Source organism: Nocardia sp. NPDC004415 (assembly GCF_053602435.1).
In genome coordinates this window covers 1-45,473 of record NZ_JBSGDP010000051.1, presented here as the reverse complement: position 1 = coordinate 45,473, position 45,473 = coordinate 1, and the positions used below count along the sequence as shown (strand labels likewise).

Annotated in this window: 36 protein-coding genes; 21 read left to right on the top strand and 15 right to left on the bottom strand. The window is 70.5% G+C overall.

What is annotated here, in order from left to right; genetic code table 11:
• Positions 1–208: 208 nt before the first annotated feature.
• The 4 genes from ACWEMY_RS22005 (at position 209) to ACWEMY_RS21990 (ending at position 9,365) form a co-directional block, all read left to right on the top strand.
• Positions 209–844 (top strand): SanA/YdcF family protein, encoded by a 636-nt coding sequence (locus ACWEMY_RS22005; RefSeq protein ID WP_452391515.1) that lies wholly within the window; start codon positions 209–211, stop codon positions 842–844.
• A gap of 208 nt (positions 845–1,052) precedes the next feature.
• Positions 1,053–1,643: a GNAT family N-acetyltransferase gene (locus ACWEMY_RS22000; RefSeq protein ID WP_452391514.1), complete on the top strand. Its 591-nt coding sequence runs from the start codon at positions 1,053–1,055 to the stop codon at positions 1,641–1,643.
• Positions 1,644–1,704: 61 nt separating this feature from the next.
• The gene (locus ACWEMY_RS21995; protein ID WP_452391513.1) at positions 1,705–8,016 is read left to right on the top strand and encodes a type I polyketide synthase; all 6,312 of its coding nucleotides are present in this window, start codon (positions 1,705–1,707) and stop codon (positions 8,014–8,016) included.
• Positions 8,013–9,365, top strand: a complete 1,353-nt coding sequence (locus ACWEMY_RS21990; protein WP_452391512.1) for an aminotransferase class I/II-fold pyridoxal phosphate-dependent enzyme — start codon at positions 8,013–8,015, stop codon at positions 9,363–9,365. Before ACWEMY_RS21995 ends, ACWEMY_RS21990 begins: the two co-directional genes overlap by 4 nt.
• Here the strand turns inward: ACWEMY_RS21990 and ACWEMY_RS21985 are convergent.
• The gene (locus tag ACWEMY_RS21985; RefSeq protein ID WP_452391511.1) at positions 9,322–9,915 is read right to left on the bottom strand and encodes a hypothetical protein; all 594 of its coding nucleotides are present in this window, start codon (positions 9,913–9,915) and stop codon (positions 9,322–9,324) included. The genes ACWEMY_RS21990 and ACWEMY_RS21985 overlap by 44 nt on opposite strands.
• Before the next feature lie 146 nt (positions 9,916–10,061).
• Here ACWEMY_RS21985 and ACWEMY_RS21980 point away from each other — a divergent pair, with 146 nt between their 5' ends.
• Together ACWEMY_RS21980 and ACWEMY_RS21975 are read left to right on the top strand one after the other, a co-directional pair.
• A complete protein-coding gene (locus ACWEMY_RS21980) occupies positions 10,062–13,343 on the top strand; it encodes a DEAD/DEAH box helicase (RefSeq protein ID WP_452391510.1) in 3,282 nt (1,093 codons plus the stop codon).
• Positions 13,344–13,496: 153 nt separating this feature from the next.
• Positions 13,497–13,766 (top strand): hypothetical protein, encoded by a 270-nt coding sequence (locus tag ACWEMY_RS21975; protein ID WP_452391509.1) that lies wholly within the window; start codon positions 13,497–13,499, stop codon positions 13,764–13,766.
• A 5-nt stretch (positions 13,767–13,771) separates the two neighbouring features.
• Here ACWEMY_RS21975 and ACWEMY_RS21970 read toward each other — a convergent pair whose 3' ends face one another.
• Together ACWEMY_RS21970 and ACWEMY_RS21965 are read right to left on the bottom strand one after the other, a co-directional pair.
• Entirely contained in the window at positions 13,772–14,227 is a 456-nt protein-coding gene (locus ACWEMY_RS21970) for a PTS sugar transporter subunit IIA (protein ID WP_452391508.1), read from the bottom strand.
• Complete coding sequence (locus ACWEMY_RS21965; protein ID WP_452391507.1) at positions 14,224–14,454, bottom strand: glucose PTS transporter subunit EIIB; 231 nt, start codon at positions 14,452–14,454, stop codon at positions 14,224–14,226. Before ACWEMY_RS21965 ends, ACWEMY_RS21970 begins: the two co-directional genes overlap by 4 nt.
• A gap of 173 nt (positions 14,455–14,627) precedes the next feature.
• Here ACWEMY_RS21965 and ACWEMY_RS21960 point away from each other — a divergent pair, with 173 nt between their 5' ends.
• From ACWEMY_RS21960 to ACWEMY_RS21940, 5 genes are all read left to right on the top strand, one after another.
• A complete protein-coding gene (locus ACWEMY_RS21960; protein ID WP_452391506.1) occupies positions 14,628–15,974 on the top strand; it encodes a PTS transporter subunit EIIC in 1,347 nt (448 codons plus the stop codon).
• Between the two features lie 6 nt (positions 15,975–15,980).
• Entirely contained in the window at positions 15,981–17,645 is a 1,665-nt protein-coding gene (gene ptsP, locus ACWEMY_RS21955) for a phosphoenolpyruvate--protein phosphotransferase (RefSeq protein ID WP_452391505.1), read from the top strand.
• Between the two features lie 457 nt (positions 17,646–18,102).
• The gene (locus ACWEMY_RS21950) at positions 18,103–19,272 is read left to right on the top strand and encodes an N-acetylglucosamine-6-phosphate deacetylase (RefSeq protein ID WP_452391504.1); all 1,170 of its coding nucleotides are present in this window, start codon (positions 18,103–18,105) and stop codon (positions 19,270–19,272) included.
• Complete coding sequence (gene nagB / locus ACWEMY_RS21945) at positions 19,272–20,051, top strand: glucosamine-6-phosphate deaminase (protein ID WP_452391503.1); 780 nt, start codon at positions 19,272–19,274, stop codon at positions 20,049–20,051. The genes ACWEMY_RS21950 and nagB overlap by 1 nt, the downstream gene beginning before the upstream one ends.
• A gap of 1 nt (position 20,052) precedes the next feature.
• Positions 20,053–20,760 carry a copper homeostasis protein CutC gene (locus tag ACWEMY_RS21940; protein WP_452391502.1) on the top strand — a complete coding sequence of 236 codons (708 nt, stop codon included), beginning with the start codon at positions 20,053–20,055 and terminating at the stop codon, positions 20,758–20,760.
• Between the two features lie 38 nt (positions 20,761–20,798).
• Here the strand turns inward: ACWEMY_RS21940 and ACWEMY_RS21935 are convergent, their stop codons facing one another.
• On the bottom strand, positions 20,799–21,452 hold the full coding sequence (locus ACWEMY_RS21935) for an HD domain-containing protein (RefSeq protein WP_452391501.1): 654 nt from the start codon (positions 21,450–21,452) through the stop codon (positions 20,799–20,801).
• Positions 21,453–21,522: 70 nt separating this feature from the next.
• Complete coding sequence (locus tag ACWEMY_RS21930) at positions 21,523–22,191, bottom strand: class I SAM-dependent methyltransferase (RefSeq protein ID WP_452391500.1); 669 nt, start codon at positions 22,189–22,191, stop codon at positions 21,523–21,525.
• A 99-nt stretch (positions 22,192–22,290) separates the two neighbouring features.
• Between ACWEMY_RS21930 and ACWEMY_RS21925 the strand changes: the two genes are divergently transcribed.
• The gene (locus ACWEMY_RS21925; protein WP_452391499.1) at positions 22,291–22,869 is read left to right on the top strand and encodes a TetR/AcrR family transcriptional regulator; all 579 of its coding nucleotides are present in this window, start codon (positions 22,291–22,293) and stop codon (positions 22,867–22,869) included.
• Here the strand turns inward: ACWEMY_RS21925 and ACWEMY_RS21920 are convergent.
• Positions 22,805–23,104: a hypothetical protein gene (locus ACWEMY_RS21920; protein WP_452391498.1), complete on the bottom strand. Its 300-nt coding sequence runs from the start codon at positions 23,102–23,104 to the stop codon at positions 22,805–22,807. The two genes, ACWEMY_RS21925 and ACWEMY_RS21920, sit on opposite strands and share 65 nt — an antisense overlap.
• 93 nt (positions 23,105–23,197) lie before the next feature.
• Between ACWEMY_RS21920 and ACWEMY_RS21915 the strand changes: the two genes are divergently transcribed.
• From ACWEMY_RS21915 to ACWEMY_RS21905, 3 genes are all read left to right on the top strand, one after another.
• Entirely contained in the window at positions 23,198–24,139 is a 942-nt protein-coding gene (locus tag ACWEMY_RS21915) for an NAD(P)H-dependent flavin oxidoreductase (protein ID WP_452391497.1), read from the top strand.
• A 38-nt stretch (positions 24,140–24,177) separates the two neighbouring features.
• Positions 24,178–24,732 carry a TetR/AcrR family transcriptional regulator gene (locus ACWEMY_RS21910; RefSeq protein ID WP_452391496.1) on the top strand — a complete coding sequence of 185 codons (555 nt, stop codon included), beginning with the start codon at positions 24,178–24,180 and terminating at the stop codon, positions 24,730–24,732.
• A gap of 69 nt (positions 24,733–24,801) precedes the next feature.
• Entirely contained in the window at positions 24,802–26,535 is a 1,734-nt protein-coding gene (locus ACWEMY_RS21905) for an alpha/beta fold hydrolase (RefSeq protein ID WP_452391495.1), read from the top strand.
• Positions 26,536–26,557: 22 nt separating this feature from the next.
• Here ACWEMY_RS21905 and ACWEMY_RS21900 read toward each other — a convergent pair whose 3' ends face one another.
• The 3 genes from ACWEMY_RS21900 to glnA all read right to left on the bottom strand — a co-directional run bounded on the left by ACWEMY_RS21900 (position 26,558) and on the right by glnA (position 30,049).
• Positions 26,558–26,749, bottom strand: a complete 192-nt coding sequence (locus ACWEMY_RS21900) for a hypothetical protein (RefSeq protein ID WP_452391494.1) — start codon at positions 26,747–26,749, stop codon at positions 26,558–26,560.
• A gap of 16 nt (positions 26,750–26,765) precedes the next feature.
• Positions 26,766–28,415, bottom strand: a complete 1,650-nt coding sequence (locus ACWEMY_RS21895; RefSeq protein ID WP_452391493.1) for a CocE/NonD family hydrolase — start codon at positions 28,413–28,415, stop codon at positions 26,766–26,768.
• Between the two features lie 197 nt (positions 28,416–28,612).
• On the bottom strand, positions 28,613–30,049 hold the full coding sequence (gene glnA, locus ACWEMY_RS21890) for a type I glutamate--ammonia ligase (RefSeq protein ID WP_375935855.1): 1,437 nt from the start codon (positions 30,047–30,049) through the stop codon (positions 28,613–28,615).
• Between the two features lie 252 nt (positions 30,050–30,301).
• Between glnA and ACWEMY_RS21885 the strand changes: the two genes are divergently transcribed.
• Positions 30,302–30,757, top strand: a complete 456-nt coding sequence (locus tag ACWEMY_RS21885) for an RDD family protein (protein WP_375935858.1) — start codon at positions 30,302–30,304, stop codon at positions 30,755–30,757.
• Between the two features lie 74 nt (positions 30,758–30,831).
• Here ACWEMY_RS21885 and ACWEMY_RS21880 read toward each other — a convergent pair whose 3' ends face one another.
• Positions 30,832–31,575 (bottom strand): DUF4191 domain-containing protein, encoded by a 744-nt coding sequence (locus ACWEMY_RS21880; protein WP_375935861.1) that lies wholly within the window; start codon positions 31,573–31,575, stop codon positions 30,832–30,834.
• A gap of 120 nt (positions 31,576–31,695) precedes the next feature.
• Here ACWEMY_RS21880 and ACWEMY_RS21875 point away from each other — a divergent pair, with 120 nt between their 5' ends.
• Both ACWEMY_RS21875 and ACWEMY_RS21870 read left to right on the top strand, forming a co-directional pair.
• Positions 31,696–33,117 (top strand): M20/M25/M40 family metallo-hydrolase, encoded by a 1,422-nt coding sequence (locus tag ACWEMY_RS21875; protein WP_452391492.1) that lies wholly within the window; start codon positions 31,696–31,698, stop codon positions 33,115–33,117.
• Positions 33,114–33,950, top strand: coding sequence for an alpha/beta hydrolase (locus ACWEMY_RS21870; protein ID WP_452391491.1), 837 nt, complete (start codon positions 33,114–33,116; stop codon positions 33,948–33,950). Before ACWEMY_RS21875 ends, ACWEMY_RS21870 begins: the two co-directional genes overlap by 4 nt.
• On the opposite strand, the gene ACWEMY_RS21865 is transcribed toward ACWEMY_RS21870, so the two are convergent.
• Positions 33,932–34,525, bottom strand: coding sequence for a TetR family transcriptional regulator (locus ACWEMY_RS21865; RefSeq protein ID WP_452391490.1), 594 nt, complete (start codon positions 34,523–34,525; stop codon positions 33,932–33,934). The two genes, ACWEMY_RS21870 and ACWEMY_RS21865, sit on opposite strands and share 19 nt — an antisense overlap.
• A 134-nt stretch (positions 34,526–34,659) precedes the next feature.
• On the opposite strand from ACWEMY_RS21865, the gene ACWEMY_RS21860 reads away from it, so the two are divergent.
• Both ACWEMY_RS21860 and ACWEMY_RS21855 read left to right on the top strand, forming a co-directional pair.
• Positions 34,660–38,235 carry an ABC transporter ATP-binding protein gene (locus ACWEMY_RS21860; protein ID WP_452391489.1) on the top strand — a complete coding sequence of 1,192 codons (3,576 nt, stop codon included), beginning with the start codon at positions 34,660–34,662 and terminating at the stop codon, positions 38,233–38,235.
• Between the two features lie 13 nt (positions 38,236–38,248).
• Positions 38,249–38,707, top strand: a complete 459-nt coding sequence (locus ACWEMY_RS21855; protein ID WP_375935876.1) for a 6,7-dimethyl-8-ribityllumazine synthase — start codon at positions 38,249–38,251, stop codon at positions 38,705–38,707.
• Here the strand turns inward: ACWEMY_RS21855 and ACWEMY_RS21850 are convergent, their stop codons facing one another.
• The 4 genes from ACWEMY_RS21850 to ACWEMY_RS21835 form a co-directional block, all read right to left on the bottom strand.
• Positions 38,708–40,156, bottom strand: coding sequence for a metallopeptidase (locus tag ACWEMY_RS21850; protein WP_452391488.1), 1,449 nt, complete (start codon positions 40,154–40,156; stop codon positions 38,708–38,710).
• Between the two features lie 74 nt (positions 40,157–40,230).
• Positions 40,231–41,181 (bottom strand): endonuclease/exonuclease/phosphatase family protein, encoded by a 951-nt coding sequence (locus ACWEMY_RS21845; RefSeq protein WP_452391487.1) that lies wholly within the window; start codon positions 41,179–41,181, stop codon positions 40,231–40,233.
• A gap of 66 nt (positions 41,182–41,247) precedes the next feature.
• The gene (locus ACWEMY_RS21840; RefSeq protein ID WP_452391486.1) at positions 41,248–43,761 is read right to left on the bottom strand and encodes a GmrSD restriction endonuclease domain-containing protein; all 2,514 of its coding nucleotides are present in this window, start codon (positions 43,759–43,761) and stop codon (positions 41,248–41,250) included.
• Positions 43,762–43,875: 114 nt separating this feature from the next.
• Complete coding sequence (locus ACWEMY_RS21835; protein WP_452391485.1) at positions 43,876–44,892, bottom strand: hypothetical protein; 1,017 nt, start codon at positions 44,890–44,892, stop codon at positions 43,876–43,878.
• 225 nt (positions 44,893–45,117) lie between these two features.
• On the opposite strand from ACWEMY_RS21835, the gene ACWEMY_RS21830 reads away from it, so the two are divergent.
• Positions 45,118–45,321, top strand: coding sequence for a cold-shock protein (locus tag ACWEMY_RS21830; RefSeq protein WP_019046048.1), 204 nt, complete (start codon positions 45,118–45,120; stop codon positions 45,319–45,321).
• Positions 45,322–45,473: the final 152 nt, after the last annotated feature.

The window sequence follows — 45,473 nt, the reverse complement described above, 5'->3', positions numbered from 1 at the left end:
ATGACCCCGAACACATGATCAGTCAGGCGCTCATCGTCCTACCTCGTTTCCCTGCCACCTGGTGGCCGGGTCGGTGTCCGTGTCGCTCTGACTCGAATTAAGTTACGCATCGCCGAACACGAAGTCAAATCGCCTGGTCGGACGGCATTTTGGGGACGGTGAACGGTACGGTGGCATTCGGTCTGTCCGGACGAGGGAGGGAACGGCGATGCGGAACGCGGGGAAAGAGAAGGCCACAGTGAAGCGGCGGGGTTGGCGGCGCATCGTCGGGGCGGGCTTTGTTGTGGTGAGTGGGCTGGCGTTCGTGACGATCGGGTCGAATGCGGCGCTGTGGGCCATGTCTTCGGGGCATCGCAGTGATGTGGCGGGGGCGCCGGTGGTGCCGGTGGTGATCGTGCCGGGGGCCAAGGTGGGCGCGGACGGGACGCCGATGGCGTATCTGCGGGGGCGCCTGGATGTGGCGATCGAGTTGGTGGCGGCGGGGAAGGCCGGCGAGATCCTGTTGTCGGGAGACGCGGGTGGCTCGTCGGGGGACGAGATCGCGTCGATGAGCCGGTATCTGAGCGAGCACGGGGTGGATCCGGCGATCGTGCGGGCCGATGGGGAGGGGTTCTCGACGCGGGAGACGTGTGAGCGGGCGCGGACGATGTTCGGGGTGGAGCGGGCGATCATCGTCACGCAGTATCAGCATCTGCCGCGGGCGGTGGCGCTGTGCCGGGAGACGGGCATCGATGCCGACGGTGTGGTCGCCTATTGCGAGTGCAGGCGCCAGACCGAGTTCCGCAACAACATCCGGGAGTGGTTGGCGGCGCCGAAGGCGGTCGCTCAGATGCTGCTGTCATGACCCCAAAACTGGTGTGGCAGAGCGTGAATGACCCTGGTTTCCGGCGTACAAAACTTTACAAAACGTGGCCGGTCGCAAGAATCACTCGGTCTGCGCGACACGCTGGGCTAGCCTGACGACCGCCGACTGCCGAGGCGATCCCGACGTCCCGGAGTACGCGCAGATCGTTTGAGGTACAACAGTTTTGACATCGAAGCTCAGTCCTGTCGTGCGTGCCGCGACGCGAGCCGACATCGCCGGGATGGTGGATGTGCTGGCCGGGGCCTTCGCCTATGACGACCCGATCGACGAGTACATCTTCCCGGACGAGGCCGTGCGCGGGCGGCGTGCTCCGCGGATGTTGCGGGCGATGATCACCCACCGTTTCCTGCCTTCCGGCGGGGCCGAGGTGGCGGTGCTGGAGGACCGCGTGGTCGGCGCGCTGCTGTGGTATCCGCAGGGTTACCGGCCCGGCGGGCTGCGCGAGATGATCGCGGGGCCACAGCTTCTCGCGGCGATGGGTGGGGCCGTGCGGCGCGGGATCGAGGTGGACGCGGCGATGGATCGCGCGGCACCGGACGAGCCGCACTTCTTCCACGTGTATCTCGGGGCCGACCCGGCCTTGCAGCGCAGCGGTGTGGGGCGCGCGCTGTACGCGTCGTTCACCGCGCGGGCGGATCGGGAGGGTGCCGCGATCTGCGGGATCTGCAAGGACGCCAATGTGGGCTACTACCAGGCGCTGGGTAACGAGCGCGTCGGCGCGGTGCGCCTGGGTGACGCGGGGCCCGAGCTGAACATCATGGTTCGCCGGCCCCGGTAGGACCGACCGGCGGGTCTCCGCCGACGACCGTACGAATTCCCGAGCTGGACGAGGATTCCCCATGCCTGACATTGCCATCGTCGGTATCGGCTGCCGCTATGCCGGCGGCATCGATTCACCGGAGTCGTTCTGGGACTTCGTGATCGACAAGCGCGACGGAGTGCGCGAGATCCCGCCGGACCGCTGGGACTGGCGGCGCTACTACGACGCCGATCGGCGCGCGCCCGGACGGATGTACACCAAGCGCGCCGCCTTCATGACCGGGGACCCGTGGGAGTTCGACCCGGAGTTCTTCGGGATCTCGCCGCGCGAGGCGACGGCGATGGACCCGCAGCAGCGGCTGATATTGGAGGTGGCGTGGGAGGCGCTCGACGACGCCGGGATCGCCGGGCGCAGCGCGGGGGCCTCGCTGGGGGTGTTCGTGGGGGCCTTCACGCTGGATCAGCTCGCGACCTCGGTCGGGCCCGCGCTGCCGCATGTGGATCTGCACACCGCGGTCGGAGTGTCGTACACGATGCTGTCGAATCGCATCGCGTACGCGCTGGATTTGCAGGGGCCCGCGGTCACGATCGACACCGCCTGCTCGTCGTCGCTGGTGGCGCTGCATCTGGCGTGTCAGGCGATCGCGAACGGTGACTGTGAGTTGGCGATCGCCGGTGGCGTGAACGTGATGGTGCAGCCGGAGACGTTCGTGTCGATGTGCAAGGGCGGGTTCCTGGCGGCGGACGGGCGCAGCAAGCCGTTCGACGCGGCGGCCGACGGGTACGGGCGTGGCGAGGGCGCGGGCATCGTGGTGCTGAAGGCGCTGGCCGACGCCGAGCGCGACGGTGACCGGATCTACGCGGTGGTCAAGGCCACCGGGACCAATCAAGACGGGCGGACCACCGCCATCACCGTGCCCAATGCTTCGGCACAGGAGGCGCTGGCGCGCACAGTGATCCGGCGCTCGGGGATCGCAGCGCGGGACGTCACCTATGTGGAGGCGCACGGGACCGGGACGCCGGTCGGTGACCCGCTCGAGCTGCGGGCGATCGGACGGGCGTACGGGGCGTCGACGGGGCGGGCGCAGCCGCTCGGGGTCGGCTCGCTGAAGGCGACGCTGGGGCATACCGAGGCGGCGTCGGGGATCGCGAGTGTCATCAAATCGGCGCTGGCGGTGTGCCATCGAACGATTCCGCCGCAGGGGTGGCTGGACACGCCGAATCCGGAGATCCCGTTCGCGGAGTGGGGTATCCGGGTGCAGACCGAGGCGGAGGTGGTGGGAGCCGAGGTCGAGCGGATGACGGTGGCCGTCAACGGGTTCGGGTACGGCGGGACCAACGCGCACGCGATTCTGCAGGAGTATCGGACGGAGGCCGGAGTGGGCCGGGCGCCCGCGCATTTCGGGGTCATGCCGTTGTCGGCGCGGTCGGAGGCGGCGGTGCGGCAGCTGGCGCTCGGGGTGGCCGAGCGGATCGCCGAGGGTGCCGATCCGGCGGCACTGGCGGAGGCGGCCTGGCGGCGGCGCCATCATCATCCGGTGCGGGCTGCGATCGCCTTCGGGGACGACAGCGAGCTGGTCGAGGGGCTGGTCGGACTCGCCACCGGCGCGGGACGCGTCGGGCGGACGGTCGTCAAGAAGGCGGCCGAGCCGGTGTTCGTGTTCACCGGGATGGGGCCGCAGTGGTGGGGCATGGCGCGGGAATTGCTCACTGCGGACGGGGTTTTCGCTGATGAGGCGCGGCGGGTGGACGCGGAGTTCCAGGCCGTCGCGGGGTGGTCGATCGTCGAGGAGCTGCTGCGGCCGGAGGACGAGTCGCGGGTGAGTACGACGGCGGTCGCGCAGCCGGCGAACTTCCTGGTGCAGGTCGCGCTGTTCGCGGCCCTGCGGGAGCGCGGGATCGAGCCCGCGGTGGTGGTCGGGCACAGTGTCGGTGAGGTGGCGGCGGCCCACGTGACGGGGATGTTGTCGCTGCGGGACGCGGTGCTGGTGAGCTACCACCGGGCGCGGTTGCAGGCGACGACGGCGGGGACCGGTGGGATGCTGGCGGTGGGGCTGGGGCCCGACACGGTGCGTGAGGTGCTCAGCGCCGACGACACGGTCGATATCGCGGCGATCAACAGTCCGTCGGCGGTGACGCTGGCCGGGGCGGTCGATCGGCTGGACGAGATCGCCGAATCACTCTCCGAGCAGGGTGTTTTCGCGCGGCGGTTGACCGTCGAGGTGCCGTATCACAGTGCGCTGATGGATCCGATTCTCGACGAGCTGCGTGGTGCGCTGGCGGGACTGACGGTGGCCGAGCCGCGAATTCCGCTGTACTCCACCGTGACCGGCGCGCTGGTGACCTCCGACGGGTGGGACGCGGAGTACTGGTGCGCGAATGTGCGGCGGCCGGTGCGGTTCGCCGACGCGCTGAGCGCGGTCGTGCGGGCGGGGCACCGGGTGTTCCTCGAGGTGGGGCCGCATCCGGTGCTGGGGGCCAACATCCGGGAGATCCTCCTCGGGGCCGGTGAGGTCGGGACGACCGTGGCGACGCTGAACCGCAAGCAGCGCGACGGGCACAGCATGCGGCAGGTGCTGGCCGATCTCTATGCCGCGGGGGCGCTGGATGTCGAGGCGCTGTTCACCGTGGTGGACGGGCCGACACCGCAGGTGAACCTGCCGCGGTATCCGTGGCAGCGGACCCGGCTGCGCTCCGAGCTGCCCGAGATGCGGTTGCTGCGGCACGGGACGCCCGGTGCGTATCCGATGCTGGGTGACCCGCATCCCGACGATCCGTCGACCTGGCGGCGGCACCTGACGGTCGCGGCGCAGCCGTGGCTGGACGATCACGTGGTCGGTGGGATGCGGATCCTGCCGGGGGCGGGATATCTGGAGGCGGCGCTCAGCGCGGCGGCGGTGCGCACCGAATCGGCGCAGGTGGGGGTCGAGGGGGTGCGGTTCGTCGCGCCGCTGGTGGTCGACGGGGGTGACGCGCCGATCGTGGAACTGCACCTGGAGGAGTCGACGCGGCGGTTCACGATCCGGTCGCGGGGCGCGGCCGGGGCGCACTGGACCGTGCACGCGCTGGGGCGGGTGGTCGAGGGTTCCTATGATCCGACCACGGCTGAGCTGCCGGATCTCGCCGCGATGGTGTCCGTCGATCCCGCCGGGTTCTACGCGGGACTGACCGCGGCGGGGCTGGAGTACGGGCCGACGTTCCGGCGGGTCACCGAGATCTGGCTGGACGCGGCGACCGTGGTCGCGCGGGTCGACGGCGAGATCGACACCGAGGCGGGCTATCTCGCGCATCCGGCGGTGGTGGACGCGGCATTGCAGACCGTGGCGGCGCTGCTGGCCGCGCGCGGCGGCTCGCGTGACGGCGCGATGGTGCCGGTCGGGGTGGGGTCGGTGCGCAGGCTGGCCGCGCTGCCCGCGCGGGTGACGGTGGTGGCGCGGTTGTCCGAGGGTGACGCGCCGGTCGCCGATATCGATCTGCTCGACGGGGACACGGTGTGCCTGCAGATCCGGGGAGTGCGGTTCGGGTCGCTGACGCCGGGCGCGGGGCCGTTGCAGCGGATGACCGAGCTGTTCTACGAGGACCGCTGGGAGTTGCGCGAACCAGTCGATCCGGCCGCGCTGCCGGGGGTCGACGGGACGTTCACTCTCATCGTGGGTCTCGGGGCGCAGGATCGGGTCGAGCAGGTGCACAAAGCGGTGTGTGACAGCGGGATCGGGTCGGCTGTGCTGTCGCTCGATCCGGCAGATGCCGAGCTGGAGGCGACGCTGACGCGGCAGCTGGGCGAGGTGGTCGCCCGTGAGGCGATGTCGCGGGTGCACGTCTGTGTGGTGCCCGGTGACGGAGATGTCGCGGGGCTGTGGGCGTTGCGACGGGTGGCGGTGGCCCTGGAAGGGTTCCTCGATCATCGGGCGATCGAGCTCGGCGTCGAGATCCCGATGACCGGTGACGGGGCATTGCACGCCACGGTCGTCACGGCGCACGCCTACGCGCATCCGGCCGACCTCACGGCACCCGATCCCGGGCAGGCGGCGGTGGCCGGTGCGCGCCGGGTGCTGCTCAACGAGCAGTCGCGGTTGCGGTGGCGGCTGGTCGACATCGACGCCGACGTGCAGGCCGCCGACCTGGCGGCCGAGCTCGCGATTCCCGGCGCGTTCACCTACGACCTCGGCGACGAGATCGTGCTGCGCAACGGGTTGCGCTGGACCACCGTCGTCGACCGGTCGCTGCCGCAACGGCTCGAGGCGCTCGACACCGCCGAACCGCTCACCGACCCGGAGGCGAACTTCGCGCTGGAACTGCCGTCCTCGCGCACGTTCGCGAAGCTGGGGTGGCGGCGGTGCGCGCGGCGGGCGCCCGGGGCGGGCGAGGTCGAGGTGCGGATGCGCGCGGTCGGGCTCAACTACAAGGACGCGCTGAAGGTGATCGGGCTGCTGGGCGAACGCGAGCTGGCGCCGACGTATTTCGGGACCGTGCCCGGGATGGAAGGCGCGGGCACGGTGGTCCGGGTCGGCGCGGGGGTGAGCGGGGTCGCGGTCGGGGACGCGGTGGTGGTGACGTCGCGGGGCATGATCGCGCGGTTCCACACCACGGGCGCCGACCAGGTCGCGCGGGTCGAGCCGGAGACAGATCCCGGGCGCTGCACCAGCGGAACCGCGTTCGCGACGGCCGAGCACGCGTTGCTCGAGCTGGCCAGGGTGCGGCCCGGCGAGACGGTGCTGGTGCACGGTGCGGCGGGTGGTGTCGGGACGGCGGCGGTGCAGATCGCGAAACTGCACGGGGCGGTCGTGATCGGCACGGCGAGCACCGAGCAGCGGCGGGCGCGGGTGCTGGCCGAGGGCGCCGATCACGTGCTCGGGTCGCGGTCGCTGAGTCTCGTCGATGAGGTGGCGGCGCTGACCGGCGGACGCGGGGTCGACGTGATCCTCAGTACCGCGCCGGGCGAACTGCAACGTCAGAACTTCACCATGGTCGCGGAATTCGGGCGGATCGTGGAGATCGGCAAGGCCGACATCTACGCGGGTGGCGTGCTCGAACTGTCCGCCTTCGACAAGAACATCGCCTACTACTCCTTCGACCTGGACCGGATGCTGCGGGTGCGGCCCACGGCCGTGCTCGATCTGGTGCGGCAGGTGAACACCCGCTTCGACGACGGCACCTACCGGGCGCTGCCGTTCACCAGTTACGGCACCGCCGAGGTGGGGCAGGCGTTCGAGGCGGTCGCCCGGTCCACCGGGACGCACCGGATCGCGCTGGATCTCACCGAGACCGAGCCGCTGGTGCGGCCGACGCTGCCCGAGGTGACGATCGACGCGGCGGCGAACTATCTGGTCACGGGCGGGTTCGGGGCCTTCGGGCTGGCGACCGGGCGGTGGCTGGTGGGGCGCGGGGCCACGCGGCTGACGCTGGCCGGACGTGGTGGGGCGCGCACGGACGCGGCGATCGGGCAGGTCGCGGCGTGGCGGGAGCAGGGGGTCACGGTGGTCGAGGAGCAGGTCGACGTCACCGATGCCGAGGCGGTGGCCGGCATGATCGCGCGGGCGCACACTCCGGAGCATCCGCTGCGCGGGGTGTTCCACACCGCCGGGGTGATCGACGACAAGCGGGTGACCGTGATGGACGAGGCCAGCCTCGCGACGGTGTTCCGGCCGAAGGTGGACGGGGTCCACGCCCTGGTGGCCGGGCTCAGTGCCGCGGACGTGCGGCTCGACCAGTTCGTGCTGTATTCCTCGGGGTCGGCGATGTTCGGTGGCGTCGGCCAATTCGCCTACACCGCAGCCAATACCGCGCTGCACGCCGTGGCGGACTCGGTGGTCCGGGCGGGCGGGAAGGCGCTGGCGGTGGGCTGGGGGCACATGTCCGGCGGTGGCATGGCCGCCGCGGACGAGAACATCGCCCGCTATCTGCGCACCACCGGGTTCGATTCGCTCGATATGGACGAGGGCACCCGCTATCTCGAGCAGGCGTTGCGGCTCGGTGTCACGCAGGCCGCGATCATGCCGATCGACTGGGCGAAGGTGGCCGCCACGGCGCCGTTCTTCGCGCAGACGGGGCGGCTCGCCGCGCAGATCGCCGCGGCGGCCCAGGACGATTCGGCGGCGGCACGACTGCGCGCCGAACTGGCCGAACTCGACGAGGACAAACGCGGCGAGGTGGTGGCCTACATGCTGGCCGAGCAACTGGCCCAGGTGATGGGCGTGGCGGCGGACTCGATCGACCTGACGGTGCCGGTGCCCGAGCTCGGGCTGGACTCGCTGATGGCGGTGGAATTCGGTGCGCTGGTGTCGAAATCGCTGGGAGTGGAACTGATGACGATGAAGATGGGGCGTTCGTTCAGCCTGGAACAGGCGGGGGCGCGGGTGGCCGAGGCGATCGTCGGTGGGGTGACGGCGTGAGCGAATCGGCGCGCGAGCTGGCCCGGAAGTTGCTGTCCGCGGCGGGGACCGGGGCGGCGGCGGTACCTGCCGCGGCGCCCGCCCCGGCCCGCCGGCGGCGGGGACCGGGACGGCAGTTCGCCGATCATCCCGAGGTGGCGGCCATGGCGAACAAGCGCGCCATGATCGCGGCGGTGCACGAGCAGTTCGGGATGCCCAATCCGGTGTTCCTCACCCGGGAGAGCCCCAACGACACCGTCATCCGGTGGCAGGGGCGGCAGCTGGTGAACTTCAGTGCCTACAACTATCTCGGGCTGGCCAATCACCCGAAGGTGGTGCAGGCGGCCAAGGACGCGCTCGACAACTACGGCGCGTCCGCGTCGGCCTCGCGCATCGTGGCCGGGGAGATCCCGCTCTACGCCGAGCTCGAACAGCGGCTGGCGACGATGTACGACGTCGACGACGCCATGGTGACCACCAGCGGGTATCTCACCAATGCCGGGGTGATCGGGTTCCTGCTCGGCAGTGGCGACGTGGCGATCTGCGACGCGCTGATCCATCGCAGTGTGAGTTCGGGAGTGCAGTGGGCGGGGGCGCGTCAGCTCACCTTCCGGCACAACGATCCCGAGTCGCTGCGGTCGGTGCTGCGGATGGCGCGCGGCAACTTCGATCGCGCGCTGGTGGTGGTCGAGGGGCACTACAGCATGGACGGGACGATCGGGCGGGTGGCCGAGATCGCCGAGGTGGCCAGGGAATTCGACTGTGCGGTGATGGTGGACGAGGCGCATTCGTTCGGGGTGCTCGGGGAGACCGGGCGCGGGGTGCGCGAGCATTTCGGGCTGGCCGGTGACGCCGTGGACATCTGGATGGGGACGCTGTCCAAGGCGCTGGGCAGTTGCGGTGGGTTCGTCGCCGGGGACGCGGATCTGATCGGGGCGATGAAGGTGTGCGCGCCGGGTGTGGCGACGCTCAGTGGCGGACCCGCGCCGTCCACGATCGGTGCGGCACTGGCCGCGCTCGACGTCCTCGACTGCGAACCGCAGCGGCTGACCCGGCTGTGGGCCAATGCCGAGCTGTTCCACGGGCTGCTCACCGAGCGCGGGCTCGATCTCGGTGTCTCGCAGGGGACGCCGATCTGCCCGGTGCTGATCCCGCAGGAACTGCGCGTGGGGTATGTCGCCTCGCGGCTGCTCCAGCACGGGATCTACGCCGGACCGATCTCGGCGCCCGCGGTGCCGGCCGGTGGGGAGCGGGTGCGGTTCTTCCTGACTTCCGAACACTCCCCCGAACAGTTGCGCGAGGCGGCCGATCAGCTGGTCGAGGCGGTCAGGGCCGCTGAGGAACTCCCCGATTTCGGAGACGCGAACTGAAGGATCCCCACCGGGTGCGCAGGGAGGGCCGGGACGGCTGGTAGTTCAGGATCGGCTCGTAGGGCGGGCCCGCCAGCAGACTGCGGCACCCGCGAAGGATCGCTGCACGGAGCGCCTCGGAGTCGCCGATATCGGCCGCGAGGTAGTCCGACAGCGCCTCGAGGTGATTCCACAGCACGCCGGGGTCGCCGATCGACGCCTCGGGGAAGCTCGCCAGCACCGAGAGTTGGTGGATGAGCCCGCCCAGGTGGTGCCCGGCGATGTCGGCGCCGGACAGCAGGGCCGTGGCGTGCTCCTTCGCGCGCCGGAGCCGGACCTCGGCCTCCCTTGTCACCCAGCCGTTCTCGTCGGCGACGATGCCGAGTTCCGCCATCGCGGCACGGAACAGGCCGGGCGCCGGACCGGAATCGGTGACGTGCAGGCAGGCGAGGTCGAGCAGTGCCGGGGTGTCGTGGCCTCGGGCCAGGGCCTCGGCGGCCACGGGCGACAGGCGCTCGGCGGGGAGTTCACCGACCGCGAAGAGGTCGGCGGCGCGGCGCAGTTCGTCCATACGGACAAGGATGCGGCAGTGGCGGCTTCGCGGGCAACGCATATTCCCGCCACGCCGGGCGGGACCGTCGGGGTGCCGTGCCAGGGCAATTGGTATCGCGTAGCGTGGTCGGGGTTGTCATGGTGGCCGAGGGAATGGGGTGCATCGTGGGCGGATCCGAGCACGCCGCGCGGCTCGTACGTTTCTGGCAGACCCTGGAGCTGTTCGGTCCGCATCGTGTTCCCGATGTCGGTCCGACGGCCGACGGGCTCGTCGTCGAGCTCGCCGCGGAAGGACCGGCGCCGTGGGAGGACGGCGCGGAACTACCCGCGTTGCGGGCCGGGCGCGGCTGGCAGTTCGTCGTCTACGGCGGCTTGTTCGGGCTGGGCCGGGCGCGCGAGGCGCTGATCCGGGCCTTCGGTGACGACCACCGCGCGGCCGACGCCCGGCGGGCCGGGACCACGGCCGCTTTCGCGGTGACCCTCACCGGTGACGGTGTGGTGGTGGGTGGTTCGGCGTCGCTGTCGGGGCTGGCCTGGGCGATCAACCGGCTGCGTGAACCCGGTCCGGGAGATCCGGGGTGGGCGCAGGGATTCGACCACGACTCGGCCGCGTTCACCGCGGCCTTCGACACCTTGACCCGCGACGCGGCGGCACCGGACGCCGAACAGCAGACCACCCGATGGCTGGATGTGGCCGGGCGCGGCGTCGGTGCCTCACTGATCGCGGCGGGGGCCGACGGAGTGGTCTCGCCGGGGCTGGCGGGGATGTCGGCGCTGGCGTTCGCGCAGCGGGTGCGCTCCGACGACCCCGAGGATCTGGGCGAGGCCCCACAGCTCACCGGGCGCGACCTGCAGACCTTCACCGGCGAGCTGTGCAGCGCACTGGGAATCCGCTCCGAACTGCGCGCGGGCGGGGTGCGGGTGGCCTGCGTGCAGGTCGCCACCCGCGACGCCGACACCGTCGAGGACCGCCTCAACAGCGGCCTCGGGCCCGACCTCGCCATGCTGGCCGAGGCGGTCGACCGGGGCGATATCGGTGCGGCACTGCGCGATTACCTCGCCGCCACGGCCACGCTGCCGACCGACGACCGCATCGATGTCCGCAGGCGCCAGGACGCGGTGGTCGAGGGACTGCTCCCCCACCTCGTGCCGGACGGGCGCTGGCCGGGTGACCCGCTGGTCTCGGGTCAGCAGTTCGCCGTCGACCGGGCGCTGGCCGAATTGCGCGACGACGCCGGGATCTTCGCGGTCCACGGCGCGCCGGGCACCGGCACCACGACCATGCTGCGCGATCTGCTCGCCGGCATCGTGGTCGAACGCGCCACGCAGCTGGCCACCTTCGACGATCCGATGGCGGCGTTCACCGGGATCACCGAACAGGTGCAGGTCGCCAGGAACTACACCGTCGGCGCGCACCGGCTCGCCGCGCAGGTCACCGGGTTCGAGGTGGTGCTGACGACCGGCAGCGACGAGGCCGCGGCCGCGGTGGTCACCGAGATCCAGCACCGCGAAGCCGTCGATCCCGGCGTGCGGCTCAACCACTTCACCGAACTGGCCGAACTGGTGGGCGGCGAACCCGCCTGGGGGCTGGTGGCCGCGGCCCTGGGTGGGGCGCGGCGCAGCTACGGCGAACAGTTCTGGTTCGGCGAACGGTTCGCCACCGAGCGCAAGAACGAGCCGTCGGCGGTCGGCATGCTCGACATCCTCAAACAGGCGGAGTCCGACCCGGATTCGATCCCGGACTGGTCGACGGCGGTGCGCGACTTCGCGACCCGGCGCGCCGAGGTGCGCAGGCTCGCCCAGGAACGCCAGGACGTCGCCGACGCGGTCGCCGAGCTGCCCGACATGAACACCGCGCTGCAGTCGATGGCCGACGAGATCGCCGACGCCGACGACGCGCACGCGCACTGGCGGGAACGCCATCAGGGCGCGACGGAACAGCTACGGGCCGCGCAGGCCGCGCATCACCGGGCGGGCAAGCTGCTCGGGGAGCACAGCGGGCAGAAGCCGGGGTTCCTCGCCTCGTTGTCGACGGGGTTCCGGTCGGGGCGGCGCTGGAGTGCGCGCAGTACCGAGCTGCTGCGGGAACGTCATGCGGCCGAGGCGGACATGCGGCGCAGGCAGAGCGAGGTCGACTACGCGCGCGAGCAGTGGGCGCAGGCCGCCGAGCACGGGCGCGGGCTCATCCGCGACCATCTCGCGCTGACCACGCGGCGGGAGCACGCCCTGGACGTGATCGAGCGGGCGCGCGAGAACTGGGCGCGCACCATCCCGTTCGGCGATGTGGCCGGGGACGAGGAGCAGTTCCAGCTGTGCAATCCGTGGGCCGACGCGCAGTACGCGACCGCGCGACGCGAGGTTTTCGTGTCGGCGCTGAAGGTGCACCGGGCCTTTCTGCTGAACGCGGCGCCGCGGGTGCGCGACAACCTGATCGTCGTCATCGCGCTGATCCGGGGTGAGCTGGAGGTCGCGCCCAAGCCGGAGACGATCGCGGCGGCATGGCAGACGCTGTTCCTCGCGGTGCCGATGGTGACCACGACGTTCGCCGCGCTGCCGACGCTGTTCGCCGGGCTGGGGCGTGAAGCGCTGGGGTGGTTGTTCGTCGACGACGCCGGGCAGGCGGCGCCGCAGTCGGTGGCCGGTGGGTTGTGGCGGACGCGGCGCGCGGTGATCGTGGGCGATCATCGTCAGCTGGGGCCGGTCGGGGTGCTGCCCACCTCGGCGCAGGAGGCGCTGGTGCGCCGGTACGGGCTCGAACGCGAATGGCTGCCGGACCGGGCGACGGCGCGCAGTGCCGCCGATCGCGGGGTGCGCTACGGGACCTGGCTGACCCCGGCCGACGCCGACGAACCGGTGTGGGTGGGCACCCCGCTGCGCGTGCACCGGCGCAGTGACCTGCCGATCTTCGAGCTGACCCATCGGCTGGCCTACGACGACGACCTGCTGTTCTTCGGCACGCCGGAGCGTCCGGAGTTCCCCGGCGGGAACCGGTGGATCGATGTCCGGTCCATCGGCGCGGAGGGGAACTGGATTCCCGGCGAGGGCGAGGCGCTGGGCGTGCTGCTCGCGCAGCTGATCGAGGACGGGGTCGCGGCCGCCGACATCCGGGTGGTCAGCCCGTTCCGTGATGTCGCCCGGGGCGCGCAGGACGTGGCCCGCGGAATCCTCGGGGCGGAGTTCGCCACGCGTCAGGTGGGCACCGTCCACGCCATGCACAGCGATTCCGCCGAGGTCGTCGTGCTGGTGCTCGGCACCTCGCCCCCGGCGGGCGGTTCCCGCCGCTGGGCGGCCGCCAACCCGAACGTCCTCAATGCCGCCGTCTCCCGGGCCCGCCGCCGCGTCTATGTCATCGGGAACCACCGATTGTGGAGCAGCCAGCGGTATTTCGAACAGCTGGCCGACCACTGGCCCATCCAGACCGAGATCCGCCAGCCGGTCAGCCCGTAGGGCCGGCGCCGACGGCCGGCGTGGCCGGTCTGTGACGGAGGCGGTGCACGCCCGCAACTGTGCACCGCCCACCCGAACGATTCGATCTCCGCCCGGACTATTGCCCGGAATTTGCGGGAGAATTGCTGGGTTCGTCGAAGGATCGGAGCCGTCATGAGAACTACCGCGCTGGTCGGATCGATCGCGGGCGCCGCACTGGCGATCGCGATAGCCCTGCCGTCGACAGCTGCCGCCGACCCGGCATCCCCGATTGCCCGCGACTGTCACCCGTCCTATGACCCGTGCGTCCCGATCAACAGCGATGTCGACTGCCTCGGTGGTGGCGGTGACGGGCCCGGCTATACGGGCCGCGTGCGGGTGATCGGGCCGGACGAGTACGAGCTCGACGACAACGGCGACGGCATCGGCTGCGAGCCCGCCTGACGGGACTACGGCGAGTCGAACAGGAACTCGCCGGGTTCGACTGTCGTGCCGAGGGTGGTGGGGTGGATGGTGTCCTTCTTGGAGTCCATCACCACGACCGGGCAGATGGGCGCGTAGCCGGTGCCCTCGAGGGTGGACAGGTCCCAGGTGACGATGGGGGTGCCCGCGTCGACGTCGGATTTCTCGGTGACGTGCAGGTCGAAACCCTTGCCCTCGAGTTTGACGGTGTCGACGCCCAGATGGACCAGGACGCCGATTCCGCCGCCGAGGATGACGAAGGCGTGCGGGTGGAGTTTGAGGATCTTGCCCGCGATGGGGGCCACGACGGTGAGCGGGCCGCGGGTGCGGTCGGGGTCGACGGCGACCCCGGAGCCGACGAGCTGGTCGGCGAAGACCTGATCGGGGACGTCGGCGAGCGCGCGGACCGTGCCGGGCAGCGGGGCCAGGACGGGAACGCTCACAGGATGTCCTCGATGTCCTCGGCGAGGGTGTCGGCCTCGGGACCGACCACGACCTGAACCACCGACCCGGACTTGAGCACACCGTGCGCGCCCGCCGCCTTGAGCGCGGCCTCGTCGACCTTGCCGCCGTCCTTGACCTCGGTGCGCAAGCGGGTGATGCAGGCCTCGATCTCGACGATGTTCTCCGCGCCACCCAGGCCGGCGACGATCGCTTCCGCTTTGGACATGTCTTCTCCCTTTCCGCGGTGGTTGCCGGTTCCAGTATGGGAGCCTCGAATGTGCGCCACGTCATATTTCGCGGTTGACATCCGACACCCACCTGGTCAAACTGACAACTGGTTATGACCGGACAGTACCCGTCAGGGTGACTGGTTCACAACAGTTCTCGAAGAGGGTCGACATGACTGCCGTTACCGACAGCCCCCAGAAGGAATCGAAGGTGTTCGCGGGCCTGCAGCGCCTGGGTCGCAGTCTCATGCTGCCGATCGCGGTGCTGCCCGCGGCGGGCATCCTGCTGCGGCTCGGCCAGGACGACCTGCTCGGCCGCTTCTCCGCCCTGCACAGCACCGCGTCGGTGATCTCCGCGGCCGGGCAGGCGGTGTTCACCTGGCTGCCGCTGATCTTCGCCGTCGGTATCGCGATCGGCTGGGCCAAGAAGGCCGACGGCTCGACCGCGCTGGCCGCGGTGGTCGGCTACATGGTGATCAACGGGGTGTTCGAGGCGATGTCACCGATCGTGCTCGAAGGCAAGACCGACCCCAAGGGCGAGCAGGCGCTGATCAACTACGGCGTGCTCGGCGGCATCGTGATGGGTCTGCTCTCGGCGATCCTGTGGCAGCGGTACTACCGCACGAAACTGCCCGACTTCCTGGGTTTCTTCAACGGCAGGCGGCTGGTGCCGATCCTGACGGCGGTGACCGGTCTGGTGGTGGGTGTGGCGATGTCGTTCGTCTACCCGGCTTTCAATTCCGCGCTCACCTGGGTGGGTGAGACCGTCGCGGACAACACGGTGCTCGGCGGCGGCATCTACGGCGCGGCCAACCGCCTGCTCATCCCGACCGGCCTGCACCACATCCTGAACTCGACGGTCTGGTTCCTGGTCGGCGACTACACCGACGCCTCCGGTCAGCTGGTGCGCGGCGACCTCAACCGCTTCTTCGCCGGTGACCCGACCGCGGGCACCTTCATGACCGGCTTCTTCCCGATCATGATGTTCGCGCTGCCCGCGGCGGCCCTGGCCATCTGGCGCAACGCCCGGCCCTCGCAGAAGAAGCTGGTCGGCGGCATCATGCTCTCCACGGGTCTGACCGCGTTCGTCACCGGCATCACCGAGCCGCTGGAGTTCTCGTTCATGTTCGTCGCCTGGCCGCTGTATGTGGTGCACGCGATCCTGACCGGCACCTCGATGGCCCTGGTGAACGCGTTGGGCATCCACGACGGATTCACCTTCTCGGCGGGCGCGATCGACTATCTGCTCAACTTCGGCAAGGCCACCAACGCGTGGATGCTGATCCCGATCGGGCTCGGCTACGCGGTGATCTACTACGCGCTGTTCAGCTTCGTGATCAAGAAGTGGAACCTGCGCACGCCCGGTCGCGAGGCCGAAACCGATGTCGAGGTGGGCAAGCCCGATGTGGCCGCGGTCGAGGCCGAAGCCGCGCTGGCCGCCACCGGCGACACCCGCACCGACGCGCCGTCGGTCGCCGAGACCGAAGCGAAGCTGGACAAGAAACTGGAAGGTGAGTGACGCCCGATGCCCGAACAGGTGATCCGCGGTCTCGGCGTGAGTCCCGGGGTGGTGTCCGCGCCGTGGTTGCGCTTCGGCGCGCAGCTCGAGACCTCCGCGCAGGACCCGGTCGGCGGTTCGCCCGCGGACGAACTCGTCCGGGTGAAGGACGCGCTCGCCGGTGTGGCCGACGAGATGCAGGCCAGGGCGAAACGGGTCACCGGGGTCGCCGCGGAGATCCTGTCCATGTCGGCGACCATGGCGCGTGACCCCGGCATCGTGGCCGCCACCGAGAAGGAACTGGCGGCAGGGATGCCGACGGCGCACGCGGTGCACCTGGCGTTCGAGGGATTCTGCGCCAAACTCGAGGCGCTCGGCGGGTACATGGCCGAGCGGGCGACCGATCTGCGCGATATCGGCGGGCGCACCGTCGCGGTGCTGCTCGGGGAGCCGATGCCCGGCATTCCGGAGCCCGGCTATCCATTCGTGCTGGTCGCGCGGGATCTGGCGCCCGCCGACACCGCGATGCTCGGTGACAGCGAGGTGGTCGGCCTGCTCACCACCGAAGGCGGGCCGACCAGTCATACCGCGATTCTCGCGAAATCGCTGGGGCTGCCCGCGGTGGTGAACTGCCCCGGCACCGATCTGCTCGTCGAGGGCGCGCCGGTGCTGCTCGACGGCGCGACCGGCGAGGTGGTGATCGACCCGAGCCCGCGGCGTCAGCAGGTCGCGGCCGAGCGGGCCGCCGCCGACACCGCCCGGCTCGCGGCGGCGGGCGGGCCGGGGCACACCGCCGACGGGACATCGGTGCCGCTGCTGGTGAACATCGGCACCGTGGACGACGCGGTGAAGGCGGGGCCCGTCGACAGTGAAGGTGTCGGCCTGTTCCGCACCGAGTTCATGTATCTCGGAAAGGCGGCGGCGCCCTCGCTCGAGGAGCAGACCGCGTCCTACATCACCGTGCTCGAGCAGTTCGCCGGGCGCCGGGTGGTGGTGCGCACCCTCGATGCCGGGTCGGACAAGCCGCTGCCGTTCCTCGATCTCGGCACCGAGGAGAATCCCGCATTGGGCGTGCGCGGGCTACGCATCGGCACCGTCTTCCCGGACACGCTCGCAACCCAGCTCACGGCCTTGGCCCAGGCGGGCGCGGCGACGGGCGCGGACCTGTGGGTGATGGCGCCGATGGTGGCCACCGCCGACGAGGCGGCCGGGTTCGCCGCGCTGGCCCGGGAGTCCGGTCTCACCAAGGTGGGCGCGATGATCGAGATCCCGGCGGCGGCCCTACGCGCCCCGGATCTGCTGGCGCACCTGGATTTCGTCAGCATCGGCACCAACGATCTGAGCCAGTACACCTGCGCGGTCGACCGGATGGCCGGTGGGCTCGCGCATCTGCTCGATCCGTGGCAGCCCGCGGTGCTGGATCTGATCGCGATGGTCGGCGCGGCCGGGACCGCGGCGGGCAAGTCGGTCGGAGTGTGTGGGGAGGCGGCCTCCGACCCGGTGCTGGCGCCGGTGCTGGTGGGGCTCGGGGTGACGAGTCTGTCGATGTCGGCGCCCGCGCTGCCCGGGGTGCGCGCGGCCCTGGCCGAGGTCGGCATCGAACAGTGCCGGGAGGCGGCCGACGCGGCCCGCGCGGCGCGTAATCCGCAGGCAGCGCGGGACGCGGTGACGATGCTCCTGGGACGCGGGTGATCATGCCGGGCCGCGGCGAAGGCTTCGCGACGGCACAACGGTGCCCGAACGGCGGGCCGGGTGGCTCACCCCCGTACGCCGCCGGGCCCAAGTCCGTAGCGGTCATCAGCCGGCTGCCTGCTTCCTGCCACGGGCCAAGTACCTCGCCGCCTGCCTCCGGCCCGGAGTCCGCAGCCGTCGGCGCGGAGTCCGCAGCCATCGGCGCGGAGTCCACTGCGGTCGGCCCGGAGTCCACTGCGGCAGGTAGCCGGCTCCCTGCGTCCAGCCGCGGGCCGAACACCTCGCTGCGTGCCTGCGACCCGAACTCTGCAGCGGTCGGCAGCCGGTTTCCTGCGTCGCGCCTCGGGTGCCGGACGCCGCGACGGTGCCCTGGCGGCACGGTACCGACGGGTTCGGCGCCGGTGGTCGGCACGCTGCCGCGATCCGGGCCTGTCGGCGGAAAGCGGTGCGGGTAGCCGTGACCGGAATCGTGCGTGGGCATCTCGTCGGAACTTCCTCCGGCGAGATCAATGACGGCGTGGTGGAGTTCGCCGACGGGCGTATCCGCTGGGTCGGGGCCGCAGCCGAATATCCGGGGACCGCGTCGATTCCGCGGGCACGGTCCGAGCTGGTGCTGCCGGGGCTGATCGATCTGCACTGTCACGGTGGGGCGGGGTTCGGGTTTCCCAACGCGGCCACGGCCGGGGCACAGGTGGCAGCGGCGCATCATCGACAGCACGGGACGACCGGGCTGTTGGGCAGTCTGGTGTCGGCGCGGCCCGAGGTGCTGATCGAGCAGGCCGCGATACTGGCGGATCTGGTCGAGGACGGGGAGCTGCTCGGGGTGCATCTGGAGGGGCCGTTCCTCAATGCGGTGCGGTGTGGTGCACAGGACCCCGCCGCGATCGTGCCCGGTGATCCGGCCCTGTTCGAGCGGGTGCTGGCGGCCGCCCGCGGCACGGTCCGCTCGATGACGCTGGCGCCCGAGACCGCGCGCTTCGACGACTTGCTCGCCATCATGCGCCGCCACGACGTGCTGCCCAGCCTCGGGCACACCGATGCCGACGCCGCCACCACCACCGCGCGCATCCGGGCCGCGTCGAACGGCCCGCTCACCGCGACACACCTGTTCAACGGCATGCCCGCACTGCACCACCGCTCCCCCGGCCCGGTGGCCGCCTGTCTCGCCGCGGCCGGGCGCGGGGAGATGGTGGTCGAATTGATCGCCGACGGTGTGCATCTGGCGCCGGAGACCGTCGCGATGGTGTTCGACACCGTCGGTCCGGACCGGATCGCGCTGGTCTCCGACGCCATGGCCGCGGCGGGAATGCGCGACGGCGAGTACCGGCTCGGTGCCCTCGATGTGCGCGTGCGCGACCGGGTCGCGCGGCTGGCCACCGAGGACGGGTCGCCCGGAGCGATCGCGGGCGGCACGGCCACGCTCGCGGATGTCCTGCGATGGACCGTGCACCGGGCCGGTGCCCCCCTGGCCGACGCCGTCACCGCCGCCACCCGCACACCCGCACGCATGCTCGGCCTCGACGGCGAGCGCGGGACGCTCACCGTCGGCGCGCGCGCCGATCTGCTCGTCACCGACCAGTCACTGCAGCCACGGCGGGTGTTCGTCGCCGGAACGGAGGGAACCTGATGGAAATCGTCATCCGGGCGGACGAGGACGAGGTGGCGCGCACGGTCGCCGATATCGTGGGCGGTTACGTCGAGCGCGGGAACGCGATCCTCGGGCTGGCCACCGGGTCCTCCCCGCTGGGCAGCTATCGGGAAATGGCGCGCCGATACGAGGCGGGTGAACTGGACTTTGCGACCGCGAGCGCGTTCCTGCTCGACGAATACGTCGGGCTGCCGAAAGAGCATCCGCAGTCGTATTTCTCGGTGATCCGGTCGGAGTTCGTCGACCACGTCAATCTGGACGCGGCCCGGGTGCTGAGCCCCAACGGCGAGGCCGGGGACATCGCCGGTGAGGGCCGCCGCTACGACGCCGCCATCGCCGCCGCGGGCGGGATCGATGTCCAGCTGCTCGGTATCGGCACCGACGGCCACATCGGCTTCAACGAGCCGGGTTCGGCACTCACCTCGCGCACCCGGGTCAAGACCCTCACCGCACAGACCCGCAAGGACAATGCCCGGTTCTTCGACGGCCCCGACGACGTCCCCCACCACGTCCTCACCCAGGGGCTCGGCACCATCCGCGATGCCGGTCATCTGGTGATGATCGCGCTCGGCGCAGGCAAGGCCGACGCCATCGCCGCCGCCGCCGAGGGCCCGCTGTCGGCGTTCTGCCCGGCCTCGGTGATGCAATGGCATCCGCACGTCACCGTGGTGATCGACGAGCCCGCCGCGAGCAAACTGAAACTGGCCGACTATTACCGGTACGCCCTCGCGAACAAGCCAGCCTGGCAGTCGTTCTGAGATGACCGCGCTCGAGTTCGCGGTGCAGGACGTGACCGGCGCGCGGCTGGCCCGGCAGCTCGGCGCCGACCGGGTGGAATTGTGCTCGGCACTGGGCAGCACGGGCGGCATCACCCCGAGCCTCGGGCTGATCGAGAGCGCCGTGGCGACCGGCGTGCCGGTGCATGTGCTGATCCGCTGCCGCCCCGGCGATTTCGGATACGACGAGGACGAACTCGCGGTGATGGCCGCCGACGCGGTCACCGCGATGCAGGCCGGTGCCGCCGGAGTGGTGGTCGGTGCGCTCACCGATCGGCGCGAGGTGGATGTGCCCGCGCTGGAACGGCTGGTCGAGGGCATCCGCCTCGGGCAGGGGCAGATCACCTTCCATCGCGCCATCGACCGAGTGCCCGATCGTCTTGCCGCGCTGAACGTTCTGCGTGAACTGGGCATCACCCGTGTCCTCACCTCGGGCGGCGCCACCACCTGCGCCGAAGGACTGCCCGCCCTGGCGGCGATGGTGGAGTACGCCGACGGCGTGGAGATCATGGCCGGTGGTGGCGTCCGCGTCGCCGACATCCCCGCGCTGCGGGACACCGGTGTAGACGCCATCCACCTGTCGGCCCGCCGGTCGGTGACCGGTGATGCCGGGCCCGGCGGTGGTAGCGCTCCACGCGAGATGCTCGATGTCGCTGTCGCGACCGCCGCCGTGGCAGCGGTGCGCGAATAGTCCTGCCCCCGGTACCGATCCGGACACGGGAGCATCCGCTAGCTCCGTTCGATGAGCACCAGTTCGGCTTCGTCGCGGGTGCACTCGAAAGCGGCGCAGACCGCGTCGAGGGCGGCCTGCTTGTCACCCTCGGCGAAGAGGCGGTCGATCTCGGCCCACTGTTCGATGGTCGGTGGTGTGACTGTCAGGTCGAGTCGGCTCTCCAGGCGCTCCCACATGCGGGCGACGGTGGGGTCGTCGGCGAGCAGGTCACCGAGGTGGGCCTTGAACAGGGCGTGTTCGGTGCGGTACATGCCCATCCAGCTGCTGCCGGGCGGGCTGGCCTCGGCATTGGCGGTGCGGTCGGCGAGTTTGAGGACGACCGCGGGTGGATGGGCGGCGATCTTGGCGTAGGCGTCGAGATTGCGGGCCTTGCGGTTGGGGCCGATGCCGGTGACGGCCCAGACGAGATCGAGAACCTCACGGCCGTAACGGGATTCGACCTCCTCGGCCGTCACCGGGGTGTCCTCGATGACATCGTGCAACCAGGCCGCGGCCCCGAGAGCGCCGTCGTAGCCGAAGTCGGTCAGGACGGCGCGCACGGCCGCCAGATGCGTGATGTACGGCGCCTGGCCGTATTTCTGCTCGCCGTGCGCGGTGCGAGCGAACTCGCGCGCATCGGCTTCCCGCTGGGCAACGCTGCCGAACTCCATGTGGCACCCCCGTGCTCGATTGCTCCGTCGGGATCGACCCTAGCCGAGCCCACCGACACGAATGCGGCGATCAGGGCAGCCGGGGCGGTTTGATGCCGGTGAGGATGCCGGTCTGGTCCCGGCTCTGCGTATAGGTGAGCTCGGTGAACCCGAGTGCGCGCAGCAGTTCCGTGTAGTGCCGGATGTCGGCGTCGGCGAACGGATCTCCCCCGTCGCGGAGCAGCACCGACAGTGCCCGGCGCATCCGGGGCGACGGTGACGCGTCGGCGAGCAGTACCCGTCCGCCGGGCCGCAGCACCCGCCACATCTGGGCCAGTGCGGCCGCGCGGTGCGCCTCGGGGATGTGGTGCATGACGAAAGTGCAGGTGACGATGTCGAACGCGTCGTCGGGCAGCGGCAGATCCTGGGCCGGTCCGACCTCGTAGCGATGGTGGGCGGCGCGATCACGGCGGCGGTTGTCGGTGACTGCGGTAGCAGAGGGATCGACGCCGACGGCCGAGCCTTTCGGGCCGACCACCGCCCCGAGCGCCCGGACGAGTTTGCCGGGGCCACAACCGATATCGAGCGCGCGTTCGCCGGGCCGCGCACCGGAGCGCGTGACGAATTCGTCCAGCAGCCTGCGGTGACGGCCGAGGAAGAACAGCGTGGTGAACACGTTGTAGCGGCGCAGGCCCTGGATGACCAGGCCGGTGCCCGCGTCGTGGACGAACATGGGAGTGAGAAGCTGATGTCGGGACATGCGTCCATGGTCGATCGCCTGCGCGCCCGTCACCAGGAACAACAGCGCCGTAACCGTCCGATTCCGCACAGTCGCGGCGAATCCGTTCAGGAGGAGCGCATGGCCGAACCCGCCGATCGCCGCGTGCGCCGCACCCGCGACCTGCTGCACCGGGCGCTGATCGAGCTGATGATCGAGCGCGGCTACGACCGGGTGAGCGTGAGTGACATCATCGCCCGCGCCGATGTGGGCCGCTCCACCTTCTACGCGCACTACCGCGACAAGGACGACCTGCTGCTGGTGAGCTGCACCGAATACCTGCGCCGCGAGATCGCCCGCACCGCCGCGCCCGGCTCCCCGCTGGCTCCGCTGCGGGTGATGTTCCACCTGGCGGCGCACTATCCCGAGGTCTACCGGCCGCTGGTCGGGCCGAAGGTGAGCGCCACGGTGCTGCGGTCCTATCGGCGCAGCTGTGCCGAACTGCTCGGAGAGGTGCTCGGCGAACAGGCCGACGGCACGATCACCTTCCTGTCCTGGGGACTGGTCGGGCTGATCGCCGAGATGATCGATCCCGCGACGGCGCTGACGCCCGGCCAGGCGTGGCACCGGTTCGAGACGATGGCGCTGCCCGGCCTCAATCGCGGCGGGGACGCAGGTCCGGCCAGGGCGGGCGGCGCAGAACCGCCAGCGCCGCAATGACTCCGGTGAGCAGCCCGATCCATTCGCCGAGCTGAGCGATGCGATTCGCGTCGACCACCGCGGTCCATTCCGCGCGGCCCTCGTGCACGACGAACACCCCGAGCGGACCCGGGCCGTGCAACAGTCCGGGGCCGCGGGCCACGGTGATCACCGTCGATCCGTCCGGTCTGTCGATGGGTTCGCCGAAGATCATCGGCGGCTCGGCGCCCACCCGCGCGAGACGATCCCTGATCATGGCGTCGACGATACGCGGGCGCGCGCGTCGCCGGGCAGGCTCGACGGTGCTGCCATGATGGAGGCGGCACTGTCCTGGGAGAAAGGCGCACCGATGCCCGAGCTGGAACTGTCGACACCGTGGTCACAGGACATGGGGCTGCGGGTGCCCGTGGTCAATGCCCCGATGGGCGGCGCGGCGGGCGGGCGGCTGGCGCGGGCGGTGTCGGCGGCCGGTGGGCTCGGGATGATCGGCATGGGCAGCGCCGGTTCGGTCGAGGCGCTGCGGCGTGAGCTGGCGGCGGCCGGGGATTCCGTCGACGGGATCGGGCTGGTCGACTGGGTGCGTCAGCGCGAAGACGGCCTGCTGGAGACCGCCATCGCGGCGCGACCGCGGATCATCTCGGTCAGCTTCGGGACCGATTTCTCCTGGGTATCGCCGGTGCGGGCGGCGGGTATCCGCACGGTCACCCAGGTCTACGACGCGCCGGGCGCACACCGTGCCCAGGACGCGGGCATCGACATCCTGGTCGCGCGCGGCAACGAGGGCGGCGGGCACGGGGCCGACCGGATGGCGCTGATGCCGCTGCTGGACGCGGTACTCGAGATCGCGACCGTGCCGGTACTGGCCGCGGGCGGGATCGGCTCGGGACGCACCCTCGCCGCGGTGCTGGCGGCGGGCGCGGCGGGCGCCTGGCTGGGGACCTGCCTGGCCGCCGCCGAGGAATCACTGCTGCCCGAGCCCGCGCGGCTGGCCATGCTCGCCGCCGACTCCACCGGCACGGTGCTCACCACCTCCTTCGACGAGGCTCTCGACCTGCCCTGGCCACCGATCTACCCGGCCCGCGTGCTGCGCAACGAGTTCACCGACCCGTGGCTCGATGACGATCAGCGGCCCTCACCCGAGCGGCTGCGCGCGGCCATCGCCGCCGACGATCCCCGGCTGGCGCCGGTGGACGCGGGTCAGGGCGTCGGCCTGGTCACCCATATCGAACCGGCGGCCGACATCATCGACCGGCTGTGCACCTCGGCCGCCGCCTTGTTGGCCGAGCACTGAGCCTTGCAAAAATATGTTGACCGGTCTAGTTTCTAACTGTGGGCACGAAAGGCGCGGAGACGCGCTGCAAGCTGATCAAGGCGACCCGATCACTGATCGAGTCGCGCGGCTATTTCGGCACCGGACTGAATCAGATCGTGCAGACCAGCGGCGCGCCGCGCGGGTCGCTGTACTTCCACTTCCCGGGCGGTAAGGACGAGCTGGTGGCGGCCGCGGTCACCGACAGCGGTGTCGAGATCGCCGAGATGATCCGCACCACCGAGGCCGCCGACGCCCGGGATCTCGCGCACCGGATGGTGCGTTTCCTCGGCGATCGGCTGGAGGGATCGGACTGGACCGTCGGCTGTCCGGTGGCCGCGGTCGCACTGGATACCGCGTCCACCAATGATGCTGTGCAGCAAGCCTGTTCGTCCACGTACCAGATCTGGGAAGAGGCGCTGCGCGAGCGACTGATCGGTTTCGATCACCCCGAACCGGAGCGGGTCGCCACAGCGGCGCTGGCGCTGATCGAGGGTGGGCTGGTCCTGGCGCGGGCACATCGTTCACGGCAACCACTGCGGCAGGTCGCCGACACCATCGACACCCTGATCTGATTCCGGCACACGCCCACCTCGGGTCATCGCTTCAAAATATGTAAATCGGTCTACTGAAAGTAGGACATCATGGTTCACACCGATTCGATCGTCTTCGGAGCCGCGGGCTTCATCGGCCGGTCACTGGTCGCGGAATTGCTGCGCGCCGGGCACACCGTCGCCGCCGCCTTGCGCGTGGGCAGCGAACACCGATTGCGCGACTGGCTGGCCACGCAGGACGTGGACACCGACGGGTTGCGGATCGTCACCACCGATATCGGCGAGCCCGATCTGGCACTCGGCGAGCCGGTCGAGGGGGTGTGCGATGTGTACAACGCGGCGGCGTTGATGAAGTTCGGGCTCGATGCCGAGCTCGCGCGACGGGTGAACTTCGACGGTGCCCGGCACGTGCTGGAATGGGCTGGGCGGCAACCTGATCTGCGTCGCGTCGTGCACATCACCGGCTACCGGATCGCCGACGACGGCCCGCGCGACTACCGCGACGGGGCCTATGAGGCGTCGAAGATCCAGGCCGACGGCATGCTCCGGGCCCTCGCGGCCGAGCGGGGGATTCCGCTCACCTTCGCCAATCCCGCCGGGGTGCTCGGGCCGGGGCAGTATTTCGGGCTCGCCGACATCATCGACAGCCTGTGGCGGGGCGAGCTGCCCGCGCTGCCGGGGTCGGCCGACACCTTCGTTCCGGTGGTCGATCTCGGCTATGTGGTGCGGTTCCTGGCCGGACTGCCGACCCTGCCCGACACCGCGGGCAAGTCCTATCCCCTGCTCGACGCCGCCACTCCCGTGCTGCCCGAACTGATCCGGCTCGTCGCCGCGCATCTCGGTGTGCCCGCCCCGCGTTTCCTGTTGCCGACCGGGCTGGTGCGCAGGCTGCCGCGCGCGCTGACCAAGGCCGACCCCGAAGCGCTGACCTTCCTCAGCACCGACCGCTACGACACCACCGCGGCCGATGCGGTGGCGCGGCGGCTGGGAATCGCGCATCCGCCGGTGGCCGAACTGCTGACGAGTTACGCCGACGGGATCGTGGCCAGCCGCAACGGGACGGTCACCCCGGCGCCGGACGCCGGATTCCGGAACGGGACCTGGGTCGCCGGAGAGCACGAGAGCCCTGAATACGTGCTGCTGCACGGGCTTCCGGTCGACGGCGAGTCGTGGAACGGCGTGGTGCGCGCGCTGGACGGGCCGAGTCTGGTCGCCGACCTGCCCGGTGTCGGCCGCTCCGCGTCGTCGACGCTGTCGATCGGCGAATGGACCGAGGAGCTGTTGGCGCCGGTGCGCACGCGGCCGGTGCTGGTCGGGCATTCGCTCGGGACCTGGGCCGCGGTCGAATTCGCGCTGCGGCATCCGGAGCGCGTCTCGCGCCTGGTGCTGATCGCCCCCGCCTTCCTCCAGCAGCAGGCCGTGTGGTGGCTGGGCACGCCGGTGACCGCCGAGGTGGTCAAGCGCATGCCGCTCGCGATGTTCGCCGCGCAGCTGGGTGTTCCGGTGGGACCGGCGGTCGAGTCGGCGGCGGCGAATCTGCGGCGGCCGGGTGTGGCTCGGCGGACCTTCGCGGCGTTGCGTCGTGCCGGGGCATCGCGGGCCGAGCTCGCCGAGAAGCTCGCGCGCGTCACGGTGCCGGTCGACATCATCGTCGGCGCGGACGACCCGCTGACCGAGGCCACCGACCATCCGGTGCACATCATCGACGGCACCGGCCATTACCCGCAGTTGACCCATCCCGCACAGCTCGCTGCCATCGTGCGCGGCGAGATCCCGTCCGGTATCGGCACATCGACGGTGGTCGGAGGTGCCGCCGGGAGGTGATCGATCTGTCGCGGGGCGGGGGTCAGCTGCGCGTGGGGTCCGTGCCGAGGTCGATGATCTCGGGCGGGTCCGCGCACAGCACGCTGACGCACTTGTCGTCCACCAGCAGGTATTCGCGGGTGCCGTCGTAGCGCAGGTCGCGGACCGCTTTTCTGCGGTAGCGCTGGGATTCCGGGACCAGGCGGCATTCCGGAGGGATGAACGGGGTTTCCACCCGACCATCGTGCCCGTCAGCCGGACGGGGCGTCGAGGGTGATGCGGTGGGCGGGGTCGGCGAGCAGCGCGGGGGTGAGGTCGGTGGTTTCGGCGGTGCGCCAGCGGGCGTGCCAGGTGGGGACACCGCCGGGCAGGTCCAGTTCGCGCGGGGTGGTGAGCAGCGGGAGGTCGAGCCGGGCGGCGGTCACGGTGACACCGGCGTTGGCGGGCGTGTGCGACCAGGCGTCGTCGACGACATCGGTGATGCGGACGCCGAGGCGGTGGCCGGTGGCGAGGCGGGCGTCCTGCCAGAGCAGGCGGAGGTCGGTCCGGGCGCGGACCGGGGCGATGCCGCGGGTGATGACGGTGGCGCGGCCGTCGGGGGCGATGTCGTAGAGCTCGACGGTGACGGTGGCCTCCGGTGGGCCGGTCAGCGAGAGCGTCGCGGTGGGTCGTCCGGCGAGGTGGACCGGTGTCGCGAAAGGTTCGGTGATGGACCAGATCTCGCGGTCCGGGCCGGGCAGCAAGCCGCGGTCGGTGTAGGTGCCGGTGCGCAGGTCGATCGAGGTGCGGCGGGAATCCGCCGGGGGCCACACGGATTCGCCGCGCCAGCCGCCGTCGAACTGGCCGACGGTGACCGGCGGGCCGGGGACCTCGACATCGGCCCCGGCGACATGGCGATCCAGGAACGCGTAGAGCTCACCGGCGAACTGCGGGGTGCCGCATTTCTCCCGGCAGTCCGAATGTCCCCACTGACCGAACCACGCGCGGTGCTCGCCGGGGCCGCGCGCCTCCCACGCCTCGAGGACGCGGTCGGCGCGGGTGTTGGAGTCGAGGAAGCTCTGACCGAGGAACAGTGGAGTGGTGTTGCCGCGCAGCGCCTCCACCATGTCGCGGTCGCGCCAGCCGGGGTTGGTGGCGTCGTGGTCGGTGGTGAGGGCGAGGTAGTCGCTCGCGCACTGCTGGGTCATGGCGACGGCATTGGCCCGGTATTCCGGGGAGTCGTCCCAGTGGCCCGGGGTCGAGGCGATGGCGAGGTGTTCGGCGCCCGCGGTGTCTGCGGGGCGGATTCCATCCTCGGTCAACGGCTTTCCGCCGAACTTCCAGGCGATGCCCTGCATGTACAGGTACGAGAACGGGTCGACGACCGGTTCGAACGCGGCCACCGCGGCCAGTCCCTTCGGCTTCCCGGCCAGCGCCATCATCCCGGTCCAGCCCTCGTACGAGGTACCGACCACGCCGACGCGCCCGGTCGACCACGGGCGGCTCGCCGCCCACTCCACCGCGGCGAACACATCCGAACGCTCCCCCGGCCCACCGAAATCCGGGCAACCATTGGACCCGCCGAACCCGCGCAGGTCCACGATCACATACGTGTACCCGGCGCGCAGCGCCCAGTCGACCGGCAGATTGTCCGTCGACGGCCCACCCTCGGGCCGCGGTTGCGACAGATACGCCAGATGCGCCCGATACGGGCTCGCCGTCAGCAACACCGGCGTCCGCTCCTGCGGCCCCACCCCCGCCGGCCGCAGCACATCGGCATGCAACCGCGTCCCGTCGGCCGCCGTCAGATACTCCTGCGTCCACGTGAACGCCGCCGTCACCGGCTCGGCCGCCACCGGCGCGGCGCTCCCCAGCACCAACGCCACCCCGGCCATCACCCGCACCACAAAACCCCATCGCACCCCTGGACTATGTCGGGCCCCCACCCAGGAGTCCAGCCCCCACATCTCTGGGCGCGTCGGCCAGGTGCAGATCAATCGGACGCCCGCGCCGGCCCGATAGGAAACCAGGCCGACCGCGGAAAACGACAACACCCGCCACACCGGGAGTGTGGCGGGTGTTGTCAGGTACCGCTACCGACGAATCGGCTGGTTACGACTTAGACGTCGTAGTACAGCTCGAACTCGTACGGGTGGGGGCGCAGGTTGACCGGGGCGATCTCGTTGTCGCGCTTGAGCTGGATCCAGGTCTCGATCAGGTCCTCGGTGAAGACGTTGCCTTCGGTGAGGTAGTCGTGGTCCTGCTCGAGGCGGTCGATGACGGTCGCCAGCGAGGTGGGGGCCTGCGGGATGTTCTTGGCCTCCTCGGGCGGCAGCTCGTAGAGGTCCTTGTCGACCGGGGCCAGGGGCTCGATCTTGTTCTTGATGCCGTCCAGGCCGGCCATCATCATGGCGGCGAAGGCCAGGTACGGGTTGCCCGAGGAGTCCGGCGCGCGGAACTCGATGCGCTTGGCCTTCGGGTTGTTGCCCGTCACCGGGATGCGCACGGCAGCCGAGCGGTTGCGCTGCGAGTACACCAGGTTGATGGGAGCCTCGTAGCCCGGCACCAGACGGTGGTAGGAGTTCACGGTCGGGTTGGTGAATGCCAGCAGCGACGGGGCGTGGTGCAGGATGCCGCCGATGTAGTGACGCGCCAGATCCGAGAGGCCACCGTAGCCGGCCTCGTCGTGGAACAGCGGCTTGCCGTCCTTCCACAGCGACTGGTGCACGTGCATGCCCGAGCCGTTGTCACCGAAGAGCGGCTTCGGCATGAAGGTGACGGACTTGCCTTCCTGCCACGCGGTGTTCTTCACGATGTACTTGAACAGCTGCAGGTCGTCGGCCGCGCCCAGCAGGGTGCCGAACTTGTAGTTGATCTCGGCCTGACCGGCGGTGCCGACCTCGTGGTGGCCGCGCTCGAGCTCGAAGCCCGCGTTCTGCAGGTTGGTCGAGATCTTGTCGCGCAGGTCGACGTAGTGGTCGTACGGGGCGACGGGGAAGTAGCCACCCTTGTTGCGGACCTTGTAGCCCAGGTTGCGGCTGCCGTCCGGGTTGAACTCGTTGCCGGTGTTCCACGAGCCCGAGATCGACTCGATCTCGTAGAACGAGCCGTTCATGCCCGAGCCGTAGCGGATGCCGTCGAAGATGTAGAACTCGGCCTCGGCACCGAAGTAGGCGGTGTCGGCGATGCCGGTCGAACGCAGGTACTCCTCCGCCTTGCGCGCGATGTTGCGCGGGTCGCGGGAGTAGGCCTCACGGGTGAACGGGTCGTGCACGAAGAAGTTCAGGTTCAGGGTCTTCGCGGCACGGAACGGGTCGATCCGAGCGGTGCTGAAGTCGGGGAGCAGGAGCATGTCCGACTCGTCGATCGACTGGAAGCCACGCACCGAGGAGCCGTCGAACGCCAGACCCTCTTCGGCCAGGTCGGCGGTGAACGCCTTGGCCGGGATCGAGAAGTGCTGCTGGACGCCGGGCAGGTCGGAGAAGCGGATATCGACGTATTCGATGTCCTCTTCCTTGATGTACTGGATGACCTCTTCGGCCGTGCTGAACGTCACTTGTTCTCCTTACGGATCGGTTCCCAGCCAGTCACGATGCATGGGTTCGTCGCGACCAGACGCTATGGACGCGGTGTTTCCCTACAGTCAAGGCTGTGTTTCGCCAGTGTTACGCGTGCCGGATTGCAGGGTGATGTCTGCCATCCGGGCGCGACCTGCATGCCTCATCCTGCCATCCGCGCTCGCGCGCGGCGACGTGACCTCCACTAATGCGGTCGTGGGCGGCCGACGGCGCGCCTCTATCCTGGAGCCATGGCTCGTATCACCGGCACATGGCTCTCCGGCAATCCCGCGGAACCGGGCGATGAGGACATCGTCGGGTATCCCGGTGAGCTCTACGGCCTGCCGCGCGAGGGCGCGGGCTCGCTGGCCCCGACGTGGCGCCGGGTCGTGGCCCTGTTCCTCGACTGGTTCATCGCGGTCGGCGTCGCCGCGGCGATCACCCGCAGCTTCGCGGGCTCGTCGGTGCCGCTGCTGGTGTGGTTCGTGGTCGGCATCGCCGCGGTGACGCTGTTCGGGTTCACCCCGGGCCAGTACTTCATGAAGCTGCGGGTGCTGCGCATCGACGCGGCGGTGCCGGTCGGTTTCGTGCGCGCGCTGGTGCGCCAGATCCTGATCGTGTTCATCGTCCCGGCGCTGTTCACCGACGCCGACGGCCGCGGCATGCACGACCGCGCCACCGGAACCGCGCTGGTCAACGCGCGCTGAGCCGGCCGACCGGCTCCTGAGACGAGGCGAGCCCGGCACCTGGGCAGGTGCCGGGCTCGCCGGGGAAGCGGGGGTCAGCGGCGGCGGATGGCGCGCTGCATGCCCTTCATCTTGGCGCCGGGGGGCATCGGGCCCTTCGGCATGGCGGGGCCGCTGCGCGAGCTGAGCGCGGCGAGCCTGCCCTCGATCTGGTCCATCCGCTTGACGTCGATGTTGCGCGGCAGCTTGGTGAGGAACTTCTGCAGGTCCTTGAGCGGGGTCTGGCCCTCGTCGTTGCCGACGATCACCTCGTAGATGGGGGTGTCGCCGATGAGGCGGGCGGTGCGCTTCTTCTCCTGGGAGATCAGCGACTTGACCCGCTGCGGGGAGCCCTCGGCGACGAAGATCACGCCGGGCAGGCCGATGACGCGGTGCACCGCGTCGAGCTGGGTGGTCGCGGCGACGCCGTTGGCCACCCGCCACTTGCCCTGCAGGTTCTCCAGCACCCAGGCCGCCGCGCCCGCCTGGCCCTCGGCCTTGCGGTAGACGTTCTTCTGCACCCGGCGTCCGAAGATGATGAACGCCAGCAGCACACCGAGCAGCAGACCCAGCGGCAGCAGGAACCACTGCAGATCGAAGATCAGACCGATCAGGAAGAAGACCACCGTGGTGCCGACGAGTGCGCCGATCATCAGCGGCAGCAGCGCCTTGTCTTCCTTGCGCTGCATGTTGAACGCCTGCCACAACTGCTGACGTCGCTCGCGTGATGCCTGCTTACGGGCCGCTTTAGCCGCGGCCTTGGCTTCCTTCGACGGCTTGCCGCCCTTGCCTCCTGCCATGGTGTCAGCTTAGATGGCCACCCACCGGCCGGTCGGACCGCATGACGCCTGCGGCCCGCGGCCCGGCGATTCAGGCGGCTTTTCCCGGCGCGACCGCGGGTGACCGGCCAGAATGGCCGCATGCGGCCGATCATCGAGAACCAGGCGTACTCCCCCGTCACCGACGGTGTCGACGACGCGACCGCCGAGCGGCTCGCCGTCGCCCTGCGCTGCGCGACCGTCTCCGCCGAGGACCCCGGCCACGACGCCGACGCGGAGTTCGCCGCGCTGGCCGCGCACCTCGAATCGGAGTTCCCGCTGGTGCACGCGCAGCTGACGCTGACCACCTTCGGCCGCGGCAGGCTCTACCGCTGGGACGGCACCGACCCCGGCCGGGTCGCCGCGATCCTGCTCGCCCATCAGGACGTGGTCCCCGCCGAGGACGCGCCGCGCTGGACGCATCCACCGTTCGCCGGGGTGGTCGACGAGGACTACATCTGGGGTCGCGGCGCGATCGACGACAAGAGCCGGGTGCTGGCGATCCTGGAGGCCGTCGAGTGGGCACTGGCCGCCGGGCTGCGGCCCCGGCACACGATCTACCTGGCCTTCGGTCACGACGAGGAAGCGCTCGGCGCCGACGGCGCGGTGCCGATGGCGGCGCATCTGCGCGCGGCCGGGGTGCGGGCGGAGCTGCTGCTCGACGAGGGCGGGGTGATCACCCAGGACGTGGTCGACGGGGTCGACCGGCCGGTGGCGACCATCATGCTCGGCGAGAAGGGGTTCGCCACGGTGCGGCTGTCGGTCACCGATCCCGGCGGGCACTCCTCGATGCCCGGCAAGCAGACCGCGGTGGGCAGACTCGCCCGCGCGGTGGCCCGGGTCCAGGACAATCCGATGCCGCTGCGGCTGACCCCGGTGATCGCCGACATGCTGGCCCGGATGCGCGTGGCCATGCCCGAGCCCCGCCGCAAGCTGCTCGAGCTCGCGGGCACCCGCGGCCTGAGCACCCTGACCACCCCGCTGATCACCCGCGTCCTCGCCGCGGCCCCGACCACCGCGGCGCTGGTGCGCACGACCACCGCGCCCACGGTGATCAGCGGCGGGGTGAAGGCCAATGTGCTGCCGCAGAGCGCCGAGGCGCTGGTGAACTTCCGGATCCTGCCCGGTGATTCGGTGGCCTCGGTGCTCGAGCACTGCGTGCGGGTGATCGGCGACGCCGAGGTGCGGGTCGAGCTCGACGGGGCCACCTCCGAGCCCTCGCAGGTCACCGGGCCGGGGCCGGGCTTCGACCTGATCGACGAGCTGGCCACCGGACTGGTGCCCGGCATCGTCACCACCACCGGACTCGTGCCAGGCGCCACCGACTCCCGCCACTTCGACGGCCTGGCCGAGACCCGCTGCAATTTCGCGCCGATCGTGCTGACCGCCACCGACCTGACCCGGATCCACGGAACCGACGAACGGCTCTCGCGGCTCAACTACGCTCGGCTCATCGAGTTCAACCGGCGTCTGATCGAGCGGCTCTCCGCCCCGGCGCCCGACCCCACAGGAGCACGGCCATGACGACCGACACCGGCGAGTTCGCGGGCACCGGCGGCCGGATCGCCTGGCGCGCATGGCAACCCGAGTCGGCCGCGCGCGCGGTGGTGGTGCTGGTACACGGGGTCGCCGAGCATTCCGGGCGTTACGAGCACGTCGGGTCGGCGCTGGCGGACGCGGGTTTCGCGGTCTACGCCCTCGATCATGTCGGGCACGGGCTCTCGGCGGGCAGCTCGGCCAATATCGGCTCGATGCAGGGCGCGGCCGACAATGTGGCGGCACTGCTCGAGCTGGCGAGCGCCGCCCACCCCGGGCTGCCCCGGTTCCTGCTCGGGCATTCGATGGGCAGCCTGGTGGTGCTGCACCTGGCCACCCGCGGCCCCGTCGACGTGGACGGCATCGTGGTCTCGGCCCCGCCGCTCGACATCCCGCTGGGCAACCCGCTGCAACGCCTGGCCGCGCCCCTGCTCACCCGGGTGGCACCGAATCTCGGTGTGCTGACCCTGGATTCGTCGACCATCAGCCGTGATCCGGAGGTGATCCGCGCCTACGACGAGGACCCGCTGGTGTTCCGCGGCAAGCTGCCCGCGCGCACCGCGGTGGAGATCCTGCAGCACACCGCGCTGGTCAAGCAGCGGCTCGGTGCGCTGTCGGCACCGCTGCTGGTGCTGCACGGCACCGCCGACACGATCGCCGCGCCGTCGAGCGCCGACGTGCTCGAACGCGACGCGGGTTCGGACGATGTCACGGTGCTGCGCTACCCCGGGCTCTTCCACGAGGTCTTCAACGAACCCGAGCAGGAGCAGGTGCTCGGTGACGTCACCGGCTGGCTGACCGGTCACCTGCCCGGCGCCTGATCGGGCAGCATTCCCTCCACCGCGCGGATCGCCCGCTCGACCAGCGCGTCGAACAGGTCGTCGGCCGTGCGCGCGGGTCCCGCGGCGATCCCGCGCGACAGCGGTGCCTCGACCTCGGGATGGGCCGCCAGCCACGGGCCCGGCACGGGGTGGAACATCATCTGCCGGACCTGTTCGTCGCTGCGGTCGTAGCGGTAGTCCACGAGCAGCACGAACCCGAACACCTCGGTGAGGAAGAACCCGCGCACGGTCAGCGCGTCGTCGAGGGACAATCCGACCGCGACGAGGAAGGCCAGCATCCGCTCCGGCTCGATGATGCGCCGGACCGGTACCTCGCCGGGGGTCACCGTCTCGTCCAGGGAGATCAGCGTCGCGCGCGGCACCGAGCGGTAGGCCGCGCGTGCTTCGGCGTAGACGCAGCGCAGGGTGGCACGCCAGTCGGCGGTGTCGAAGTCGTGCACGGGCAGCAGTTCGATCAGCCGGGCGGCGGCCAGGTCGACCACTTCCTGCCGGTCGGCGACCACGTTGTAGAGCGCGCGCACGGTGACGCCGATCTCGGCGGCGAGCCTGCGCATCGTGAGCTGCGGGAACCCCTCGGCGCCCGCGATCTCCAGGGCGACCCTGCCGATCAGCTCCTTGGTGACCGGTTCGTGCCCGCCGGTCCGCGGCGGCCTGCCGCGCTTGCGTCGATTGAGCTTAGCCTCACCTCATGAACTCCTCGGTGAGCCTTCGCGCTGTCATCGCCCGCCGTCGGCTCGGTCTGGCCACGGCCGCCCTGCTGGCGGTGCTCGCCGCCGTGCTGGCGCTGGCGCCGTACGTGGCGGTGTACCGGGTGGCGGTGGAGCTGTTCACCGAAGGTGGTGACCCGGACCGGATTCCGGTGATCGCGCTGTGGACGGCGCTGGCCGTGGCGGGGCGCGCGGCGCTGTCGGGACTGTCCTCGCACACCGCGCACGTCGCGGCCTATCGGGTACTGGCGGATCTGCGGCTGGCCCTGGCCGAGAAGTTGCGCGTCATCCCGCTGGGGCGGGTGCAGGCCCGCTCGACCGGCGAGCTGAAGAAGCTGCTGCACGACGATGTCGAGCAGCTGGAAGAGGCCCTCGCCCACGGTGTTCCGGACCTGGCGGCCGCGATCGCCGTCCCGGTGGCGACCACCGTGCTGTTCTTCGCCATCGACTGGCGCCTGGCCCTGGTGGCCGTGGGCGCGCTGCTGATCCTGCTGGTGGTCTCCGGCGCGGGGATGGCGATGGCGCAGAAGTCCAACGCGGCCATGGCCGGGCACCTCACCGCGCTGAACTCGGCGGTGTCGGGATATCTCGACGGGCTCACGGTGATTCGCGGGTTCCTGCGCCCCGATTCGGGATACGACCAGGCCCGCACCGCGATCGTCGACGGCTTCGAGTACCAGCGCCGGGCCCAGGCCGGGCCGACCTCGTGGGTGGTGTCGGTGATGCTGGCGGGCACCGGGTTCGCGGTCGCGGCCATGCTGCCGGTGGCGGGCATCGGCGCGGTGCACGGCTGGGTGCCGGTTCCGACGCTGATCCTGATGCTGGTGCTGTGCCTGGGTTATCTGTCGCCGCTGATGAGCCTGGTCGGGGTGCTGGCCACGCTGATGATCCGCCTCCAGTTCGCGGCGGGCTCGATCACCGCGATGCTCGACGAACCGGCTCTGCCCGAACCGGAGCGGCCCGTGCGCCCGGCGACCTTCGACGTGCGCCTGCGCGCGGTGCGGTTCGCGTATTCCGAGACCGCGGAAGCACTTTCGGGCATCGACCTCAGCGTCCCGGCGGGCTCGTCACTGGCGCTGGTCGGGCCGACGGGGGCGGGCAAGTCCACCATCGCGCGCCTGATCGCCCGGCTGTGGGACCCCGACGCGGGCAGCGTCGAGATCGGCGGGGTGGATCTGCGCGAGATCGGGTCGGCCGAGCTGGCCCGGCTGGTCGCCTATGTCCAGCAGGACGAGTACATCTTCGCCGCGACGCTCGCCGAGAACATCCGCGTCGCCCGTCCCGGTGCCACCGACGCCGAGGTGATCGCCGCGGGCGAGGCGGCGCAGCTGGGCGAGGTGGCCGCGGAGCTGGGCGGCTGGGACACCGAGCTGCCACCCGGTGGCGGGCGGCTCTCCGGTGGTCAGCGGCAGCGGATCTCGATCGCGCGGGCGCTGGTGAAGGACGCGCCGGTCGTCGTCCTCGACGAGGCCACCGCCTCGCTCGACGCCGAAACCGAACGGCACACCCTGGCCGCCCTCGCCCGCCTGACGGCCGGGCGCACGGTGATCGCCATCGCGCACCGCCTCGACACCGTGCGCGGCAGCGACCGGATCGCCGTGGTCGACGCGGGCACCGTCACCGCCATCGGCACCCACGACGAACTCACCCGCGACAGCGCCACCTACCGCACCCTCTGGGCCGCCTACACCGCGGCCGACGGCTGGCGGCTCGACCCGGTCGAGACGCGGGCACACGCCACCATTCCCAACCCGCCCCCGGCCACCGAGCCCGACGAGTGGACCCGCGCGGCCCGCGACGTGGTCACCCCCGGCGTGGCGGGGATGACCTTCGGCAAGCAGTGGCGCACCCTCTACGGACGCGGCTGGCCGGAGCTGGTGCGGCACGGGCTGATCCGGCTGTTGCTGGAGTCGCTGGTGCGCGGGGTGCCGCTGGCGGCGGTGTTCCTGGTGGTCTCGCGCGCCGTCGACGGCGAATTGAGCACCGGCTTCCTGTGGCAGGTGTTCGGCCTGCTCACCGCCGGTCTGGTGGCGCGGCTGTTCCTGTCGCGCTGGGCCAATCTGTCTGTCTGGGGGCTGGCCGACCGCGCCAAGACCGACATCATGCTCTCGATCATCGAACGCCTGCGCCGCGTGCCGATGGGTTTCCTCGGCCGCGTCGACCGCGGCCGCATCACCACGCTGATCACCAACGACACCCTGATGCTCGACTTCCAGAACGTGCCGGGCCAGGTGGCCGCGGCGTGCGTGCAGCCGCTCTACGCGGCGGTCATCCTGACCGTCCTCGACTGGCGGCTGGCGCTGGCCGCGCTGATCGGCATCCCGATCTTCCTCGCGATCACCGTGTGGAGCGACCGGATCTATCACCGGGTGTTCGCCGATCTGCACCGCGCGCGGGCGCGGGCCTCGACCGTGCTGCTCGAGCAGGCGCGCGGCGCGGCGGTGCTGCGCGGGGCCGCCGATTCCGCGGTGGCCCAGCGCTATCGCGAGGTGGTCGAGCAGTTGCGTGGCGCGAGTGTGGCCATGTCGGTGCGCGCGACGCCGTCGACCGCGCTGGGCAGTATCGCGGTGGAGAGTGGCCTGGTGGTGCTGATCGTGGTGGGCGCGGCCCTGTATCGCGGTGGCGAGGTGAGCGCGGCGACGCTGCTGCTGTTCCTGTTCCTCGCCCTGGCGCTCTACCAGCCGATCCAGGAACTCAACGCCCTGGCCGGATACCGGCGCAATCAGGAGCAGATCGCCGCCAGGATCGCCGAGGTGTGGGATGAACCGGTGCTCAGCGAACCGGAGCGGCCGACGACCCCGGCGGACGCCACCCTGCGCTTCGATGCCGTGAGTTTCGGCTACGGCGGCGAGCGGGTGCTCGACGAGGTGTCCTTCGAGGCCCGGCCGGGCACGGTCACCGCGCTGGTCGGGCCGTCGGGGGCGGGCAAGTCGACCATCGCGGCGCTGGCCGCGCGGCTGTGGGATGTCGAGCAGGGCGCCGTCCGGCTCGGCGGAGTACCGCTGCCGGAGGTGGGCAGCGACACGGTGATGGCGGCGGTGACCACCGTCTACCAGGACGTGTACCTGTTCCCCGACACCGTGCGCCGCAATGTCGCGCTCGGCCGCCCGCGGGCCACCGACGACGAGATCTGGGCCGCCCTGACGGCCGCCCAATGCGACGACGTGGTGGCCGCGCTGCCCGACGGGCTCGACACGCTACTCGGTGACGGCGGCTCGACCCTGTCGGGCGGTCAGCGCCAGCGGCTCTCGATCGCGCGGGCCCTGCTGAAGGACTCCCCCGTGCTGATCCTGGACGAGGCGGTCTCGGCGGTCGACCCCGACACCGAGGCCCGCATCCAGCAGGCCCTGCAGACCCTGGCGGCGGGACGGACGGTGCTGGTCATCGCGCACCGGCTCGAGACCGTCCGGCAGGTCGACCAGATCGTGGTCCTCGACCGTGGCCGGGTCGACGCGACGGGCACCCACGCCGAGCTGCTCGCGCGCAGCGCCGGCTACCGGCGCCTGCTGGGCGAATCGGTGGACAGCGGGGAGGCCGATCCGGTGCCCGCCCGCTGAGTAGACTCCGGACATGGGAAACACGTCTTCCGGCGCCGTCGCCTTCATCCGCGCCAGCTGGCACAGCTCCATCGTCTCCAAGGCGCACGAGGGCTTCCTCGCCGAGTACGCCGGGCTGGGCTTCGACCCGGCCGCGGTCGAGTCCTTCGACGTGCCGGGTGCCTTCGAGATCCCGCTGCACGCCCAGCGCCTGGCCCGCACCGGCCGCTACGACGCGGTGGTGGCCGCGGCGCTGGTCGTCGACGGTGGCATCTACCGGCACGATTTCGTCGCCTCGGCGGTGATCGACGGCCTGATGCGGGTGCAGCTCGACACCGATGTGCCGGTGTTCTCGGTGGTGCTCACCCCGCACCACTTCCACGAACACAGCGAGCACGTGGACTACTACACCAACCACTTCGTGACGAAGGGAGCCGAGGCCGCCCGCGCGGTGGCGAACACCCTCAGCTCCCTGCGATCCCTGCCCGCCTAGCTAGGCGAACTTCGTCAGGCAGGCCTGTTCGCCGTCGAGCACGCCGGTGCGGAACGCCTCGAGGCGCTGATAACCACTCGGCACCACCTCGCCGTTCACATCGGCGGCGGCCAGGCCGTCGGCGAGCAGACCGGACACCGCTTCGTCCAGGTCACCGGCCGACAGGCGCGGATCACTGCTGGGCTCACTGAGTTTCGTGGTGAGCGCGCCGGACAGGCACGCCGTGCGCAGGCCCGCGGTCGCGGCACCGGTGAGCGAGAGCCCACGGTCCTGCTGGACCGCGAGCGCGTAGCGCGAGACGAACACCACCGCCGCGTTGTAGTCGCCGGTCACCACCGCCGACAGCGACTTGTTCTGCGTCTCGGAGCCCTCGCCCGCGCGGGTGGCCATGGCGCTCAGATCGGTGCCGATGATGTTGCTGCCGGGGCAGTAGGACACCGGCTCGGTGGTGGTGGTCGAGGCGCACGAGCGGGTGACGCCGCTGTAGTCGAACTTGGGCGCCTTCTGCACCGGCATCGACTTGCCGAGCTGGGTCGCGAGGTTGCTCAGGTTCTCCTTGTTCACCGGCAGCTGCTCCTCGCGCTCGTTGTCACCGAAGGTGACCGGCAGACTTCCCCGGCGCTGCGCGATCTCGTCCTTGTTGATTCCCTTGCACGTCGCCGCGCCCTCGGTGTATCCCATCTGCACCGCGGTGACCCGCTCGAAGGCCGAGCCGTGCACGGCATTCGGGTCGTTGGGGTCGCTGTCGCGCACCGCCACGGTCGCGCCGAGCACGCCGTTGAGACCGTCGGTGGTGTTGAGGGTGAAGTGCTTGGAGTTCCCCTCGGCGACATGGCGCAGGAACACCCCGGCCAGGCAGTCGGCCTGCTGTTCCTTGACCAGCGCGTCCATGGTGAGACCGCGCAGCAGGTCGGCCTGGGCCTGGATGGCGTGACCGTACTCGTGGGCCAGCACCATCACCACCGACATGTCGTCGAACCGGTTGATCAGCAGCGGCAGCAGCACCGAGCGGTCCCAGCCGATGGTGTGGTTGAGCGGGCAGTACGCGGCGTTGACCAGCTGGTAGGTGCTACTGAAGCAGAAGTCCACCGCCTCGGACTCCGGCGCCTTGGCCGACCACGAGATGTACTTCGAGGCGGGCTTGAAACTGCCGCGGAAGGTCTTGGAGTACTCGGTCTGCCAGAACTCCTCGATATCGGCGATGGCGTTGAGCGCGAGGGTGTCCACCGCGCCGCCGTCGCCGTTGTCGGCCTTCTTGTCGGTGTCGGGCACGCCGGAACGCGGTCCGCTCGGGCCGGTGGCCGAGGCCGCCCCCGCCACCTCCCACGGATTGTCGACGGCCGCGACGGCCTTGTCACCGGCGACGGTGTCCGCCGAACAGCCGGTCGTCAGTACCCCGACGCTCACCAATGCCGCGGCTGCGGCGATGGCGAAGCGATGCTTGATCATGCGCTGATTCCTCCCCGGAAAGACGCGGACACGAGCAGTCCGCTGTCGAGCGCTCACATGGTAGTCGAGATCGCTCAGCGGTCCAGCCGGACCGTGGCCAGCACCGCGCGGTGATCGCTGCCCGGAATGGTCAGCGCGCGTACCTGTTCGGCGACGCCGCCGGCGAGCAGGATGTGGTCGATGCCGATCACCGGACCCCATCGGCGATCGGCCGGGAAGGTGAGCAGCATCCCGTCACCGGTTTGTTCCGCGGCCGCCTCGAACGGGCCGTCCAGCAGCGCCCGATAGGCCGAATGGTGCTGGGTGGCATTGAAATCCGCGCCGACGACCGCCGGTCCGGTGACCCCGGCCAGGATCTCGTCGACCCGGCGCAGTTCCGCCGACCACGCGTCGAAGTTCAGGTTCGGCGGGATCGGGTGGAAGGCGAACACCGAGATGTCGCCGCGCTGCGGATGCCGCATGGTCGCGGAGATATTGCTCATGATGAAGCCGTCGTATTTCACGGTGTCGTGCAACGGGTATCGGCTGTAGATGCCGGTCCCGCCGCCACCGGACCGCGCCGGTTCCAAGTAGACGTGCGGCAGTTGTTCCTCGAGCCCGGCCGCGCGCAACCGCACGATCGCGTCGTCGGTCAGTTCGTCGACGGTGAGCACGTCGACGGCGCTGTCGCGCACCACCTGGGTCACCGCGACCGGGTCGGCCCGGCCGAACAGCAGATTCGATTGCAGCACCACGAGTTCCGGCCCGTCGGCGGCCCGGCTGTCGGGCACGAACGGCGGCACCAGCGTCCACAGCACCCCCGCGAGCACCACCCCGGCCACGCCCGCGCTGCGCCACCTGCGGGCCGCCAACAGCAGCACGACGCCGAGTACGGCGCCCAGCATCAACCACATCGCCCCCGAGGCCAGCAACACCAGATTCCGCCGCTGCCAGTGCCCGGCGTGCAGGACCAATCCCGCCACCGCCGCGACCAGTGCGCCCCACCCCAGGCCGAGCAACGCCCGGTCCATCCATTTACGCATCATCGGGCCAGCCTAGGCGGCACGATCCCAGAGCCCGCTGTGGCGGTTCTGAGGGAACTCTGAGGCCCGCTACAGCGGCAGGCCCGCCTCGATCCAGTTGTAGGCCTGGATCTTGCGGGACTGCGGATCGTTGACGACCTGGTTGATCAGATCGTTGATCTGCTCGGTGGACAGCGGATAGCCGTAGTGCTCGGCCGCGCCCGCCGAGGCCCACAGCGAGGCGAACAGCCCCGGACCACCGAGCAGGTGGGTCAGGGCCGTGGCCACCTCGTCGATGGTCCCGAGCACGCCGTGCACCAGCGCGATGGCGATGTCCTCGTCACCGGGCAGCGCGCCGGGGGCAAGCGCCCCGGATTCGACCACCCGCTGGGCCAGCCAGGTGCCGGGGATCAGCGGGTTCGGGCCGACGGCATCGCCCAGGTAGTAGCGCCATTCGCCGGGGTTGCCCTGGTCGAAGGCGTGGATGTAGAAGGTGCGCGTCAGCGCCCACAGGGCGATGTAGCGCAGCGCGAGCAGTTCCGGACCCAGCTCCGGGCCGTCCGATTCGGCCCGGTCCTTCTCCAGCAGATTCCAGGCGAAACGGAACCAGACCTGCTCGGAATTGCCCACCCAGGTCGCCGGCAACCGCTCGGCCAGGGCCGCGACATCGGCGGCGGGGCCGTCGAATCCGAGATCGCCGGAGGCCTCCACGCGCAGATTGTCGACATAGCCGCGCAGTGCGTCGACGGAGGTGAACACCGCGTAGCCCAGCTGGGCCAGGCGGGTGAGATCGGCATTGGCGGGCTCGAACACCAGCACCACCGGCATGCCGACGCCCGGTTGCAGGCCGTCGGGCCAGAACGCCTCGGCGACGGCGAGTTCGCGGCCGGTGATCGGGTCGGCGACCTCGCTGTCGAGCAGCGGGAAGCCGAAGCCGTCGGCCACCAGGTCGTCGACCAGGGCGTTCACCTGGTCCACCGCCGGATCGCCCAGGGTCGCCCCGGCGACACCGACGGTGAGCAGGTTCGGCCGGTGCAGGGTGCCGGTGCGCAGTTGCTCGAGGAACGCGTCGGCCGCCGCCGACAGCAACAGCCTGCGCGCGCGCAGGAATTCGCGGTAGTTCTCCAGCCGCCACAGCGCCGGATCGGCCGGGATCCACTGCGAGGCCAGCACACCGGGGTTGCGCCGCTCCACCTCGGCGAGATACTCGGCGGGTTCGCGTTCGCCCAGTTCGGTTTCCGAGTCGGGGCTCAGGAAGCAGAAGTTGGCGATGGCGTTGATCTCGTTGCGCTCGTAGCCCGCGTCGCGCAGCATCGTCTTGGGGAACAGGTAGTGCACCTGCACCGGGGTGCGCTCGCCGAACTGCGCGATGCCCAGTTCCGAGCCGCTGCCCAGATCGCGCGAACCGTCAACGCGGGTCAGCAGATACAGCAGGGGGTAGAACCGGGAGCCGCGGGTGGCGCCGGAGAAATCGTCGGCGCACAGGTCCAGCGAGCCGCCGCGCAGCCGCTCCAGCGAGGCGATGAGACCGTCGATCCCGCCACGTTCGAGGGTTTCGTAGTCCTGCTGCAGGAAGGTCTCGGTGGACCCGCTGAACCGGCCCCACAGTGCCTGGTGCACATACCAGTACAGCACCCGGTCGCGGTGCAGGTCGTTGTCGAAGCGGCCGCCGTTGAGGAACAGCAGCCGGGTGATCACCGGAATCGCGTAGCGGCCCATCAGGACCCGGTCGTGGTCCAGGCCGAGGCGGCCTGCCACCGTGTCGAGGAAGGTGTCGACCTGCACGGCGGTGTCGCTGAGCGCCTGCTCGAACTCCGCCGGGGCCAGATCGCCGAGCGCGTCGAAGTGCGCGCGGCCGTTGCCCACCGCGATCACATTGCGTAGCAACCAGTCCAGGGTGAAGGTGTAGCCGTCCTTGTCCCAGCGGATCAGGTGATCGCGCAGGTTGCCGCGGGCCTGCGGCCACTGCGCACACAGGGTGGCCAGCGCCAGGTCGCCCTTGGACAGCTTGGTGCCACCGGAGTTGACCCGGTTGAAGATGTCGACCACCTCGTCGACGGTGCGATCCGAGCCGGTGATGGTCTCGACGTTGAACTCGCGGTGGGTGATCTCGCGCAGCTTGTTGAGCCGGGTCAGGTAGACCGCCAGCGTGTCCGGGGCCTCGTCGGGGAACCGGGACAGATAGTGCATCGGGCCCTGCGCGAACAGTTCGGTGATGTCGATCCAGGCGGGGCTGGTGTCGCGGCCCGGGATCTGGAACTCGAAGACCTCACGCTCGACATCGAAATGCAGGCCGGTGAAGGCGATCGCGTCGCCCTCGAAGAACGACGGCGCGCGCCCGCGCACGATGCCGTAGAGGGTGGTGATGCGCTGCTGGCCGTCGAGCAGCAGCTGACGCAGGCCCGATCCGGTGGCCGTGCCGCGTACCGCGATGTCCTCGGACCCGGTCTCCCACACCAGCAGCCCACCGACCGGATAGCCCAGGTACAGCGACCGCATGAGCCCGCGCACCTGATCCCGGTTCCACACGTATCCGCGCTGGAACTCCGGCAGGAGGACCGCACCGGAGTCGATCTGGTCGAGCAGGTTGGACAGACGTGTCACGGCAGCCTTTCGATCGCGATCCGGTGGCGGCGGACCGCCCCATCGTTTGCACGGATCGTACCGACAAACACCGACACTCCAGCGGCCGAACGGAACTGACGCCGGGGTATCGGGTCAGCGTGGACCGGTCACCGCGTCGCGGAACTGCGGCGAGGCGTAGAACGGGGCCAGCCTGCGGCGCAGGACAGTGTCGAGATAGCCGCGCTCGTCGAGCTTTTGGAGCACCGAGGGGCCGAAGCGCAGCGCCTCCTCGATCAGGTCCTCGCGGCTGACACCCAGCTCCGCGAGCAGTTCGGTCAGTGGGGTGTCGCCGTACTTGTCGAAGACGTGATCGATGCCCTCGTCGAGTAGCGCGTGGAAATAGCCCGTCTCGCGGAAGGTGCGCCAGAACTCGAAGGTGAGTACCACCGCGTCCTCGACGTCCTCGGCCGAGACCAGGTCGCGGAAGGAGCCGACCGCGTCGCCGGTGTGCTTGCGCCAGGTCGCGCGGGCGCTGTCGAGCAACACCTCGTCGGCGTCGTCGCTGTTGCCGCGCAGGATGAATCGCGCGCCGGTGCGGGTGAGCCTGCCGACGCCGTTCTCGATCGCGGGCAGCGCGGGCTCGGCCAGCCGCGACAGCGCGCCGCGCAGCGTGCCCGCCAGGCCGCCGCCGGTGTGCTTGCCGTCGTCGACCGCGGTGACCACCGCGCGCTGCACCGCCTCGACGCAGGCGTCGACGGTGACCGGGCTCGACAGCACCAGCCGCACCAGCCGATGGGTGACGTCCATATCCGCCACCGCGTCGACCAGTTCGTCGAACCGGCGCGGATCGACCACGTCGCCGACCTCGAGCTCGTCGTTGACGCGATGGTTGTAGAGCCGGGCCGCGATCTCGCCGACGAGCTCGGGAATCGCGCCCTCCACCGGGATCTGCACGGCGTATTTGTGCGCGACGTCCTTGATCTGTTCCCTGGTCACCGCCTCGGCCAGGGTCAGCTCCTCGGCCTCGTCGAGCAGTCCGTCGACCTCTTCCTCGACGAACTCGAAGAAGCTCTCCCTGCGCAGCAGCTGGTCCTTGTGGAAGGCCACCTGCGCGTCGAGCAGCCGCATCGCCAGATCGAAGCCGTCCCCGTGCCCCTCGTTCGCACCCATGGTGCCCAGATTCGCACACCCCGCGCGACGGCGTGAGCGAGGCGCTCGCAATCGGTGCCGAACAGGCGCGACACGCCCGGGCTTGCGCGGCAGACTCAGCCCAGATCGCCTCTCGACACACCCATCCGAGCAGTTTGCTGGCGAGTATGGCATACTTGGCTGCTGAGACTGGGCTGATCGCAAGTGATCGCCATGGCTCACCTACGGAAAAGACTTTCAAAAATCATGACTCAAGGCACTGTCAAGTGGTTCAACGGCGAGAAGGGCTTCGGCTTCATCGCCCAAGACGGAGGCGGCCCCGACGTCTTCGTGCATTACTCGGCCATCAGCGGCTCCGGCTTCAAGTCCCTCGATGAGGGTCAGCGGGTGGAGTTCGAGGTCGGCCAGGGCCAGAAGGGCCCTCAGGCTCAGGACGTCCGCGCCATCTGATTCCGGCGCTCCAGTAGTCAAGCCCCATGGCCGCGTTCGAACCCATGCACCAGATCTACCTGGCCGTGCGCGCCATCCTGTTCTTCGACGGGTCGACACCCTCGGCGCCCGCCTGGACATGCCCGTGCTCACCGTGCCCGACCCGGAGGCGG

Excerpts from the sequence above, each read along its gene's own strand:
- ACWEMY_RS21850 (WP_452391488.1), bottom strand. The coding sequence starts at position 40,156 with ATGATCAAGCATCGCTTCGCCATCGCCGCAGCCGCGGCATTGGTGAGC.
- ACWEMY_RS21865 (WP_452391490.1), bottom strand. The coding sequence starts at position 34,525 with ATGCGCAGGCTCGCCGCCGAGATCGGCGTCACCGTGCGCGCGCTCTAC.
- ACWEMY_RS21870 (WP_452391491.1), top strand. The coding sequence starts at position 33,114 with ATGACGACCGACACCGGCGAGTTCGCGGGCACCGGCGGCCGGATCGCC.
- ACWEMY_RS21940 (WP_452391502.1), top strand. The coding sequence starts at position 20,053 with ATGACCGCGCTCGAGTTCGCGGTGCAGGACGTGACCGGCGCGCGGCTG.
- ACWEMY_RS21860 (WP_452391489.1), top strand. The coding sequence starts at position 34,660 with ATGAACTCCTCGGTGAGCCTTCGCGCTGTCATCGCCCGCCGTCGGCTC.
- ACWEMY_RS21960 (WP_452391506.1), top strand. The coding sequence starts at position 14,628 with ATGACTGCCGTTACCGACAGCCCCCAGAAGGAATCGAAGGTGTTCGCG.
- ACWEMY_RS21885 (WP_375935858.1), top strand. The coding sequence starts at position 30,302 with ATGGCTCGTATCACCGGCACATGGCTCTCCGGCAATCCCGCGGAACCG.
- ACWEMY_RS21880 (WP_375935861.1), bottom strand. The coding sequence starts at position 31,575 with ATGGCAGGAGGCAAGGGCGGCAAGCCGTCGAAGGAAGCCAAGGCCGCG.
- ACWEMY_RS21875 (WP_452391492.1), top strand. The coding sequence starts at position 31,696 with ATGCGGCCGATCATCGAGAACCAGGCGTACTCCCCCGTCACCGACGGT.
- ACWEMY_RS21935 (WP_452391501.1), bottom strand. The coding sequence starts at position 21,452 with ATGGAGTTCGGCAGCGTTGCCCAGCGGGAAGCCGATGCGCGCGAGTTC.
- ACWEMY_RS21985 (WP_452391511.1), bottom strand. The coding sequence starts at position 9,915 with ATGGACGAACTGCGCCGCGCCGCCGACCTCTTCGCGGTCGGTGAACTC.
- ACWEMY_RS21930 (WP_452391500.1), bottom strand. The coding sequence starts at position 22,191 with ATGTCCCGACATCAGCTTCTCACTCCCATGTTCGTCCACGACGCGGGC.
- ACWEMY_RS21920 (WP_452391498.1), bottom strand. The coding sequence starts at position 23,104 with ATGATCAGGGATCGTCTCGCGCGGGTGGGCGCCGAGCCGCCGATGATC.
- ACWEMY_RS21925 (WP_452391499.1), top strand. The coding sequence starts at position 22,291 with ATGGCCGAACCCGCCGATCGCCGCGTGCGCCGCACCCGCGACCTGCTG.
- ACWEMY_RS22005 (WP_452391515.1), top strand. The coding sequence starts at position 209 with ATGCGGAACGCGGGGAAAGAGAAGGCCACAGTGAAGCGGCGGGGTTGG.
- ACWEMY_RS21905 (WP_452391495.1), top strand. The coding sequence starts at position 24,802 with ATGGTTCACACCGATTCGATCGTCTTCGGAGCCGCGGGCTTCATCGGC.
- ACWEMY_RS21995 (WP_452391513.1), top strand. The coding sequence starts at position 1,705 with ATGCCTGACATTGCCATCGTCGGTATCGGCTGCCGCTATGCCGGCGGC.
- ACWEMY_RS21830 (WP_019046048.1), top strand. The coding sequence starts at position 45,118 with ATGACTCAAGGCACTGTCAAGTGGTTCAACGGCGAGAAGGGCTTCGGC.
- ACWEMY_RS21965 (WP_452391507.1), bottom strand. The coding sequence starts at position 14,454 with ATGTCCAAAGCGGAAGCGATCGTCGCCGGCCTGGGTGGCGCGGAGAAC.
- nagB (WP_452391503.1), top strand. The coding sequence starts at position 19,272 with ATGGAAATCGTCATCCGGGCGGACGAGGACGAGGTGGCGCGCACGGTC.
- ACWEMY_RS21975 (WP_452391509.1), top strand. The coding sequence starts at position 13,497 with ATGAGAACTACCGCGCTGGTCGGATCGATCGCGGGCGCCGCACTGGCG.
- ACWEMY_RS21915 (WP_452391497.1), top strand. The coding sequence starts at position 23,198 with ATGCCCGAGCTGGAACTGTCGACACCGTGGTCACAGGACATGGGGCTG.
- ACWEMY_RS21835 (WP_452391485.1), bottom strand. The coding sequence starts at position 44,892 with ATGGGTGCGAACGAGGGGCACGGGGACGGCTTCGATCTGGCGATGCGG.
- ptsP (WP_452391505.1), top strand. The coding sequence starts at position 15,981 with ATGCCCGAACAGGTGATCCGCGGTCTCGGCGTGAGTCCCGGGGTGGTG.
- ACWEMY_RS21845 (WP_452391487.1), bottom strand. The coding sequence starts at position 41,181 with ATGATGCGTAAATGGATGGACCGGGCGTTGCTCGGCCTGGGGTGGGGC.
- ACWEMY_RS21855 (WP_375935876.1), top strand. The coding sequence starts at position 38,249 with ATGGGAAACACGTCTTCCGGCGCCGTCGCCTTCATCCGCGCCAGCTGG.